48 protein-coding genes are annotated in these 45,395 nt (G+C 69.3%); 27 read left to right on the top strand and 21 right to left on the bottom strand.

The window, feature by feature from the left end; all coding sequences use genetic code 11:
* A partial coding sequence (locus VNS22_RS20280) for a GFA family protein (protein WP_325735657.1) occupies positions 1-342 on the bottom strand: 342 nt, incomplete at its 3' end.
* 82 nt (positions 343-424) lie between these two features.
* Here VNS22_RS20280 and VNS22_RS20275 point away from each other — a divergent pair.
* From VNS22_RS20275 to VNS22_RS20250, 6 genes are all read left to right on the top strand, one after another.
* Positions 425-1,153, top strand: coding sequence for a class I SAM-dependent methyltransferase (locus VNS22_RS20275; RefSeq protein ID WP_349261849.1), 729 nt, complete (start codon positions 425-427; stop codon positions 1,151-1,153).
* 127 nt (positions 1,154-1,280) lie between these two features.
* Positions 1,281-2,069 (top strand): glucose 1-dehydrogenase, encoded by a 789-nt coding sequence (locus VNS22_RS20270; protein ID WP_325735653.1) that lies wholly within the window; start codon positions 1,281-1,283, stop codon positions 2,067-2,069.
* 101 nt (positions 2,070-2,170) lie between these two features.
* Positions 2,171-2,683, top strand: a complete 513-nt coding sequence (locus tag VNS22_RS20265) for a sigma-70 family RNA polymerase sigma factor (protein ID WP_325735651.1) — start codon at positions 2,171-2,173, stop codon at positions 2,681-2,683.
* Entirely contained in the window at positions 2,680-3,423 is a 744-nt protein-coding gene (locus VNS22_RS20260) for a hypothetical protein (protein WP_325735649.1), read from the top strand. The genes VNS22_RS20265 and VNS22_RS20260 overlap by 4 nt, the downstream gene beginning before the upstream one ends.
* 89 nt (positions 3,424-3,512) lie before the next feature.
* Positions 3,513-4,619 carry a catalase family peroxidase gene (locus VNS22_RS20255; protein ID WP_325735646.1) on the top strand — a complete coding sequence of 369 codons (1,107 nt, stop codon included), beginning with the start codon at positions 3,513-3,515 and terminating at the stop codon, positions 4,617-4,619.
* On the top strand, positions 4,616-5,137 hold the full coding sequence (locus tag VNS22_RS20250) for a cytochrome b (RefSeq protein WP_325735644.1): 522 nt from the start codon (positions 4,616-4,618) through the stop codon (positions 5,135-5,137). Before VNS22_RS20255 ends, VNS22_RS20250 begins: the two co-directional genes overlap by 4 nt.
* Before the next feature lie 68 nt (positions 5,138-5,205).
* Here the strand turns inward: VNS22_RS20250 and VNS22_RS20245 are convergent, their stop codons facing one another.
* From VNS22_RS20245 to VNS22_RS20215, 7 genes are all read right to left on the bottom strand, one after another.
* The gene (locus VNS22_RS20245; RefSeq protein ID WP_325735642.1) at positions 5,206-6,192 is read right to left on the bottom strand and encodes an acetamidase/formamidase family protein; all 987 of its coding nucleotides are present in this window, start codon (positions 6,190-6,192) and stop codon (positions 5,206-5,208) included.
* Positions 6,193-6,228: 36 nt separating this feature from the next.
* On the bottom strand, positions 6,229-6,942 hold the full coding sequence (locus tag VNS22_RS20240) for an ABC transporter ATP-binding protein (protein ID WP_325735640.1): 714 nt from the start codon (positions 6,940-6,942) through the stop codon (positions 6,229-6,231).
* Positions 6,932-7,657, bottom strand: coding sequence for an ABC transporter ATP-binding protein (locus VNS22_RS20235; protein ID WP_325735638.1), 726 nt, complete (start codon positions 7,655-7,657; stop codon positions 6,932-6,934). Before VNS22_RS20235 ends, VNS22_RS20240 begins: the two co-directional genes overlap by 11 nt.
* Complete coding sequence (locus tag VNS22_RS20230) at positions 7,654-8,745, bottom strand: branched-chain amino acid ABC transporter permease (protein ID WP_325735636.1); 1,092 nt, start codon at positions 8,743-8,745, stop codon at positions 7,654-7,656. Before VNS22_RS20230 ends, VNS22_RS20235 begins: the two co-directional genes overlap by 4 nt.
* Before the next feature lie 10 nt (positions 8,746-8,755).
* Positions 8,756-9,619, bottom strand: coding sequence for an ABC transporter permease subunit (locus VNS22_RS20225; protein ID WP_325735634.1), 864 nt, complete (start codon positions 9,617-9,619; stop codon positions 8,756-8,758).
* Positions 9,620-9,684: 65 nt separating this feature from the next.
* Entirely contained in the window at positions 9,685-10,917 is a 1,233-nt protein-coding gene (locus VNS22_RS20220) for an urea ABC transporter substrate-binding protein (protein ID WP_325735632.1), read from the bottom strand.
* A gap of 157 nt (positions 10,918-11,074) precedes the next feature.
* Positions 11,075-12,481 (bottom strand): amidase, encoded by a 1,407-nt coding sequence (locus VNS22_RS20215; RefSeq protein WP_325735630.1) that lies wholly within the window; start codon positions 12,479-12,481, stop codon positions 11,075-11,077.
* A gap of 217 nt (positions 12,482-12,698) precedes the next feature.
* On the opposite strand from VNS22_RS20215, the gene VNS22_RS20210 reads away from it, so the two are divergent.
* Complete coding sequence (locus VNS22_RS20210; RefSeq protein ID WP_325735628.1) at positions 12,699-12,908, top strand: hypothetical protein; 210 nt, start codon at positions 12,699-12,701, stop codon at positions 12,906-12,908.
* 3 nt (positions 12,909-12,911) lie between these two features.
* On the opposite strand, the gene VNS22_RS20205 is transcribed toward VNS22_RS20210, so the two are convergent.
* Both VNS22_RS20205 and VNS22_RS20200 read right to left on the bottom strand, forming a co-directional pair.
* Entirely contained in the window at positions 12,912-13,871 is a 960-nt protein-coding gene (locus tag VNS22_RS20205) for a hypothetical protein (protein ID WP_325735626.1), read from the bottom strand.
* Positions 13,872-14,371: 500 nt separating this feature from the next.
* Positions 14,372-14,773, bottom strand: a complete 402-nt coding sequence (locus tag VNS22_RS20200; RefSeq protein ID WP_325735624.1) for a helix-turn-helix transcriptional regulator — start codon at positions 14,771-14,773, stop codon at positions 14,372-14,374.
* A 182-nt stretch (positions 14,774-14,955) separates the two neighbouring features.
* On the opposite strand from VNS22_RS20200, the gene VNS22_RS20195 reads away from it, so the two are divergent.
* The 6 genes from VNS22_RS20195 to VNS22_RS20170 all read left to right on the top strand — a co-directional run bounded on the left by VNS22_RS20195 (position 14,956) and on the right by VNS22_RS20170 (position 20,499).
* The gene (locus tag VNS22_RS20195; protein WP_325735622.1) at positions 14,956-15,225 is read left to right on the top strand and encodes a BolA family protein; all 270 of its coding nucleotides are present in this window, start codon (positions 14,956-14,958) and stop codon (positions 15,223-15,225) included.
* A gap of 122 nt (positions 15,226-15,347) precedes the next feature.
* A complete protein-coding gene (locus VNS22_RS20190; RefSeq protein WP_325735620.1) occupies positions 15,348-15,623 on the top strand; it encodes a hypothetical protein in 276 nt (91 codons plus the stop codon).
* A 357-nt stretch (positions 15,624-15,980) separates the two neighbouring features.
* The gene (locus tag VNS22_RS20185; RefSeq protein ID WP_325735618.1) at positions 15,981-16,562 is read left to right on the top strand and encodes a YcbK family protein; all 582 of its coding nucleotides are present in this window, start codon (positions 15,981-15,983) and stop codon (positions 16,560-16,562) included.
* Positions 16,563-16,751: 189 nt separating this feature from the next.
* Positions 16,752-17,975 carry an MFS transporter gene (locus VNS22_RS20180; RefSeq protein ID WP_325735616.1) on the top strand — a complete coding sequence of 408 codons (1,224 nt, stop codon included), beginning with the start codon at positions 16,752-16,754 and terminating at the stop codon, positions 17,973-17,975.
* A 56-nt stretch (positions 17,976-18,031) separates the two neighbouring features.
* Positions 18,032-19,132: a TRAP transporter substrate-binding protein gene (locus VNS22_RS20175; protein WP_325735615.1), complete on the top strand. Its 1,101-nt coding sequence runs from the start codon at positions 18,032-18,034 to the stop codon at positions 19,130-19,132.
* A 95-nt stretch (positions 19,133-19,227) separates the two neighbouring features.
* Entirely contained in the window at positions 19,228-20,499 is a 1,272-nt protein-coding gene (locus VNS22_RS20170; protein WP_325735614.1) for a hypothetical protein, read from the top strand.
* On the opposite strand, the gene VNS22_RS20165 is transcribed toward VNS22_RS20170, so the two are convergent.
* The 4 genes from VNS22_RS20165 to pgi form a co-directional block, all read right to left on the bottom strand.
* The gene (locus VNS22_RS20165; protein ID WP_325735612.1) at positions 20,476-21,645 is read right to left on the bottom strand and encodes an MFS transporter; all 1,170 of its coding nucleotides are present in this window, start codon (positions 21,643-21,645) and stop codon (positions 20,476-20,478) included. The two genes, VNS22_RS20170 and VNS22_RS20165, sit on opposite strands and share 24 nt — an antisense overlap.
* On the bottom strand, positions 21,642-22,982 hold the full coding sequence (locus VNS22_RS20160; RefSeq protein ID WP_325735610.1) for a hypothetical protein: 1,341 nt from the start codon (positions 22,980-22,982) through the stop codon (positions 21,642-21,644). The genes VNS22_RS20165 and VNS22_RS20160 overlap by 4 nt, the downstream gene beginning before the upstream one ends.
* Before the next feature lie 30 nt (positions 22,983-23,012).
* Positions 23,013-23,813 carry a MipA/OmpV family protein gene (locus VNS22_RS20155; RefSeq protein WP_325735608.1) on the bottom strand — a complete coding sequence of 267 codons (801 nt, stop codon included), beginning with the start codon at positions 23,811-23,813 and terminating at the stop codon, positions 23,013-23,015.
* Between the two features lie 139 nt (positions 23,814-23,952).
* The gene (gene pgi, locus VNS22_RS20150) at positions 23,953-25,578 is read right to left on the bottom strand and encodes a glucose-6-phosphate isomerase (RefSeq protein ID WP_325735606.1); all 1,626 of its coding nucleotides are present in this window, start codon (positions 25,576-25,578) and stop codon (positions 23,953-23,955) included.
* A gap of 129 nt (positions 25,579-25,707) precedes the next feature.
* On the opposite strand from pgi, the gene VNS22_RS20145 reads away from it, so the two are divergent.
* The 5 genes from VNS22_RS20145 to VNS22_RS20125 all read left to right on the top strand — a co-directional run bounded on the left by VNS22_RS20145 (position 25,708) and on the right by VNS22_RS20125 (position 30,930).
* Entirely contained in the window at positions 25,708-26,988 is a 1,281-nt protein-coding gene (locus VNS22_RS20145; protein ID WP_325735604.1) for a lipopolysaccharide biosynthesis protein, read from the top strand.
* Between the two features lie 71 nt (positions 26,989-27,059).
* Positions 27,060-27,533: a GFA family protein gene (locus VNS22_RS20140; RefSeq protein WP_325735602.1), complete on the top strand. Its 474-nt coding sequence runs from the start codon at positions 27,060-27,062 to the stop codon at positions 27,531-27,533.
* A complete protein-coding gene (locus VNS22_RS20135; RefSeq protein ID WP_325735600.1) occupies positions 27,523-28,497 on the top strand; it encodes a potassium channel family protein in 975 nt (324 codons plus the stop codon). The genes VNS22_RS20140 and VNS22_RS20135 overlap by 11 nt, the downstream gene beginning before the upstream one ends.
* Position 28,498: 1 nt before the next feature.
* Positions 28,499-29,689, top strand: a complete 1,191-nt coding sequence (chrA, locus tag VNS22_RS20130; RefSeq protein WP_325735599.1) for a chromate efflux transporter — start codon at positions 28,499-28,501, stop codon at positions 29,687-29,689.
* A 98-nt stretch (positions 29,690-29,787) separates the two neighbouring features.
* A complete protein-coding gene (locus VNS22_RS20125) occupies positions 29,788-30,930 on the top strand; it encodes a carboxylate-amine ligase (RefSeq protein WP_325735597.1) in 1,143 nt (380 codons plus the stop codon).
* Between the two features lie 33 nt (positions 30,931-30,963).
* Here VNS22_RS20125 and VNS22_RS20120 read toward each other — a convergent pair whose 3' ends face one another.
* The 4 genes from VNS22_RS20120 to VNS22_RS20105 form a co-directional block, all read right to left on the bottom strand.
* Positions 30,964-31,953: an aldo/keto reductase gene (locus VNS22_RS20120; RefSeq protein ID WP_325735595.1), complete on the bottom strand. Its 990-nt coding sequence runs from the start codon at positions 31,951-31,953 to the stop codon at positions 30,964-30,966.
* Between the two features lie 72 nt (positions 31,954-32,025).
* Complete coding sequence (sthA, locus tag VNS22_RS20115) at positions 32,026-33,426, bottom strand: Si-specific NAD(P)(+) transhydrogenase (RefSeq protein ID WP_325735593.1); 1,401 nt, start codon at positions 33,424-33,426, stop codon at positions 32,026-32,028.
* A gap of 92 nt (positions 33,427-33,518) precedes the next feature.
* Positions 33,519-34,313: an SDR family oxidoreductase gene (locus VNS22_RS20110; RefSeq protein ID WP_325735591.1), complete on the bottom strand. Its 795-nt coding sequence runs from the start codon at positions 34,311-34,313 to the stop codon at positions 33,519-33,521.
* A 43-nt stretch (positions 34,314-34,356) separates the two neighbouring features.
* Positions 34,357-35,229 (bottom strand): shikimate dehydrogenase, encoded by an 873-nt coding sequence (locus VNS22_RS20105; protein WP_325735589.1) that lies wholly within the window; start codon positions 35,227-35,229, stop codon positions 34,357-34,359.
* 209 nt (positions 35,230-35,438) lie between these two features.
* Here VNS22_RS20105 and VNS22_RS20100 point away from each other — a divergent pair, with 209 nt between their 5' ends.
* From VNS22_RS20100 to VNS22_RS20085, 4 genes are all read left to right on the top strand, one after another.
* A complete protein-coding gene (locus tag VNS22_RS20100) occupies positions 35,439-36,197 on the top strand; it encodes an AAA family ATPase (protein WP_325735587.1) in 759 nt (252 codons plus the stop codon).
* Positions 36,172-37,023: a ParB/RepB/Spo0J family partition protein gene (locus tag VNS22_RS20095; RefSeq protein ID WP_325735585.1), complete on the top strand. Its 852-nt coding sequence runs from the start codon at positions 36,172-36,174 to the stop codon at positions 37,021-37,023. Before VNS22_RS20100 ends, VNS22_RS20095 begins: the two co-directional genes overlap by 26 nt.
* Before the next feature lie 42 nt (positions 37,024-37,065).
* Positions 37,066-37,830: a Crp/Fnr family transcriptional regulator gene (locus tag VNS22_RS20090; protein ID WP_325735583.1), complete on the top strand. Its 765-nt coding sequence runs from the start codon at positions 37,066-37,068 to the stop codon at positions 37,828-37,830.
* 138 nt (positions 37,831-37,968) lie between these two features.
* Complete coding sequence (locus tag VNS22_RS20085) at positions 37,969-38,346, top strand: response regulator (protein WP_325735581.1); 378 nt, start codon at positions 37,969-37,971, stop codon at positions 38,344-38,346.
* A 46-nt stretch (positions 38,347-38,392) separates the two neighbouring features.
* Here the strand turns inward: VNS22_RS20085 and VNS22_RS20080 are convergent, their stop codons facing one another.
* Positions 38,393-39,313, bottom strand: coding sequence for a transcriptional regulator GcvA (locus VNS22_RS20080; protein ID WP_325735579.1), 921 nt, complete (start codon positions 39,311-39,313; stop codon positions 38,393-38,395).
* Between the two features lie 124 nt (positions 39,314-39,437).
* On the opposite strand from VNS22_RS20080, the gene VNS22_RS20075 reads away from it, so the two are divergent.
* The 5 genes from VNS22_RS20075 to VNS22_RS20055 all read left to right on the top strand — a co-directional run bounded on the left by VNS22_RS20075 (position 39,438) and on the right by VNS22_RS20055 (position 43,343).
* On the top strand, positions 39,438-39,683 hold the full coding sequence (locus VNS22_RS20075; RefSeq protein WP_325735577.1) for a hypothetical protein: 246 nt from the start codon (positions 39,438-39,440) through the stop codon (positions 39,681-39,683).
* Between the two features lie 70 nt (positions 39,684-39,753).
* On the top strand, positions 39,754-40,230 hold the full coding sequence (locus VNS22_RS20070; protein WP_325735575.1) for a MarR family winged helix-turn-helix transcriptional regulator: 477 nt from the start codon (positions 39,754-39,756) through the stop codon (positions 40,228-40,230).
* Positions 40,231-40,235: 5 nt separating this feature from the next.
* Positions 40,236-42,260 (top strand): FUSC family protein, encoded by a 2,025-nt coding sequence (locus VNS22_RS20065; protein ID WP_325735573.1) that lies wholly within the window; start codon positions 40,236-40,238, stop codon positions 42,258-42,260.
* The gene (locus tag VNS22_RS20060; protein ID WP_325735571.1) at positions 42,260-42,463 is read left to right on the top strand and encodes a DUF1656 domain-containing protein; all 204 of its coding nucleotides are present in this window, start codon (positions 42,260-42,262) and stop codon (positions 42,461-42,463) included. Before VNS22_RS20065 ends, VNS22_RS20060 begins: the two co-directional genes overlap by 1 nt.
* A gap of 10 nt (positions 42,464-42,473) precedes the next feature.
* A complete protein-coding gene (locus tag VNS22_RS20055; protein ID WP_325735569.1) occupies positions 42,474-43,343 on the top strand; it encodes an HlyD family secretion protein in 870 nt (289 codons plus the stop codon).
* Positions 43,344-43,355: 12 nt separating this feature from the next.
* Here the strand turns inward: VNS22_RS20055 and VNS22_RS20050 are convergent, their stop codons facing one another.
* Together VNS22_RS20050 and pabB are read right to left on the bottom strand one after the other, a co-directional pair.
* Complete coding sequence (locus VNS22_RS20050; protein WP_325735567.1) at positions 43,356-43,589, bottom strand: hypothetical protein; 234 nt, start codon at positions 43,587-43,589, stop codon at positions 43,356-43,358.
* Positions 43,590-43,715: 126 nt separating this feature from the next.
* A partial coding sequence (gene pabB / locus VNS22_RS20045; RefSeq protein ID WP_325735565.1) for an aminodeoxychorismate synthase component I occupies positions 43,716-45,395 on the bottom strand: 1,680 nt, incomplete at its 5' end.

Here is a 45,395-nt window from a genome sequence, read left to right as displayed (position 1 = left end):
GCTGTCGATCGCCGCGGCGAACGGATGCACCAGTTCCGGCCATTCCGGCGAGAACAGCCAGAGCGCCGTGCCGCAGCCAGCACAGAAATTGCGCTCGGCCGTGGACAATTGGCAGGAGCCGTCATCCTGGACGATCTGCGCTTGGTACATCTCCACCGCATCGTGCGGGTCGTCGATCCGGAAGGAGTCCGCATCGGCGCCGAGATTGACGGCATAGCCGCCTCCCCCGGCCGTCTTGCGGCAGATCGTGCAGTAGCAGCGCTGGTAAGGCACTGGCGTGTGGCTCTGGCAGGTGAAGCGGACGGCGCCGCAGCGGCACGATCCGTTCAGTGTCAGGGGCATGGGCGGCACTCCGGCTTGTCCGGGATCACGCAAAGACCTATCGGGCGCACGGTGCAAGGCCATGATCGACGTGAGTTCGCCGATGGCGCAGAACATTTACGATCGTCCGGAGTTCTTCGCGGCCTACAGCCAGCTGCCGCGCTCGGTCCGCGGCCTGGCCGGCGCCCCGGAATGGCCGGTCCTGCAGGCGATGCTGCCGGACCTGGCCGGGCGGCGGGTGGTCGATCTCGGCTGCGGGTTCGGCTGGTTCGCCCGCTTCGCCCGGGCTGGCGGCGCCGCGACGGTGCTGGGGATCGACCTGTCGCGCAACATGCTGGCGCGTGCCGGCGAGCTGACCGACGATCCGGCGATCACGTATCGGCACATGGACCTGGAGCGACTGGAGCTGCCCGAGGCGGCCTTCGACCTCGCCTTCAGTGCCCTGACCCTGCACTACATCGTCGATCTCGACCGGCTGGCCGCGACCGTGTGCCGCGCGCTGGTCCCCGGTGCCGACCTCGTGCTCAGCATCGAGCACCCGATCTACATGGCCTCCCTGCAGCCGGGCTGGCGTGCGCACCCCGACGGGCAGCGGACCTGGCCGGTCGACCATTATGCCGTGGAGGGCGAGCGTCGCACCGACTGGCTGGCCCAGGGCGTGGTCAAGCAGCACCGGATGCTCGGCACCACCCTGAACACGCTCATCCGGGCAGGCTTCACCATCCGCCAGGTCGAGGAATGGCGGCCCTCCCCTGAGCAGCTTCGCGCGCAGCCGGAACTCCTGGAGGAGCAGGACCGGCCGATGCTGCTGCTGATCGCGGCGCGCCGCTGATCCCGTAGGTACCATCGCCCGCGCCGCCCCTGGCATCATGCACTCTCGACAGGCACGGGCTTCGGGGTCAACAAGCGGGGCAAGGGCCCGCCCGGCAAGGATGCGGACCCGGTGCAGGGAGAACGAAATGCCTTATCAGCTGGACGGCAAGAGCATCGTCATCACCGGCGGTGCGCGGGGAATCGGCGCAGAGATCGCCAAGGGGCTGGGCGCGGAGGGTGCCAGGCTCGTCGTGGCGGACCTGACTGCCGATTCGACCAAGGCCGTCGTCGAGGAGATCCGGGCGGCCGGCGGGACCGCGATCGGTGTCGGCGCGGACGTGCGTGACCGTGCGCAGGTCCAGGCGATGATCCAGGCGGCGGTAAAGGAGTACGGCCGGCTGGATGCGATCTTCAACAATGCCGGGATCGCGCAGGTCCAGCCCTTCCTCAAGATCACCGAGGACGACTGGCACAACGTCATGGACGTGAACGGGCTGGGCGTGCTGATCGGCATGCAGGAGGCGATCAAGGTCTTCCTGGCTCAGGGTGGTGGCGGCAAGGTGATCAACACCGCGTCGATCGCCGGTAAGCAGGGTTACGACCCGCTCGCGCACTACTGCGCCAGCAAATGGGCGGTGGTGGCGCTGACCCAGGCGGCGGCGCGCGCGTTCGGCAAGGACAAGATCAATGTGAACGCGATCTGCCCGGGCGTGGTCGGTACCGAGATGTGGAAGGTGATCGACCGCGGCTTCCAGGCCCACGGGCTGAGCGAGGGTGAGGACACCTCCTTCCACGACATGGCGGCGCAGGCCGTGCTCGGCCGGCCCTCGACCGCAACCGATCTGGTGGGGGTCGCGAAGTTCCTGGCTTCGCCTGATTCCGACTTCATGACCGGCCAGTCGCTGCTGGTCGACGGTGGCATGGTGTTCGTCTGACGGGCCGGCATTTTTTCGTGTGGATCAGCGAATAATCCCGCTGCCCGATCGTCCAACATCCGAACGCACCTGCAACGGGGAACGCGGCCGGATGGCGGACGATGTCGGACATCGATGATGCGGAGCTGCGCCAGCTCCTGCCGCGGCTGCGCCGGTTCGCGCTCTCGCTGACGCGCGATCCGGCCAGTGCCGACGATCTGGTCCAGGCCAGCCTGGAGCGGGCCCTGTCGCGCTGGGACACCAGGCGCGCGGACGGGGACATCCGGGCCTGGCTGTTCGCGATCCTCTATCGGCAGTTCAGCGACGGGAAGCGGCGCTCGCGGCGGTTCCTCCGGCTGCTGGGCTGGCTCGCCGGGGAACCGGACACGGCAGCGGCCTCGACCGAGGACCTGGTCCTGGCCAAGACCGCGCTCGGCACGCTGGATGAACTGCCGGACGAGCAGCGGGCACTGCTCGTCCTGATCGTGGTCGAGGGCGCCTCCTATCGGGAGGCGGCCCAGATCCTTGGCGTGCCGGTCGGCACGGTCATGTCCCGCCTGAGCCGTGCCCGCCAGCATCTGCGCAGCATGGTCGATGGCGAGGCCGGGCGGCCCCGGCTGCGGGTGGTCCGATGAGCGAGATCCATGTGAGCGAGGCGGACCTGCATGGCTTCGTCGACGGGCAGCTCGGCCCGGCGGCGCGGCGGCAGGTCGAGGCCTATCTGGCAGCCAGGCCCGACCAGGCTGCCCTGGTGGCCGGCTGGCAGCGCGATGCCGAGCGCCTCCGGGCGTCCATGGCCAATCCGGCGCTGCTGCCGCCCAATCCCGCGCTCGAACCGCTGCGTCTGCGCCAGGCGCTGCGCCGGCGGCGGCGGCGACGGGTCGCACTGGCGGCGATGCTGGTGCTGGGCATCTGCCTGGGCACCGGCGGTGGCTGGCAGCTCCGCGCCACGGTACTGAGCGGTGGCGTCCAGCCGATGGCAGACGCCCTCCAGGCGCACCGCCTCTTCGCCGACACGGAGAGCGGGCCGCCGCCGGGCCTGCCGCCCGCCGCGATCCAGCCCTGGCTGACCGCCCAGTTCGGCACGGGCAGCGGGCTGCCGGACCTGGAGGAGCTGGGGCTTCGCCCGGTCGAGGCTCAGGCGCTGGTCACCAATGACGGCGCGGCAGCACTGGTGCTCTACGCGGATTCCGACGGCAATCAGGTGAGTTTCTACATCCGGCCGCGGCCAGGGCGCACGATCGAGGGTGCGCGGACCGAAGGCGACCTGCTGGCCCAGTACTGGACGCATGGCGCGTACAGCTTCGCGGTGGTGACCCGGGCCGACGACCCGCGCGCCGCCAGGCTTTCGCAGCTGCTCGCACGCCGCACCTAGCTGGCCGGCGGAAATGCGGCGCGTGCCGCCGCATCCGCCAGGCTGCTGACCCGAACGACCGCGGCCTCGGCCTGCGGAAGGAGGTAGGCTTGTCCCATCATCTGCCCCATGGACCCCAGGACGGGCCGGGCCCGGTCCGGGGGCCGGCCGTGGTCGTGCGCCTTGCTGCAATCGGCGCGGTCGTGCTGATTGCAGCTGCCGGCTTCGCCTATACGGGCGGCTGGCTGTCGCCCGGCCGTCTCTCGCCGGACCGGGTGGTCGATGCCCTGGAAGCGAATAACGGCCAGCACCCGGGCTTTCGCCGCAACCATGCCAAGGGCATCTGCATCGCCGGTATGTTCAAGGGCAACGGTGCCGGGCCGGCGCTGTCCAAGGCGAGCGTGTTCGCAGGTGCCGACGTGCCGGTGATTGGCCGGCTGGCCCTGGCGGCGGGGCGGCCGGACGTGCCGGACGCGTCCAGCCCGGTCTGGAGCATGGCGCTGCGCTTTCTCCCGGTCGCCGGGGACGAGTGGCGCACCGGCATGAACAACATCCCGGTGTTTCCCGTACGCGATGCCGAGGAATTCGCCGGCTTCCTGGTGGCCATGCGGCCCGACCCTGCCACCGGCAAACCGGACCCGGCCGCGGTGCAGGCCTTCCTGGCAGCCCATCCCGCCACGGCGGCAGCGCTGCAGACCATCAAGGCCGCGCCGCCGGCCGCGAGCTTCGCGACCGCCACCTACAATGGACTCAACGCGTTCCGCTTCGTGAACGCCGAAGGCGAGGCGGCGGCGGTGCGCTGGTCGATGGTGCCGGAGCAGGCCGGGACGGAGCAGCCGGCACTGTCCGGCCCAAACTATCTGTTCGACGAGCTGATCGGGGCCGTGCGCCAGGGGCCGCTGCACTGGCAGCTGGTCGTGACGGTCGCCGGACCCGCCGACGTCACGGCCGATCCCACCGTCGCCTGGCCGGCCGACCGGCAGCGGGTGGCGGTCGGCACGCTGACGATCGATACGGTCGAAGGCGAGGATACCGGCAGCTGCCGGGACGTGACCTTCGACCCGCTGGTCCTGCCGGCCGGTATCGAGCCCGCCGACGACCCGTTTCCTGCGGCACGATCGGCGGCCTATGCGGAAGGATTGCGCCGGCGGGATGGCGAGGTGAAGCAGCCGAGCGCCGTCCAGGTCTCCGCCGTGCGTGCGGGAGAAGGCGGATGAGCGGGCACTTCACGGGCACGGCCCGCCTGCTCCACTGGCTGATGGCGGTCCTGATCCTCACCATGCTGTTCATCGGGGTGGGCATGGTCTCGACCGTCTCGACCCGCTACCAGCTGCTGGTCGGCATCCACCGGCCGCTCGGCATCGCGATCCTGGTGCTGGCCCTCATCCGGTTGGGCTGGCGGCTCGGCCACCCGCCGCCGCCCCTGCCCGCCGACCTGCCGACGGTGCAGCAGGCTTTGGCGAAGCTGTCGCACTACCTGCTCTACCTGCTGATGCTGGTCCTGCCGCTGGTGGGCTGGGGCATGCTCTCGGCGCAGGACTACCCGGTCCAGCTCTGGCCGGGCGTACACCTGCCGCCGATCCTGCCGGCCAGCCCGATGCTCTACGCGACGCTGCGCTCGGCCCACACCGTGCTGGCCTACCTGTTCTTCGCGACGATCCTGGCGCATGTCGCCGCGGCCCTCATGCATGGGCTCGTCCGGCGCGACGGGGTGTTCTCCAGCATGGCGCCCTGATCCTGCGGGCTGCCGGACGCGCCGAGTGACCGGGTGGGCAGGGCGGGATCGGCGCCCTGCCCTCTTGGTCAGCCGATGATCGACTTCTTGATGCTCGCACCTAGCGTGTATTTGGGATCGACCATGTTGCCCAGGCGGACACGGCCGGCCTGGGTGAGCAGCAGGTAGGCCTCCAGCTTGTCGAAGCCGTAGTCCTTCACCAGCCAGTCGATCAGCTCGCAATAGGCGATCCGGGCGGCGTCCTCCATCGGGCGGGTGCTGCCGATCGCCATGATGAACTCCTCGTTCTCCAGGCGCGGCCACCTGATCGACCAGTTCTTGATCAGGTCGATCTGGATGGTGACGGTGGCCGGCATCTCGACGGCGGCCCCGGCCAGCTCGCCGTCGCCCTGGGTGGCGTGGCAGTCGCCCAGGTAGACATAGCCGCCCTCGTGATGGACCGGGAAATAGGCGATGGCGCCCGGCGCCATGTCGGGCAGGTCCATGTTGCCGCCCCAGTAGTCCGGCTGGACCGAGCTCACCGCCTCGATCTCGGGCGAGACGCCGAGCGTGCCGAGGAAGGGCTCGTAGGGCAGCCTGATCTTGTCGTTGAACTGGATGCCAGTCCGGTCGACGGTCATCTTCTTGACCATCTCGGGCAGCGGGTCGTGCAGCATCGCGGTGTTGCTGGTGGCGACCAGGCCGCCGAAGCCGTGCATCAGGACGGTGGTGCCGACCGGCTGCGGGCCTCTCGGGGCGATGTCGTGGATCTGGACGGCGATGACGTCGCCCTTCACCGCACCGGCCACGTGGATCGGGCCGTTCTGCGGATTGCCGAACGGCATGTTCAGCTTCTCGGACGGCTTGTCCTGCTCGGAGGTGAGCTTGCCCTCGAAGGCGTCGTGGGTCTCGGCGACCACGAGGTCGCCCGGCTGGATGTGCAGGACCGGGTCGGCATAGGGGCCATAGACGTAGTGGTACTTGCCCTGCTTCGCCATGGTCAGCTCGTGGGTCCGGCCGGGCTTGCCGGCGGCCACGCCGCGTCTGGCCATGACGGAGGATTCGAGCCAGGTCATTTCTCGTTGCTTTCTTCGATGCGGTGGCTGGGACGCTCAGATCTGCAGGTGCCGCTTCACGACCTCCCGATCGGTCAGCTCGTGGGCGGCGAGCTCGGCGGTGACGCGGCCCTTGTCCATGACGTAGCAGCGCTGGGTCATGGCCATGATCATGTCGAGATTCTGCTCGACGAACAGGATGGTGGTGCCGAGGTCCCGGTTGATCCTGACCATGATCCGGGAGATCTCGTCGACGATGTTGGGCTGGATGCCCTCGGACGGCTCGTCGAGGAGGAGCAGGTCGGGATTGCCGATCAGCGCCCGGCCGATCGCCAGCTGCTGCTGCTGGCCGCCGCTCATCGTGCCGGCCGCCTGGCGGCGGCGCTCGGCCAGGATCGGGAAATACTCGTAGACCAGCTTGTGCAGCTTGCGCCCGCCCGCCCCGTTGATCATCTCGCCGACCTGGAGGTTCTCCTCCACGGTCATGCGCGGGAAGACCTCGCGGCCCTGCGGGATGTAGCCGATTCCGGCCTGTGCGCGCTTTTCCGCCGGCAGGCCGGTAATGTCGGCGGTGCGCAGGTGGATGCTGCCCTGCCATACCGGCAGCTGGCCGATCAGGCAGCGCATGGCGGTGGTCTTGCCCACCCCGTTGCGGCCGATCACCGCCACGATCTCGCCGCGGCGGATCTGGAAGTCGACGCCCTGGAGGATCGGCGAGGAGCCGTAGCCGGCCCGGACCGAGCGGACGTCGAGCAGGATCTCAGTGGGCATGATGGCCCTTACCCAGATAGATTTCCTGGACGGCTTCGTCGTTCGTGATCGTGTCGATGTCGCCTTGCGCGAACAGCTTGCCGAAATGGAGCACGCTCACCTGCCGGGCGATCTGGCGGACGAAGGCCATGTCGTGCTCGACCACCAGCACGGTCATGCCCTGCCGGTTCAGGTCGAGGATCAGCTCGCCGGTCTTCCAGGTCTCCTCCGGCGACATGCCGGCGGTGGGCTCGTCGAGCAGCAGGAGGGTGGGTGTGACGCCCACCGCCATGGCGATCTCCAGCCACTGCTTCTGCCCGTGCGACAGGTTGCCGGCCAGCTTGCGCGCGTCCGGCGCCAGGTCGACGAAGGCCAGGAGGCGGTCGACCTCGCGGCGCAGCGCGGCCCCGCTGAAATGGGACTGCAGCGCGATGGTCAGGTTCTGCCAGACCGGCAGCTCCGGGAACACGCCCGGCACCTGCATCTTGACGCTCATGCCGCGGTTGATGCGCTGGGCGGCGACCAGACGGGTGATGTCCTCGCCCTTGAAGTGGACGGTGCCGGCGGTGGGCGGGTAGCGACCCAGGATCAGCTTGAAGAAGGTGCTCTTGCCCGCACCGTTCGGGCCGATCAGGCAGTGCAGCTCGCCCGCCTCGATGGCCAGCGACAGGCCGTCCACCGCTTTCAGGCCACCGAAGCGCTTCTCCAGGCCCTTGGCTTCCAGGAGTGTCGTCATTCGGCGGCACTCCCGACCGGGGCGGGCGCCGTGGTCACGGCGGTCCGCTCCCGGCGACGCTCGACCAGGCGCTGCCAGTGCTCGAACAGCCAGACGAGATAGCCGCCGGGCGTGAACAGGATGGTCACCAGCAAGAGCGCGCCGATGAAGATCAGGGCGTATTGCTGGCTGACCACGATCAGGCTCTGGAACAGCCAGAGCACCAGGAACGTGCCGATCAGGGTCGCGGTCAGGTCCTTGCGGCCGCCCACCGCCACCCAGATGATCGGCATGGCCGCGGCCGGCAGCGCCATCGAGGCCGGCGCGATGAACTGGCCCCAGGCGGTGTAGAGGGCGCCGCTGAGACCGGCCAGCGTGCTGCCGATCACGAAGGCGATCAGCTGGTAGCGGCGGATGTCGTAGCCCAAAAGCTCGGCGCGGTCCGGGTTCTCGCGGATCGCCACCAGCACGTTGCCGAAGCGCGAGTTCACCAGGATACGCAGGCCCAGATAGGTGAGCACCAAGAGGGCCAGGACCAGGAAGTAGAAGGCGGTGCCTTCGAAATAGAGCTTGCCGTCCACCCAGGGGATCGAGAGCGGCGGGATCCGCGTCATGCCGTTATAGCCGTTCAGCCGGGCCCGGCCGATCCGCCATTCCGCCCCGGCGGTCTGGTTGACGAAGGTGGCGAGCGTGAGGGTGAGGGAGAGCGTCACGATGCCGACGAACACGCCGGTGATCCGCCCGTAGATCATGAAGTAGCCGATCAGCAGGGCGAGCAGCCCCGCCACCACCAGGGCCAGCAGCAGCGCGACCAGGGTCAGGTTCGACTGCTGGCCGAAATTGATGGCGATCACGCCGTAGCCGTAGCCGGCGAGGCCGAAGAACGCGGTCTGGCCGAAGCTCAGCATGCCACCATAGCCCCAGATCAGGGACAGACCCAGCGCCATGAAGATCCAGACGGCGAAGTAGGCGACGTTGCCGACCGTGTAGTTGCTGGCGAAGAACGGGAAGACCAGCGCCGCCAGCAGGAGGAGGCCGGCGATGCTCCAGAACGTCCGGCCAGCACCGAAGGTCTGTGGCCCGTTCACGAGCGAGAGCAGTTCCTTCATCGCTTTGTCCTCAGGCGCGGCGGCGGGTCATCCAGCCGGTGAACCCTTCCGGCAGGATGCGGACCACCAGGCAGACGGCGACCAGCAGGCCCATCACGCCATAGACCTGGCCCCAGAAGGCGGTGGCGGTGGCCTTGATCACGGCCAGCGCAATGGCGGCGGGCGGGGTGCCCACCAGCACGTCGGCACCACCGGCGACCACGGTGACGAATGCCTCGATCACGAAGCTGGAGCCGATCATGGGGCTCAGCGTCATGGTCGGCGCGTAGAGCCCGCCGGCGAGACCAGCCAGGGCCGCACCCAGGCCGAAGGTCGCGGCATAGATCCGGTCGACCGGCACGCCCAGCGAGCGGGCCATCGCGGCGTTCTGCATGGTGGCGCGGGCATGGACCCCGAACCGGGTCTTCATGAAGACCAGATAGAGGCCGGCCAGCATCAGGACGGCCACCACCACCAGCACCAGCCGGTAGACGGAAAAGGAGCCGCCGGCGAAGGCGACGCTGCCGAACGGCGTGCCGACGCCGGGCGCGCCCGAGCCGAACAGCAACAGGGCACCCTGGGTCATCATCAGGCTGATGCCCCAGGTCGCGACCAGGGAATCGATCGGACGGTGGTAGAAGCGGCGCACGATCGTGCGCTCGATCACCACCCCGAACAGGCCGGCGACCACGGCACCCAGCAGCATGCCGACGATCAGCGGCGCGCCGGCCTGATAGGAATAGGTCGTCACATAGGCGCCCACGGCGATGAACTCGCCATGGGCCATGTTGATGATCCCCATCATGCCGAAGATGATCGCTAGGCCGGCTGCCGCCAGCACCAGGAACGCGAACACGTCGGCGACCTGATAGAGATAGGAGATGGTCTGCAGCATCCGCCCTGCCCTGTCGGTGGCTGATCGGGGCGCGGGCCCGGTGGCGAAACCGGGCCCGCGTCGGTTCACTGCGGCTCGGGCAGGTAGCTCGGCGTGTACTGGTCCTTGGGATCGTACTGGGTCAGGTCGCAGCCGACCTCGCCCAGCCAGTAGGGCTCGACCTTGTCCCAGGAGCGCTCGACCGTGACGTTGTGCTCGGCATCCACCGAGACCTGCCACATCCGGTGGCTGACATGCTGCGACTTGGGGTCGATGCAGATCTGGCCTTCCGGCGCGTCGATGCAGGCCTGGCCGGTCGCGATCTGCTCGCGCAGGTCGGCCAGCTCGGTCGAGCCATCGGCCATCTCGACCAGCTTCTTGTAGAGATAGACCGCGGCATAGGCGTTCTGGCCCATGTCGTTGATGTAGGTCTCCTCGGGGAACTTGGCGCGCCAGCGTTCCTTGAAGGCGTCCGCCTCGGGCGAGCTCACCTCCTCGAACCAGTTCATCGCGACGTGCATGTTCTCCATGGCCGGCGGCTTGAAGCGCTTGTGCTCGAAGCCGAGCCCGATGGTGATCGACGAGCCCATCGGGATCTTCAGGCCGGCGGCGGGTGCCTGCTCGTAGAACGAGGCCTGCGAGTTGCCGACCACCAGCGTCATCAGCCAGTCGGGCTTGGCCTGCTGGATGTTCTGGATGGTCTGGCCGAACTGGGAGACGCCCAGCGGGATCATCTCCTCGCCGACGATCTCGCCGCCATTGTCCTCGACCAGCTTGCGGGTCCATTCGGCCGAGATCTGGCCGAAATTATAGTCGGCGGCGATCGTGTAGACCCGCTTGCCGTACTTCTCCATCATCCAGGGGATCAGGGTCGAGAACTGCTGCTCGGGCAGGCCGCCCGTGCCGATCATGTTGCCGTCGCACACCCCGCCTTCATACTGGTTGGTGTAGAAGTAGGGGATGTCGGTGCGATCGATGATCGGGCGGACCGCCTCGCGCGACGCACTGGTGGCGCCGGCGAACAGCACGTCGATCTCGTCGCTGTCGATCAGGCGACGGGTGAACTCCTGGAACTTGGCATTGTCGAACTGCGGGTCGTAGGCGATCAGCTCGAGCTGACGCCCGGCAATGCCGCCGGCCGCGTTGATCTCCTCCACGGCGAGCTGCGTGCCGCGGACCTTGGGCAGCGTGGTGATCGCGATCTCGCCGGACTGGTCCTCCAGCAGACCGATCTTGATCGGGTCGCTGTCGTCGGCGGCGGCGGGAAGAGCGGTGAACATGGCGGCAGTCGCCAACAGCATCCGGACGCTTGGGCGCATTCTGAGCGTTCCTCCGCAACGGGGCGAGAACGGTCACGCAAGCGCCGTGCCAACCGGCGCCCTCCGGCAAAAAAGGCCGCCCCCAGCCGGGACGGTTTCGGCTGGGGGCGGTGTCGATGCAGCGGAGCTCAGTAATTGATACTGAATTAATCAGTGGTCAGACCGGCGGGTGCTTGGTGTGCCAGTCGGTCGCCTGCTGGAAGGCATGGCCGGCGCAGAGCAGCACGTCCTCGGACAGATGCGGGCCGACCAGCTGGAAGGCCACCGGGATGCCGTGGTCGGAGAAGCCGCAAGGCAAGGTGATGGTGGGGCTGCCGCTCATGTCGAAGGGAGCAGTGTACTTCAGCAGGGTGGTCAGCTCCTTGGGATCGCTGAGCGCCAGACGCTCCAGGCTCGGGCCGGCCAGGAACAGGCCCGGCACCAGGACCAGGTCGACCTGGCGGAAGACCCGGGCGAGCCGGCCCTTGAACTTGTCGCGCTCCACCGCGATCTCCGCGATCCGCTGCGGGCTGACGCCGCGGCCGATCTCGATCAGGCCGGTGAGCGCCGGGCCGTACTCGTCCCGGCGGGCGGGATAGGTCTCGGCGTGGACCAGCGCGGTCTCGTAGCCGCAGAACTCGACCCAGCTCTCCAGGACCGCCGTGCTGTCCGGGAAGTCGATGTCCACCAGGATGGCGCCGATCGAGCGGAGCACCTCGGCGGCGGCATCGGTGAGCTCGGTGACCTTGTCCTCCACCCCGGTCGTGTTGAAGCGCCGGTCGATGCCGATGCGCAGCCCGCGCGCGCCGAACACGCCGGCCGCCTGGACCTTGCCCAGATAGTCCGGCACCGGGGCCAGCAGCGTGGTGGGATCGTTGTCGTCCTCGCCGGCGATCGCCTGGAGCATGGCGGCGGCATCGGCGGCACAGCGGGTCATGGGCCCCAGATGATCCAGCGATTCCGACAGGATGAAGGCGCCGTGGCGGCTGACCCGGCCCCAGGTCGGCTTCAGGCCGGTGAGGTTGTTCATGAGCGAAGGAAAGCGGATCGAGCCGCCCGTGTCCGAGCCGATCGCGCCGTAGCAGAGCCCAGCCGCCGTAGCCACGCCCGAGCCCGAGGACGAGGCGCCGGCCCAGTGGGCGCTGCCCCAGGGATTGCGCGGTGCCGTCACCGAGGGGTGATGCTCGGAATAGGCGCCCTCGGTCATCTGGAGCTTGCCCATCGTCACCGCCCCTGCAGTGGCGAGCCTGGCCGTGACCGTGCCGTCCTCCTCCGGCACGTATTCGGCATGGATCGCCATGCCGCCCGAGGTGCGGATGCCCTTGGTGTAGCACAGATCCTTCAGCCCGATCGGCACGCCGTGCAGCGGGCCCCGGTAGCGCCCGGACATGATCTCGGCCTCGGCCTGGCCGGCCTGCTCCATCGCCAGCTCAGGCGTGACGAGCGCGAACGCGTGCAGCTTCGGATCGACCGCCTCGATACGGTCCAGGATCGCCCGGGTGACCTCGCACGGTGAGACCTGCCTGGTGCGGATCAGCTCCGCCACGTCGACGAGGTGGGCATAGACGAGTTGGCTTGGCTCCATGACGGCGTGTCCTTCCTACAGTTGAGGGCGCTATCTCGGGCGCGGGTCCGCCAGAGCAGATCCCCTTGCCAGGGCCATTTCCCGATCGCCCGGCGACACTGTCCAGGAAGTTCCACAGAAATCCACCACTCTCCGGCCGGCTCGCGTTCCGCCAGCTCGCCCGGGGAGGGTAGGATCCTGGACGTTGCCGGCCCGGCAGAGGCCGAGGGGAAGGGCGATGGCACTGCAGCTCGTGCGGGTGACCACGGCACCGGAAAATGGGGCGCGGCGCGCACTGGCGCGGCTGTGGCGCTTTGGCTGGTGCTGCTTCGATCGAACGGTCCAGCGTCGGGCCCTGGCCGGGCTCACCGATCAGGAACTGCTCGATATCGGCGTTTCCCGGCGCGCTGCCCGTCAGGAGGCAGCCAAGCCGTTCTGGCAGGCCTGAGCCTCAGACACCGGAGCCGCGACCGTTGCGCATGATCCAGGCTTGGTCCAGCAGCTCGACAACTGCACGGAAGTCGGCCGACATGATCTGGTCGATGCCGGGCCGCAGCGTGCCGGTCAGGAACTGGCGCATGCGCCGGTCGGCCTCGTCCGGATCGTCCAGGACCAGGCCCAGCCCCTCCAGATCAGCGGCGACGGACGCTTCGGCGGGCAGATAGGCCTCGGGTATGGCCGGGCCCGGGCTGGCGTCGGGCAGGCGGACCATCAGGATCCGGGTCACGGATGGGACGCGCTCCGGCCCCAGGATCGTGGTGCCGCACATCAGCCCGCCCAGCACGCTGACCGGCGGCGATGGGGCGAACAGGACATGGAGGAGCTGGGCACCGCCTTGCGGATCGCGCAGGTCCAGCTGGAGCGCATGCGGTGCCAGGGTGACGGTGCCCTCGGTCAGGAGCTGGCCGTGCGGCAGCACTTCGACGTAGGCAGCGCGCGGCTGGGAGCCGGACGCGGGCAGGGTGATGCTGAGGCAGCCGCGGATGAGCCGGCCGGCGAAGTAGGGCGACCAGGCATGCGAGTAGCAGGCATATTCACCCAGCAATTCCTGCACCCCTTCCGGACGGTCACGCTGGCTGGTGCCGCGAAAGGCGTCGGCGCGGCGCAGCATGGTCGCGCGATCGGCATCACTCCGGGCACAGACGGCGTCCAGGAAGGCCTCTACGCTGCACTCGGCGATCCAGGCACCCGGCCGCGCCAGGCCCAGGAGCCTGGACCAGTCCTCGTAGAGCGCCATCTCGCGCGGCTTGGAGCGGCCCTGCAACCATTTGTGCGCCCGCTCCAGATCGAACGACGTCGACGGGTTCACCCGGCGGAAGGCCAAGGCCAGATCCTTGCGGGTGATGGCACCCAGCGCTGCGGCGGTCAGCGACAGCTTGACGTCTATGGCGTGGCCAACCGTTCTCGCCATGTTCTGCCAGGACCAGGGGTGAGATCAGTCTAGTATCGGGCTGCTGCCTTACAGGATCCCGGGCCTGCCAGCCACTGGCTGCTGCGGCATATCCGTACGCGCGGCGACGGGGTGAGCTCGCAGGCGTGCTACTGCTGACGCGGTCGCTGGCCTGCGAACATGCCGGATGCGCGGCGGACACAGTGACGAGCTGCCGCCCAGGCGGCCATTATGCGAGATGCCGGGACTGGCCTCAACCCGGACCGGCCGACCGATCGCCGGGAGCCGAGCCGCAGCTCAGCAGCGCGTCGGTCCGGCTTTGCCGGATGTGCCAAGGAAGGGCCGGGAGCTTCTGGCGCCCTGAGGGGGAGACGCCCGGCTTTCGGGCGATGTTCGCCGGTTTGCCCAGGACGAGCCGGTCAGCATGGTCGCCACCAACGATCAGCCGCGGAAAGGGAAGGATGCCCGTCCTGCTGCGTGTGCCGATTCTGGAGCAGTGGCGCCAGGACCGAGGCTGCCGCTCACTCCTCGGAACTCGCCAGCACCCGGGCCAGGCTGCAGATCGCTTCCTGGTGGCGGCGGCTGGGCACGGCGATGAAGTTGCGGGCGAGTTCCAGCAGCATGCGCTGCTGGGGCGGCGGGTTGGTCCCCGCGCTATGGGTCACGCCCTCGAAGAAGAAGCCCACCTCCACGCCTAGCACCTGCGCGATCTGGTAGAGCCGGCCGGCGGCGATGCGGTTGACGCCCTTCTCGTATTTGTGGGCCTGCTGGTAGGTGACGCCGATGATGTCGGCCATCTGCTGCTGGGTCAGGCCCAACATGGTGCGGCGTGCCCGGATGCGGTTGCCCACGAACTTGTCGATGTCCTGGGCTCGGGAGCGTCCGGCCCCCTTCGCTCCCTGCAGCTTCAGCTTGACGCTCATCCTGCTCGTCTCCGCTCAGATCCGACCAACCACCCGTCGCGGTTGCGTCTGCAAGCAACCATAAGGCGTAGAGGTTAATGATCCGTTCACGCTGACCGGTGGCCCCACGCGCTCCGGTCGCGCTTGCCATCCAGGTGCTGGGACGGCAGATGCTGGCGCAGCCTGGAGGGTTCGGAATGAGCATGAGCGAGCGGATCCGGCTGGCGCTGGCGTCGCTGGAACCGGTGGTCGTCGAGGTGGCGGACCGTTCGGCCGGCCATCGCGGCCATGCCGGCTGGCGGGAAGGTGGCGAGACCCATTTCGAGGTCCTGGTGGTGTCGCCGCGCTTTCGGGGCCAGAGCCGGATCGCGCGCCATCGTCTCGTGCACGAGCTGGTGGCTGACCTCATGGCCGAGCGGATCCACGCCCTGGCGCTGCGCACGCTTACGCCCGAGGAAGCCGCGGGCAGCTGAGTGCTTGCCCCTGGCAGCTTGCCGCATACCGCGCGGGGGCGCTGAGGTGGCGGACGGCGCCGTCGCCAAGCACGGTACCGGGCCTGCCGGTGCCACCCGCCGACCATGCCCCGACCACAACCGTGGTCCGGCATCTGGGTGGCTTTCACGGCCGTGGCATCGCGCTCGTGGTGCTGGGTTTCAGTGCTGGCGGAGCCAGCCTGCCGTTTCTCACCGTGCAGCTGCAGGACGCGCTCGGCCGGCGCCTGGTCTGGGCGGTGGCGGGCGTGCTGCTCCTGCCGCTGGCCGCTGGCCGCTGGCTGCTCGGCAGCGGCGACCAAGTGGCCGTGATGTACGAGTTCATGGCGCTGGCAGCGCTCACCGTGGGCGCCTATGCCACGGTCACCATCTCGGCGTAGGCCGAGCTGTACGGGCTGGGCACGCTGGACAACGTGCGTGCACTTGCCACGTCGGAGGCCATCCTGGCCGCGGCCGCGGCACCGGACGTCTTCCTGCTCCTGCTTCCTGCTCCTAGATGCCAGGGTGCTCTTCCTGGCTATTTTGCAGGGATGCGCGGCCTTCGGCGTGGCGGCCTGCGTGGTTCTCGCCGCCAAGCCTGATGCGGTTTTGCCACAGTTCCTGTGGCCCACTTACCCGATTGCCTCGCCTGTAAGGAGACCCTACGGGAAGGTTCGGCCGCAAGGGCTTGAATTGACTGCATTGTGCAGCAGTCGCCTGCGGCCCTGCCCTCAGCCTCGTCTCGTCCGGGGGGACCCTTGCTCGATACTGCGCCGCGCGCGAAGCTGACGCGCCGCTCCTGGCTGGGCGTCTGTCTCGCCGCTCCGATCGTCGCCGCCACCACCAGCCTGCCCGCCCCTGCGCTCGCCCGCAGCAAGGCCAAGGGCATCGAGCGGGTCCTGTCGTTCCATCACCAGAACACCGGCGAGTCGCTGACTGTGGCCTACAAGGCGGATGGCCGGCTGATCCCGGAGAACCTCCTGCGCATCGACCATCTGCTGCGCGACTGGCGCAGCAACGAGGTCAAGCACATCGACCCGGACCTGCTCGACCTGCTCTGGGACCTGCAGCGCAAGCTGGAGGTGGAGGAGCGGATCAGCGTCCTGTCCGGCTACCGCACGCCTGCGACCAACGCGATGCTGCGCCGGCGCCGGCGCGGTGTGGCGAGCAACAGCTTCCACATGAAGGGCCAGGCGATCGACCTGCGGATCGCCGGCCGCAGCACCAAGCAGATCCGCAACGCCGCCGTCGCCCTCAACCGCGGCGGCGTGGGCTTCTACCCGACCAGCGGCTTCGTCCATGTCGACACCGGTGCGCCGCGCACCTGGCGGGGCGTCTGACGGGTCAGGTCAAAGCGGGTACCGCTTTGCCGCCTCGTGATCGAGGGCGGCGGCGTCGCGACCACAGCCACTGCATGAACGGCGGCAGCCTGCCGTCCGGCGGTCGCCACGGCCGTCGCGTTGCGGCATGCTCCAGGCCGTAGCCACCCCAGCCGGCCGGCTGCTCCTCCGGATCGCGGGAAGTCGCTGATGGGTCCTTATGCCGCGGTGGTCGCGGTCGTCTGCGGGGCGACGCTCCTGCAGTTCGCCAACGCGCTGTTCGCGATCCTGCTGCCGGTGCGGCTGACCCTGGCCCAGGCGTCCCCGGTGATGGTCGGCCTGATCGGCACGGCCTATGGCGCCGGCTTCCTGTTCGGCTGTGCGCTCGGCCCGCGGCTGGTGCGGCGCGTGGGCCATATCCGGGCGTTCGCGGCACTGGCCGCCGCCTGCGCGCTGGTGGCCATGGCGTTCGACGCCACTTCCTCGCCCTGGCTGTGGATCCTCCTGCGCTTCTTGATGGGCGGCGTGCTGGCCGCCCTGTTCGTGGTGGTGGAAGCATGGCTCGCCGCCGCCACGCCCAGGGCTTCGCGCGGCGGGGTGATCGCCTTCTACCTGGTGGCGATCAAGGCCGGGGTGATCCTGGCCCAGACCTGGTTCGCCTTCGGTGACCCGGAGGCCGGCTTCTGGATCGCCCTGGCGGTCGCCGGCTTCATCGCGGCCCTCATCCCGATCACGCTGACCCGGACCCGCGAGCCGCCCACGCCCACCGAGTTCGGCTTCCGGCTGCGCGAGCTCTGGCAGACGGCGCCAGCGGCGGTGGTGGGGGTGATGGGTGCCGGGCTGATCAATGGTGCTGTGCCGGCGCTCCTGCCGGTCTGGGGCGACACGATCGGCATCGGGGTGAGCCTGCCGGTGGTGCTGCTCTCGGCGATGCAGCTGGGCTCGCTCGTGGTGCAGTGGCCGCTCGGCCGCCTGTCCGACCGGATCGACCGGCGCTGGGTGATCGTCGCCTGCCTGGCCGGCGTGGCGGCGGTCTCGGCCCTGCTGGGGCTGGCCCCGCCTGCCGGCCGGGTGCCGCTGCTCGTGGTGTTCGTGCTGTTCGGCGGGGTGGCGCTCAGCTTCTACGGGATCTGCGCCGCGCATGCCGCCGACCATGTCGCGGTGGCCGGCGGGATGACCCGGCTGGCCTCGGGCATGCTGTTCATCTGGGCGATCGGTGCCGCGATCGGCCCGGTCGTGGCGGCGCGGCTGATGGAGATGGTGGGCCCTGCGGGCCTGTTCCTGTTCTGCGGCACGGTGACGGGGGCGGTCGCTGCCTTCGTGCTGTTCCGCATGACCCGCCGCTCGCCGGTGCCACCGGTGCATCGGCCGGGCTTCGTCAACCTGCCCGCCACCTCCCCCTCCATCGGCCAGATCGACCCGCGCTCCCGCTGACGTGCCGCCTTTGGCCGTGTAGGCTCATCCCGCGGCCAACCAGGGGATGAGGACGGATGATCGGGCGGCGCGGCCTCGTATCGGGCATGGCGGGCACGGCGGCGGGTATCGGGATGCTGGCCCCGCCCAGGCCGGCACGGGCGCAGGAACTGCCGGAGCTGCACTGGCGGCTCGTGTCCAACTTCCCGAAATCGCTGGACACGATCTATGGCACGGCCGTGGAGTTCGCCCGGGCGGTGGGCGAGCTCAGCGAGGGCCGGTTCCGCATCGACGTATTCGCCGCCGGCGAGATCGTGCCGGGCCTGCAGGTGCTGGACGCGGTGCAGAACGGCACGGTCGAGATGGGCCACGGTCCCACCTATTTCTATTCCGGCAAGGACCCGACCTTCACCCTGTTCACCGGCCTCCCCTTCGGCCTGAACACGCGCATGCAGAATGCCTGGATGTACCAGGGCGGCGGCGGGGAGCTGCTCAACCAGTTCCTCGAGAAATACAACGCCTACGCCCTGCCCGCCGGCAACTCGGGCTGCCAGATGGGCGGCTGGTTCCGCAAGGAACTGAAGACGGTCGAGGACCTGAAGGGCCTGAAGTTCCGCATTCCGGGCATGGCCGGGCAGATCTGGCAGCGCCTGGGTGCGGTGCCGCAGCAGATCTCGCCGGGCGACATCTTCCCGGCGCTGGAAAAGGGCACGATCGACGCCGCCGAGTTCGTCGGCCCCTACGATGACGAGAAGCTCAGCCTCTACAAGGTCGCGAAATACTACTACTATCCGGGCTGGTGGGAAGGCGGCGCGCTTGCCTGCACGCTGGTCAACCTGAAGAACTGGCAGGAACTGCCCGAGTATTACCGCTCGATCATCACCTATGCCTCGGCCTATGCGAACGGCTGGATGACCGCCAAATATGACGCGGTGAATCCGGGCGCGCTCAAGCGGCTGGTCGCCGCCGGCACGGTGCTGCGGCCGTTCCCGCAGGAGATCCTGGTGGCCTCCTGGGTACAGGCGCAGCAGCTCTATGCCGAGCTCCGCGACCAGAGCGAGGACTTCCGCAGGATCTATGACCATCTCGTGGCGTTCCGCGACGATCAGTATCTTTGGTGGCAGGTGGCGGAGTTCGGCTACGATGCCTTCATGGTCCGGCAGCGGCGCGGCGGCTGAGGCCTGCTGGGGTCGCACGACGGATAATCGCCGGGCGCCTGGCGTAAGGAGCGGCGCACCGGTCGATCGCGATGCGTTCGAAGCGATCTGCGGCGATGGCGGACGGGCTGGGGTGGACCGGGCCCGTAGTCCTGGGCACTGCGCTGCTGGGCCTGGGAGCGCTCTCGATCCTGAAGGGCGCGAACCTGACCATCGTGCCCGAGAGCCTGTATCTGTACTACACGGACTACCGGTTCGGCTTCGTCCGGCGCGGGCTGATCGGGCAGGTCTTCGCCCCGCTCCTGGACCGGCTGCCCCGGCATCTGCACGAGCCGCTGATCCTCGCCTGGCATCTTGCTACCCTCGTCCTCCTGCTCGTGCTGCTGACGGCCTGGGCGGCACGGATCGCCGCACGCACCGGGCGGGACATGCGCTTGATGGCGCTCCTCCTGTTCGTCTCACCCTTCCTGGGGTCACTCGCCTTCTTCACCGGCGGGCCGGATGTCCTGATCTGCCTGCTGACGCTGGCGGCCGTGGTGGCCCTGCGCCGGGGCCGGCCCATCATCGCCTGGCTGGCCTTCCTGGCCGGGATGCTGGCCCACCAGCTCATGATCTTCACCGCCTTGCCGCTGATGCTGTTCACCAGCCTGGCAGCACCACGGTACCGGCGCATGTCGTTTGCCGGCAGTCTCGCCCTGGGCCTCGTCGCCTGCCTGGTGGTCGTGCTGGCTCCACCAGCGGATGAGCGGCTGATTGACCGCTTCATCACGAACGGCATCCCGCCGGACACGGCCCGCCTGATCCATGACTTGCAGCTCGATCAGGATGTCGCCGGCATGTCCCGGCGCATGGTTGGACTGTGGGCCAACTTCCCGATGCAGGGGATGATCGCGGTCGCTTACGGCGGCGCGGCCGGCATCGTCATCCTGGCGTACGGCCTGGTCACCTTCCGCGCGGCGCTGCCAGCGCTGGTTCCAGCCTCCCCGCGCCTTCCCGGCATAGCGGGCCGGGTTCTCGCCGGTCTGCTGGCGCTGGGTGCAGGCCTGGCCCCGCTCCTGGCGCTGGCGCTTGCCTGGGATGTGTCGCGCCTGGCCTCCCTTTGCCCCTTCACCGCGTTTCTGGCGGTCGCCGTGCTGGCCGGCCAGAGCCCGGCGCAGCCACCCCCGGCAGGTCCCTGGCCGGCAGCATCCGCCTGCGGCGTCCTGCTGGTCCTGTTCCTCTGCATGCCATTCCTCGGCCTCTGGTTCGAGGGCGTGAAGCTCAACCAGGTCCGGCCGCTGATTCCTCCCGCGAGCCTGAGCGTCGCCCCATGGAACTGGGTGGTGCAGGGGGTAGAAGCCGTCTACCGCTCGCCGGCGGCCCCTTCAGCTTTTCGGGCGCCTCCATAGCGCCGCGAGCGCAAACAGACCGCAACCGATCGCGATGGCGAACGGCAGGCCGAGGGTCGGGCTCAGGCTCATGGCGGCACCGGCCGCCGTGGGGCCGACCAGGGCACCCAGGCCCCAGGCCAGGCTCATGACCGCATAGATCCCCACCAGGTCGCTGCCGGTGAAGCGGCTGCCGACGATCGTCAGCATCACCGTGTAGATTCCGACGAACAGGCCGCCCCAGACGAACACGAAGCCGTAGGCGAGCCAGGGCAGAGCGAGCGTCCAGGGCCAGAACAATGCGCCGAGCGTGGCCAGGGCCGCCAGCACGATCGTCAGACGCTCGCGGTCGAACCGGTCGATCAGCCAGCCGATCGGCAGCTGCAGGACGATGGCGCCCACCATCAGGGTGGTGATCAGCTGGAGCCCGGCCTGCTCGCTCCAGCCCAGATTGGCGGCATACAGCGGTACGAAGGACAGGCCGGCTGTTTCCACCGCGGCATTGAGGAAGGTGGCTCCGATCGCGATCGGAGCGAGCCGGACGAAGCGCATCGGGTGGCCGGGCTCGTCCTCCACCGGCGGCGGCGACTTGGCGAACGGCAGAACCAGCGGCAGCAGGGCGACCAGCGGGATCACCGCGCCGATCAGATAGGCCTCGCTGCCGGTGCCGGCGACCGCCAGAATGGCGGGACCACCGGCAAAGCCCAGCGACATGGCGGCGGTATAGACCGCCATCACCCGGCCGCGGATCGATTCGGTGCTGAGCGCCGCCGTCCAGGTCTCGGTCAGGACGAACAGGATCTCCGCAGCCACGCCCAGCAGGATGCGCAGGGGGAACCACAGCCAGACCGTCGGCATCGCTGGGAACAGGCAGAGCAGCACGGCACTTGCCAGGAGCGCTGCCAGCACCAGGTTGCGCGTGCCGAACCGGCGGGTCAGGCGGGGCAGCACCGGTGCCACCAGGAGAACGCCCACGGCGTGCATCGTGGCATTCAGGCCGATGACGAACTCGCCATGACCGAGCTCGGCCAGGTCTCCGGCGATCAGGGGCGCGGTCAGGCCATAGACCAGGCCGAAGATCGATGCGGCGAGGATGACCGCGCCGATCCCGATCAGCGTCAGCCGGCCGAGGCCGTCCGCCGGCCGTTCGATGCCGCGGCTGCTCACGCGACGGCCCTGCTGCGCTGCTGGCGCCGCTTCAGGAGCTGCCGGTGCCGCCAGTTGGTGCGCATGGCCCTCAGCATGCCATGCAGGCTGACCGGCGGCGGATCCTCCAGGGCCCGGAGGCTGCGTGCGTAGTCCAGGACGAAGCCGGGCGTCCAGGCCATGGCCTCGGCATGCTTGCGCACGATGGCCGCGGCCCAGAACTCGGTGCTGAACAGGATGCGCAGCACGTGGCCGAAGCCGCGTCCCGACTTCGCGAGCGTGCCCTCCAGCGCGATCTCGAGGGAATGCGCCACCACGCTCGAGCAGTTCCGGTTGGTCAGGTTGTAGGTGTCGACTTGCCGGTACATCTCCCAGAAGCGCCGCACCCGCTCGCCGTCGAACCGGCGGAAGCGGATCTTCACGGTGGATTCGCACCACTCGGCCGCCTCTTCCCGGTAACTCGGCTGGAACCGGCCGGGCATGTCGTTCTCGCTGGTCGCGCGCAGCATCTGGGCGAAATCGGTGGGGGAGTGGTCGACCTCCACGCCCGGATAGTGGCTGATATAGATGTCGGGCGGCAGCTCCAAGGCGGCATGGCCGGTGGAGATCACGCCCTTCTTGTCGACCGCGGCGATGTAGCGGTCGATCAGCGGACGGCGCACCGGATCATTCGTGGTGCCGGTGGCGGTCCAGACATGGACGGTCAGCACATCGCCGGATGGGCGGTCCTCCCGCTGCCGTTCCAGCTCGACCTGGCTGCTGCGCAGGAAGTGGCCCCGCGCATAGAGCATGCCGAGCGAGGCGTGCGGCGGCAGCCGGTACAGCCGCCAGGCAAGCAGGAGGGCCGAACGACCGGTCAGCGCCAGGGCGATCCCGATGCAGCCGGGCACGGTGCCCGCATACCAGGTCGGGTAGGGTTCCAGCACGAAGACGCCGAACAGGAACTCTAAGACGCCTCCCGCCAGGGCCAGGCGCCAGCCGGGAAAGCGCACGACCCAGGCCGACGCGATCCGGAACCCGCCATCGACCAGCAGGAACAGACCGAACACGAGGGCCAGGATGAAATCATGCAGATGCCAGGGGCTGATGATGAGCAGGCCGGCCAGCAGAACCAGCAGGCCACGTGCCAGACGCAGCCCGGGATGCAACGCGATCCGGGTCAGCGCCACCAGGATGCTGAGCGATCCTTCCACTACCAGCAACCAGCCGAACGGGCGAAGCGGGAAGTACAGCACGCCATCGAGTGCATCGAGGAAGATGGAGACGCCGGCTATCAGCCAGATCAGGCCCAGTGCCATGGCCGAGACCCAGTGCTGCCGCAGGGCCTCGGTTCCGAGCAGTAATAGTAGCAGGCGCATCATTATTCTCCGGAGTTTCCGGCAATCTATTCAGAAGCCTGTATCGAACGTGAATTCCAGGCTCATCCCCAGGATGTTCTGATCCTTGGAGCCGATCGTCTGCACGATGGGACTATCGGCGGCGTCTCCGACCAGTCGACCATAGGCGTCATAGAGGGTGACCGTCCAACGCGGTGACAGCGCGTAGCTGACGGCCAGGGTCATCCCGACCGAGCTGAAGCCGGCATCCACGTCATGGGCAGGCAGGCCGCTGTTCGCCTCGGCAGCCGGCGAGATGCCGAACCGGTCCCGCATGAACGCAGCGTTGCCCCAGACGGCCCGGGGCCCGCCCGAGAAGGTCCAGGGACCGTGCTGCTCGACCCAATCGGCGAAGAAGCTGGCCTGGAGGCCGGCACCGGAACGCAGGCCCTGCAGGAGTTCGATCCGGCCACGCAGCCGATCCGCCACCGGCCAGGCTTCGGCATAGAGGCCGGCGACAAAAGTGGCTGGATAGTTGTCGAGGCCGCTCAGGCGGGCGTCATCGCCGGCCGACCGGCCAGGCTGGTAGTCGCCGACCGGCCCCAGGTTGAGCCAGCCATTGTCGAACAGCGGCAGCTCGTAGCCGTCGTCGGGCGCCCCAAAGGTCGGCCCGTCCTCGGCCCGGTACAACTCCAGATCGGACAGGACCGGCGTGAAGCCCCGGGAGCGGGCACCTGGATAGTCGGGGCCATACTCGAGAGAACCGCCGATCCGCATCATCCATGTCGGGCCGTCCGGCTCGGTGGCCGTAGCAGTGGCCGGCAGAGCGACGACGAACCCGATCTGGCAAAGCGCCGCCCACGCTCTGCTCACCAGCATGCCTCACCACCACTTGGCCGCTCCAGCCGTCGCGGCGGTGCGGCGCGGCATGGCAGATCTTCCTGAACCTAGCTCAGGATTTCCGGAAACATTCCTGATACGTCAAGAAGGTTTCCGCACAGCCCATCGATTCTCATCCCTTGATCCGGGCGAGCAGGCCGGCGGTCGAGGCGTCGTGGCTGCCGGTCCCGCCGCCGGTCAGCTCCTCCAGGATCGGCAGGGCCAGCTGCTTGCCCAACTCCACGCCCCACTGGTCGAAGCTGTTGACGTTCCAGCAGGCACCCTGGACGAAGATCGCGTGCTCGTAGAGGGCGGTGATGGCGCCCAGCGTGCGGGGGTCCAGCCGGTCGTAGAGGAAGGTGATCGAGGGCCGGTTGCCGGTGAACAGCTTGTGCGGGACGAGCTTCTCCAAAGCTTGGCCAGACAGGCCCTGCCTGGTCAGCTCGGCCCGGACCTCCGCCTCGTTCTTGCCGCGCATCAGGGCCTCGGACTGGGCCAGGCAGTTGGCGATCAGCTTGGCGTGGCCGTCGCCGATCGGGCTGCGGCTGTGCCGGGCCAGCAGGAACTCGCAGGGGATGATGCGGTTGCCCTGGTGGAGGAGCTGGTGGAAGGCGTGCTGGCCGTTGGTGCCGGGCGAGCCCCAGACTACGGGACCCGAGCCGAACACGACCGGCATGCCGTCCAGCATCACGCCCTTGCCGTTGCTCTCCATGTCGACCTGCTGGAGATGCGGAGTGAACAGCTCCAGGCGCTGGTCATAGGGCAACAGCGCCACGGAGGTGCTGCCCATGGCGTCGATCTCCCAGACCCGCAGCAGGCCCAGGAGCATCGGCAGGTTCTCCTGCAGAGGCGCGGTCCGGAAATGGCGGTCCATCCCGTGGGCGCCGTCCAGCAGCTCCTCGAACTTCGCGAAGCCGATCGAGAGCGCGATCGGCAGGCCGATCGCCGACCAGAGCGAGTAGCGGCCACCCACCCAGTCCCAGAAGCCGAACATCTCGTCGGTGGAGATACCGAACGCCGACACCTCCTTGGCGTTGGTGGAGACGGCGACGAAATGGGCACCGACCGCGTCTTCGCCCAGCGCATCGGCGACCCAGGCCCGCGCGGCGCGCGCGTTGGTCATGGTCTCCATGGTCGTGAAGGTCTTGGACGCGATCACGAACAGGGTGGTGGCCGGGTCCAGCCGCGCCAGCACGTCGTGCATGTCGGCGGGATCGACGTTCGCGACGAAGTGGACGCGCAGCTCCGGCGAGCTGTCGGGCGAAAGGGCGCGGACCACCATGCGCGGGCCGAGATCGGAGCCGCCGATGCCGATATTGACCACGTCGGCAAAGCGCTTGCCGGTGGAGCCGGTGCGGCTGCCGTCGCGTACCGCATCGGTGAACTTCCGCATGGCGTCCAGCACGGCCAGCACGTCCGGCATCACGTCCTTGCCGTCCACCAGCACAGGCTCGCCGCTGCGGTTGCGCAGGGCGGTGTGCAGGACGGCCCGGTCCTCGGTGGTGTTGATCTTCTCGCCTTTGAACATGGCGTCGCGGCGCGCCTCGATCCCGGCGGCCTCGGCCAGCGCCATGAGCTTCGGCATGGTCTCGGGCGTGATCCGCGCCTTGGAATAGTCCATCAGGATGCCGCAGGCTTCCGCCGTGAACCGGTCGAACCGGCTTTGGTCCTGCTCGAAGAGCTGGCGGAGGTGCAGCTGCCGCACCTCCCCCGCATGCTGGCGCAGCGCCTCGAATGCCGCCGTCACTCGCTGGTCCATCGCCATCTCCCGTTGCATCCTGGAAACCCGGGGCCGGCCCCGGGCGTCGCCCAAGGCGATGCCGCTTGGCAGGACGCCCGTCCAGTACCAAACCGGCGCCACGCTTCTGCCGCCCGAGGAATCCCCCGCTTGCGCCGCCTCGTTCTCGATACTGCCTGGGTTCTCTCCAGCCGTCTCCTGATGCGTGGGGCCAACGTGCTGGCCCTGGCGCTGCTGGCCCGCGCCCTGCCGGTGGCCGATTTCGGCTTCTACGGCTTCCTGGTGGCGACCACGCTGATCCTGACCGTGGCCCTCGACCTGGGCGTGCGCCAGGCTGGGGCTTATGCAATCGGGCAGCGGGGCGTGCCGGCCGGCGCGGTCGCCAGCACCGCCATGGCGCTCCTGCTCGCCGTGATGCCGCTGGGTGCGGCCGCTACCTGGTATGCCTGCACGCTGGCCGGCTACGAGCTGGGCAGCAGCCTGCTCCTGTGCGCGGCGATGGTGACGCCGCCGCAGGTGGTGATGCGCACCCTGCAGGGGCCGCTGCTCGGGCTGAAGCGGGTGGCGGAGCTGAACGTAGGCGAGCTGGTGGTTCGGGCCGTCCTGCTCGCCCTGACCGTGCCGGCCTTCTTCACCGGCAGGCTCGACCTGGAGAGCGCCCTCCTGATCCTGGTGGCCGCGCAATGGAGTGGTGCGCTGGTCCTGACGGGTCAGCTCCTCTGGCGGCTTCGTCCCCTGCCCCTGCCCTCGCTTGCCCTGGGACGCGACCTAGTGGTGGGCGGCCTGCCGTTCCTGTCCGGGATCATCGGCGTGATGCTGTTCGGCCGGGTCGGCATCTGGGCGGTCACCGCGGTGGGCGATCCGGAGCTGGTGGGCCGCTATGTCGGCACGCTGCGGATGACCGAGATCCTGGCGGAACTCGCGACGGCGGTAGGGGTCGCGGTGTTCGCCCATGGCGTCCAGCAGGACCGGGACGGCCAGGGTGCGCGCGCCACCATCCGGCTGGTGCGCCTCCTGACGCTGGCCATGGCCCTGTTCGCGGTGGTGGTGGGCCTGCTGGCGCCCTATCTGCTGACGCTGCTGCTGGGCGAGACCTATGCCGCGGAGGCGCCGTCGCTGCGGCTGATGCTGCCGGGTGCCGTGCTGGGCTGCCAGGCCAGCATGCTGTTCCCGGGCCTCTCGGCACGCGGCCAGGCCAAGCTCGGCCTGGTGATCTTCGGGCCGGGCACGCTGATCCACGGGCTGCTGGTCTGGTGGCTCACCCCGCTGCATGGCGTGGCGGGCGCTGCGGTCGGCTATACGCTGGGCCAGGCGGTGGTGGCGGTGGCGGTGCTGGTCGCCTGGCACCGGATCTTCGGCACCAGCCTGCGCGACCTGCTCCTGCCGAGCCGGGAGGATGGCAGGAGCCTGCTCCGGCTGGTGCGGCGCTGACCGGGCTTGGCAGTGCCGGGCCCGCCTGACAGGGTCGCGCCCACGCGCGAGAGAGCCAGGGGACAGGAGCGATGGCCAGGACGTTCGAGGGCGGCTGCCTGTGTGGTGCCGTGCGCCTGTGCCTGGAAGACGAGCCCATCATCACCCATGCGTGCCACTGCCGGTTCTGCCAGCGGGTCACCGGCGCGCCGTTCGCGGTCAACGCCATGATCGAACTGGATCGAATCACGCTCACCGGCCAGGACCCTGAAGCGGTTCACACGCCTTCGGCCCTGCCGGCCGGGCAGAAGCTGCATCGCTGCCGGACCTGCCGGGCGATGCTCTGGAGCAACCATTCCCTGCTGGGCGACCGGATCGCGATCGTGCCGGTGGGCATCCTCGACGAGGCCCAGGTGATCGTCCCGGACATCCACTGCTTCACCGCGACCCGGCATCCCTGGGTGGTCCTGCCGGACGACCGGCCCTGCTTTGCCGGCGACTATGACAGCGAGCTGGTCTGGTCCGACCGGGTCAAGGCCAGGATCGGAGCGGCCCTTGCCGGCTGAGCCGCACGGGCCGCACCGCCGCGCCATCCTCACCGGCGGCCTGGCGCTGAGCCTGGTCATGCTCCTGCTGATCGGCGGCTCGGTGGGCCTGCACCGGCCGGTCCTCGTGCTGCTGATGCTGGCGGCAGCGGGCGGCGGCATCCTGGCGGTCAGCCGGCTGCTGCCGGGCACCACCGGCATCACCGTGACGCTCGCCGTGTGCATCGCGATCTACACCGCCCTGTTCGCCGCGGCATCCGTGTCGCTGTTCCGCCGGGCCTATCTGCCCGGGGAGGCACTCGCCTACTTCCTGCCGCTCCTGGGCCTCGTCGTCGGCATCGCCCGGCAGCGGCCGATGATCCTGGCACAGCTCCAGCGCCCGCCCCGCCGCGCCACCAGGCGGATCCTCCAGCGCGGGCTGGTCTGGCTGGGCGCTTGCACGCTGGCCGGTGCCGTGGCCGTGGTCCTGCTCCCGGCGGATGAGCATCCTACGGCGGTGACCCTGGCGCTCCTGGGTGCGGCGGCGCTCACCGGGACGCTCTGCCTCGGGTTCGCGGCGGATGTCGTGTTCCTGCTCAACGAGACCGGGCTCCTGTTCCGGATCTTCCTGCGGCGGATGCAGGCGCGGATCGTGCCGGTGTTCGCCTTCGTGATCGTCTACTTGATGATCGGCATCGTGTTCGCCGCCCTGTTCGCCATGCTCGACCACGTGACCAGCGAGCCCGCCTTTGCGATCGCCGGCACGCCCGGCAAGCTGGCGCTGCCCGATGCCATCTACTTCTCCTTCATCAACCTCAGCACCATCGGCTATGGCGACATCACCCCGCTGCACGCGTTCGCCCGGCTGCTGGTGATCGCCGAGATCATCTTCGGCGTGGTGCTGCTGCTGTTCGCCTTCTCCGAGATCGCGGCCTACGACCCGGAGCTGGAATGGCGGGAGGAGGAGCAGGAAGCGGCGGCGCTGCGCCCGGCGGAAAAGGACTGACGTGACCCGGCACCCGGCGATCGAGGTGCTGGCGGTGTTCTTCCGCCTGGGCCTCACCTCGTTCGGCGGCCCGATCGCTCATCTCGGCTATTTCCGCGACGAGTTCGTGGTCCGCCGCCGGTGGCTGACCGAGGCGGCCTATGCCGACCTGGTGGCGCTGTGCCAGTTCCTGCCGGGCCCCGCCTCCAGCCAGGTCGGCATGGGGATCGGCCTGCTGCGCGCGGGCCTGCCAGGAGCAGGAGCGGCCTGGCTGGGCTTCACCCTGCCCTCTGCCGTGATCATGATTCTGTTCGCCCTGCTGGTCACCGACCTGGATCCGGGCTCGGCCGGCTGGTTGCGCGGGCTCAAGATCATGGCGGTGGCGGTGGTCGCCCAGGCGGTCGACGGCATGGCGCGCAGCCTCTGCCCGGACCGCACCCGGGCGAGCCTGGCCGCCATCGCTGCGGTGCTGGCGCTGCTGGTTCCAGGCGCGGCCGGGCAGCTTGCCGCCATCATGCTCGGCGGTGCCGTCGGTCTGCTCCTGCCGAAGGTGGCTCCTGCCGGGCAGGACGAGGCGCTGCGGGTACGGATCCCCACCAGCCTGGCGGCAGCCGCCTTGCTGCTCTTCGCGCTCCTGCTCGCAGGCCTGCCGCTCCTGGCCGGAAGCACGGGCAGCACAGCACTTGCGATCTTCGACCGCTTCTATCGTGTCGGTGCCCTGGTGTTCGGGGGCGGCCATGTCGTGCTGCCGCTCCTGCAGGGGGCCGTGGTGGCACCCGGCTGGGTGGATGCCGACCGGTTCCTGGCCGGCTATGCCATGGCCCAGGCCGTCCCGGGGCCACTGTTCACGTTCGGGGCCTATCTGGGCGTGGTGCTCCATCCGGCACCCAACGGGGTGGCCGGCGCCCTGCTCTGCCTGGTGGCACTCTTCGTCCCCTCCTTCCTCCTGGTGCTGGGCACCCTGCCCTTCTGGGCGGGCCTGCGCCGCCGCCCGCTGGTGCGCGCCGTCCTGACCGGGATCAACGCGGCCGTGGTCGGCATCCTCCTGGCGGCACTCTACGACCCGGTCTGGGTGTCGAGCATCCACCGTCCGGCCGACTTCGCCCTCGCCTTGCTGCTGTTCCTCCTGCTGACGATCTGGCGGCTGCCGGTCTGGCTGGTGGTGGCGGCAGCAGCGGCCGGCGGCATGGCGTCCAGCGCCTCGGGCCTCTGATCGGGCCCCCGCCATTTCACACGGAACCGCGTGGCATCCACCCGGGTTGACCGGACGCCCGGCAGCGGTGCCGGGCCAAGCCCGAAGAGCGTGCAGTAATGAGCAGCAAGCCGGTCCGCCATACGCTCGGCATCGAGGAAGAATATCTGCTGGTCGACCTGGAAACCCGCGCCCTGGTGCCCAGGCGCAACCCCCGGTTCTTCGCCGAGTGCCGCGAGGCCCTGGGCGACCAGGTCACGGGCGAGCTGCTCCAGTCGCAGATCGAGATCGCGACCGGGGTGTGCCGGACAGTCGGGCAGGCGCGCCGGGAGCTGGCGCGGCTGCGCGGCACGATCGCCACCATCGCGGGCCGCTACGGCATGGCGCCGGTGGCCAGCTCCACCCACCCGTTCTCGCGCTGGGACGAGCAGCTGACCAGCAAGGGGGCACGCTATCGCAAGATCGCCCAGGACTACCAGATGGTGGCCCGCCGTGTCCTGGTCTGCGGCATGCACATCCATGCCGGGATCGAGGATAAGGACCGGCGCATCCGGGTGATGAACAGGCTCATCCCCTACCTGCCGATCTTCCTGGCGCTCTCCACCTCCTCACCATTCTGGCAGGGTCATGCGACCGGGATGAAGGCATTCCGCCCGACCATCTTCGGCGAGTTCCCGCGCACCGGGATCCCGCAGGTGATGGCCAACTGGGCGGAATGGCAGGCCTTCACCGAGCTGTTCGCCTCGACCGGGCTCTGCACCGATTCGTCCAAGATCTGGTGGTACCTGCGCCCGAGCCTGCGCCAGCCGACGCTGGAACTGCGGATCGCGGAGGTCTGCACACGGCTTGAGGACACGCTCACGCTGGCTGCTCTCTACCAATCGCTGCTCGCGATGTTCGCCCGCACCGAGGAGCCGGAGCCGCACCGCTTCCAGAAGCTGGTCACCGAGGAGAACCAGTGGCGGGTGCAACTCGCCGGGGTCGAAGCAGAGATCGCCTGCCTGAAGCGCGGCCGGCTGGTGCCGATGCGCACCCTGGTGGCCGAGCTGGTCGAGGAACTCCAGGCGGATGCCGACGAGCTGGGCTGTGGTGTCGAGCTGCGGCGTGCCAACGACATCGTGGCGCGCGGCACCAGTGCGGAAGTCCAGCTCGCCGCCTGGTCCGCCGGCCGGGAGGACGACCTGCCGGAGCAGGAGGCGCTGGTCAGCGTGGTGGACGAGCTGGTGCGCCTCACCGTGGCGGGCACCAAGGCGGCCGCGTGAGGCCGCCCGGCCCATCCGCCATTCGCGGGCCCGTCATTCGTTGGCGATGATCTTCTCCGACTCCTCGAGCAGCTTCGGCATGCTCGCCTGATCCAGGCGCTCCAGCGCATCGGGCGCGAGGCGGAGGTGGACTGCGCCGATCAGCTCGTCGAGCTGGGCGAGGCTGGTGGCGCTCGCGATCGGTGCCGTGACCGAGGGCCTGGCCATCAGCCAGGCCAGCGCCACCTGGGCCGGCGTGCCGCCGGTCTCGGCCGCGACCTCGTCGAGGGCTGCCAGCACGCGCAGCCCGCGCTCCTCGAAGTTGCCGGCCAGCGCCTGGCCGCGCACGCTCTTGGAGAGGTCGGCCTCGCTGCGGTACTTGCCGGTCAGAAAACCCCGGGCCAGCGAGAAATAGGTGACCACGCCGAGCCCGGCTTCGCTTGCGACCTCTTCCAGCGCCACCTCGTAGGCGACCCGGTCGTAGAGATTGTAGTGTGGCTGGAGCACCTCGTAGCGCGGCCAGCCGTTCTTGGCCGAGAGCTCGAGCGCCTCGGCCAAGCGCGGTGCTTCGTAGTTGGAGGCGCCGATCGCCCGGACCTTGCCGGCCTGCACCAGCCGGGCAAACGCCTCCAGCGTTTCCTCGAGCGGCGTGTCCAGGTCATCCTGATGGGCGAAATAGAGGTCGATATGGTCGGTCTGCAGCCGGCGCAGCGAGGCCTCGACCTCCTCTTCGATCCAGGCGGCCTTCAGCCCGGTACGCCCGCCGCCCATGTCCATGCCGACCTTGGTGGCGAGCACGACCCGATTGCGGGCGCCCCGCGCCTGCATCCAGCGGCCGATGATCGTCTCGGATTCGCCACCCTGGTGGCCATCCACCCAGACCGAGTAGACATCGGCCGTATCGATCGCGTTCAGGCCGGCGTCGACGAAGCGGTCGAGCAGGTCCAACGAGGTCCGCTCGTCGGCGGTCCAGCCGAACACGTTGCCGCCGAACACGAGCGGCGCGATCCTGAGGCCCGACTTGCCGAGTTCCCGCTGTTCCAACTGCCTTCTCCATACCCGCGAGCGTTCCCGAACCAGTTGGGTCACGGGAGCTGCCAGGTAAAGGCCCTCCCCTCACCGGCTGGGGCACCTCGGCATCCGGTTCCAGGCGTCGAGGGCCGCGACCTTGTAGGCTTCGGCCAGTGTCGGGTAGTTGAAGGTGTTCTGGATGAAGTAGTCGAGCGTCCCGTTCAGGTTGATCACCGCCTGGCCGATATGGACGAGCTCGGTCGCCCCCTCCCCCACGATGTGGCAGCCGAGCAGGTGCTTGCCGTCCAGCGCGAAGATCAGCTTCATCATCCCGGCGTTCAGCCCCATGATCTGGCCACGCGACGTCTCGCGGAATCGGGCGATGCCGCACTCGTAGGCGATGCCCTGCTGGCGGACCTCCTCCTCGGTGAGCCCGACCGTCGAGATCTCCGGCACGGAATAGATGCCGTAGGGGAAGAAGCGCGGTGGCTCGTGCGCGGCGACGCCGAACGCATGGCAGGCGGCGAGCCGGCCCTGCTCCATGGAGGTCGAGGCGAGGCTGGGAAAGCCGATCACGTCGCCCGCGGCGTAGATGTGCTGCTGGCTGGTCTGGAAGGTCCGGGGATCGACCGAGAGGCGGCCGCGCGCATCCGCCTCGATCCCGCAAGCCTCGAGGCCCAGGCTCGTCGTAGCGCCAGAGCGGCCGGCGGCGTAGAGCACCATGTCGGCCTGGACCACCCTGCCATTCTCCAGCCGGACGATGCAGGGCCCATCCGCCGGCGTGTCGATCGCCGCGACCTTGCTGCCGAAGCGCAGGGTCGTGCCGCGGTCGCGCAACTGGTGGACCAGGTCGTCGACCAGCTCGTGGTCGAGGAACTCCAGCATGGCCGGGCGCGGCTCGATCAGGGTGACGGGCACGTCGAGCGCACTGAAGATGGTCGCGTACTCGACGCCGATCACCCCTGCCCCCACCACCGCCAGGTGGCGCGGCAGCCGGTCCATCTCCAGGATCTGGTCGCTGTCCAGGACCCTGCGGCCATCTAAAGGAATATGGTCCGGCCGATGCGGCCGGGTGCCGACCGCCAGCAGGAAGCGGTCGGCCGAGATCGTCAGCTGCTCGCCGGTGGCGGTCGCGACCTCGATCCGGTGCGGGTCGAGGAACCGCGCGGTGCCGGTGAGCGTCGTCACCCGGTTGCGCGCGAACTGGTGCTCCAGCACCTCGACCTCGTGGTTCAGGGTGATGTGCAGCCGGTTCAGGAGGTCGGCGGCAGAAATTTCCTTCTTCACCCGGTAGGAACGGCCATAGAAGCCGCGCTCGCGCCAGCCCGACAGGTTCAGGACCGTTTCACGCAGGGTCTTGCTCGGGATGGTGCCGGTATGTACCGAGACGCCGCCGACCCGGCGGCCCTGGTCCACCACCAGCACGTCCTTGCCGAGCTTGGCGGCCTGGACGGCACCCCGCCGGCCGGCGGGGCCGCTACCGATGACGATCAGATCGAAATGCATGGCTCATCGCTCCGGCCAGCGCCCCCCGACGCTGCCCGGATGATGAGCAAGGACCGTGCCAGCATGGTGAAGAAGCGGGCACGGCCGGCGGCTCAGGTCACCGTCTTCAGCATGCCGCCATCGATGTAATAGGTGGAGCCGACGCTGTAGGTGGCCTTGTCCGAGCAGAGGAAGACGAAGAAGTTCGCCACCTCCTCCGGGCTGGCGAACCGCTTGATCGGCGCGAACTCGTCGGCGATCCCCTGAATATAATCCTGCCAAGTCTTGCCGGTGCCATCGGTGAGCTGGGTGGCGGTCTTGACCCAGTCGGGCGTGAGGGTGAGGCCGAGATTGACCGCGTTGACCCGGATGTTGTGCGGGATCAGCTCGTTGGCGAGGTTCTTGGAGAACATCACCAGGGCCGCCTTGGTGGTGTTGTAGATCGGCTCATACCACAGGGGCTGGGTGGCGCAGATCGAGCAGTTGTGCAGGACCACGCCACCGCCGCGCCGGATCATCTGCGGGGCCAGGCCCCTGCCCAGCCGGACCGCGGCCATGACATGCAGATCCCAGTAGTACTGCCACTTGTCGTCGGGCGCTTCCAGGATCGTCTCGTTGCTGCCGGTCCCGGCATTGTTGATCAGGATGTCGGCGCCGCCGAACGCCTTCTCGACCTCCTGGACGATCGTATCGCAGCCGGCAGCGGTCGCCACGTCGACTTCCAGCGCCAGGGTGCGCACGCCGTGGCGGCCGGCGATCTCCTCGGCGGCCGATTGGGCGCGCTCGCCGTTGCGCGCCGCCACCACCACATGCGCGCCCTCGGCGGCCAGGCCATGGCCGATCGCCAGGCCGATCCCGATGCTGCCCCCGGTGATCACCGCCACCTTGTCGCGCAAGCCCAGATCCATCCTTCGTCCTCCCTCTGGCCGGCATTCTGTGCCGGCGTTTGCATCAACTGTCGCGCTGCCGGAGCGCTGCCTCCACCACCTGGCGAGTCGGTGCGTCCACCGCCGGCGTCACGCCGCCCCAGTGGCGAAAGCCCGGCACGGCCTGGTGCAGCAGCATGCCCAGACCATCCACCACCGGGTGGCCCCGCAGCCGGGCGCGGCGCAGAATGTCGGTTTCCAGCGGGGTGTAGACCAGATCCGCCACCGGCGCGGCAACGGGCAGGGCGTCCAGCGTCAGGTCGAGCGGAGGCTGGCCCTTCATGCCGAGCGCCGTCGACTGCACCAGCAGCCCGGCACCGTCCAGCGCCCCTGCCCGCTCCGCCCAGCCGAGCGGGGTAACGGTGACACCGGGAAACATCGCCTGAAGCTCGGCGGCGAGCGCCTCCGCCTTGGCCAGGGTGCGGTTGACCAGACGCAGGCCGGGCACCCCGGCATCCAGCAGCGTGACCGCGACCGCGCGGGCAGCGCCGCCGGTCCCGACCAGCACCGCCTCGCCCTGCCCCGGATGCCACCCGGGCGCCTGCTCGGTCAGGTTGGCGAGAAAGCCCAGGCCGTCGGTGCACGCACCCAGCAGGCTGCCATCCTCCTGCACCATCACCGTGTTGACCACGCCCATGCGCCGCGCACTCTCGTCGTGGCGGTCCACGGCGGCATAGGCCGCTTCCTTGTGCGGCAGGGTGACGTTGCAGCCGCGCAGGCCCAGCAGCGGCAGGGCCCGGATCGCAGCGATGGCGTTCTCTGGCCGGACCGGGAACGGGACATAGGCACCGTCGATGCCGTAGCGCTGGAACCAGTAGCCGTGCAGCAGCGGCGAGAGCGAGTGGGCGATCGGCCAGCCCATCACCCCTGCCACGCGCGCAGCACCGCTGATTGCCATGTTCGCTCCCCCTCGCCTCGCCCGGGCGCCCCGACCGCAGGTGCCACGTCCGGCGTCCGGCGTCGAGACGTGGCGCTGGATCCGACGTCGGATAGCGTGGCCGGTGCGCCACGTCATCCGACGTCGGATGTCCAGGCCACTTGCGGTGGCACCGGCGCCCGCGTAGCGATCGGGTTGGCTCCACCGATCGAGAGGCTCCGGACGTCCACATGGCGGTGACCATCGCGATCGCCAACCAGAAGGGCGGCGTCGCCAAGACGACCACGACCTTCCATCTCGCCCATGCGCTGACCCGACGTGGCCGGCGCGTGCTCATGATCGACGACGATCCGCAGGCCAGCCTGACCGTCTATGCCGGTCACGACCCCCGGGTGCTGGAAGGGCGCGACCAGACTCTCCACGCCTTGCTGTTCGACCGCCAGCCCATCGACAAGGTCCTGCTCGGCGAAGCACCCACTCTGCTGCCGGCCTCGATCCGCCTGGCTTCCGCCGAGAGCGAGCTGGTCGCCGCCTGGAACGGTGCCACCCTGGTCCGAGACAAGCTGGCGCCCCTGGCGGAGCGGTTCGACGTCATTCTGATCGACTGCTCGCCCTCGCTGGGACTGCTCACGGTGAACGCACTGGCAGCCGCCGACCAGGTGCTGGTGCCGGTCAAGACGGACTATCTCTCGATCATGGGCGTGTCGCTGCTGTTCGACACGATCGACCGGATCCGGACCCGGCTCAACCCCGGGCTGGCGATCCTGGGTCTGCTGCCCACCATCCACGACGCCCGCAACCGGCACGACCGGGAAGCGCTGGAGGAATTGACCGCGGCGGTCGGTGCCAAGCACCGGGTGTTCGCCCCGGTGCGCCGCACCACCGCGTTCGACCGGGCGTCGGTCACCTCTGCGCCGGACGAGATCCGGGCGGACATCATCCGGGGTATCGAGGAGGTCGCCGATGCGATCGAACGCGAAATCCGCTAAGGTGGCGCGCCCGACCTTGCGCGACCGGATCGCCACCGACGCGCTGTTCCGCACTTCGGCCGACCTGCCGAAGATCGTGGAGCTGGATCTGGCCACGATCGACCCGGACCCGGAGCAGCCGCGCCGGCATTTCGATCCGCAGGCGCTGGAGGAATTGGCCGCTTCGATCGAGGCGCACGGTCTGCTGCAGCCGATCCTGGTCCGTCGTGCAGCCACGCCTGGCCGGTGGATCGTGGTCGCCGGCGAACGGCGCTGGCGGGCGTCCGGCGCGCTCGGGCGGGGCACCATCGCCGCGATCGTCAGCGACGGCGATCCACTGGAGCTGGCGCTGGTCGAGAATTTGCAGCGCGAGCAGCTGGGGCCGTTCGAGGAAGCGGCCGCGATCCTGCGCCTGATGCAGGAGAAGGGCTGGACCCAGGACGAGGTGGGCAGGGCGGTCGGCAAGAAGCAGAACACCGTCTCGGCGCTGCTGTCCCTGGCCCGGCTGCCCGACCGGATCCGCGAGGAGTATCCTGGCGTGCCCGGGCTCGGGCGATCGCTGCTGGTCGAGCTGGCCCAGGTCCAGGACGAGGAGGAGCAGCTCCGGCTCTGGGATCTCGCCAAGCAGGGACTGGCGACAGTGCGGCAGGTGCGCGCGGCCAGGCGGGCCCCGGTATCTTCCCGGCCGGCACCGGCGCGCCCCGCCGTGCGCATCGTGGGTGACAGCGGCCGGCGCCTGCTCAGCACGTTGGAGGCGGTCCAGGCGCAGGAGCTGGACGACGTCACCCGTACCACGCTGGAGCAGGTCTGGCTGCGGATCGGCAGCCTGCTCGGCAGAACCCGGTGAGGGCAGGCTCGCACCCTATCCGACGTCGGATACGCTAGTGCCATGACCCCCGCCATGCCCTTGCCTTCCTCCCGGATTCCCGCCGTCTCCCTGGAGCGGCTGGCACAGAACCGGCTCCTCGCCTCACTCTCCGCGGCGGAACGGCAACTCCTGTTGCCCGGTGCCGACATCGTCGAGCTGGCTGCGGACACGCTGCTGGTGGACAGCGGCGACGACGTGGTGAGCACCTATTTCCCGATCTCGGGCATGATTGCGGCCCTGGTCCTGGTGATGGCCGATGGCACGATTGCCGAGGCCGCGACCATCGGCAGGGAAGGGGCGATCGGCGGAGTGGTGAGTGCCGGTCACAAGCCGGCGTTTGCGCGCACGATCGTGCAGCTCCCGGGCAGCTGCCTCCGGATCGACACTGCCCGGCTGGAGGCGGCCAAGGCCAAAAGCCCGCGGCTGCACGACCTGTTCGCCCGCTATGCCGATGCCCTGCTGGCCCAGGTCCTGCAGTCGGTGGTCTGCAACGCCCTGCATCCGCTCGACCAGCGCTGCTGCCGCTGGCTGCTCTCCACCATGGATCGCGTCGGCAGCAACGAACTGAAGGTCACCCAGGAGTTCCTCGCCCAGATGCTCGGCGTGCAGCGCACCACGATGACGCGGACGCTGCGCGATCTCAGCAGGTGCGGCCTGATCCGCCAGGCGAGGGGCCGGATCATCATCCAGAGCCGTGAAGGCCTGGAAGGCGCGTCCTGCGATTGCCATGCCAGCGTGCGCCGGCACTTCCGGCGGATCCTGCCCGAGGTCCCTACACGGCCCTGAGCAGCCGTTCGCCGAAAAGACGAGAGCAGCCGGAGAATTGTCGCCCAGTGCACAGACAGTTATGATCGGTTCGTGCTTCTTCTTCCCCTGTTCGACCAGCCGCGGCGCTTCGTGGGCGACGGGCGGAGGCCAGAGGGTATGACGTTGGGATCCGCCGAATTGATCGTCCTGCTGGTCGAGGACGATCCGATCATCCTGCTCGACACCAGCATGACGCTGCAAAGCCTGGGTGCGGCCCGGGTGGATGCAGCACTGACGCTCGCCGAGGCCGAGGCCTTCGTGAACCGGCAGAGACCAGCCGTGGCGGTCATGGATATCGAGCTGCGCGATGGGACATCATTCCTGTTGGCGAACCGGCTGCAGCGAGAGGGCACTGCCTGCGTGTTCACCACGGGCCATGGCGCCGAGCTGCCGATCCCGCCGGACCTCCAGGACCTGCCGGTCATCGCCAAGCCCTATGATCCCGAACAGCTGCGGCTGGTGCTGAAACCCTATCTGGAGCGCCGAGCTTCCTGACGTGGCGACGCCCGCCGCAGGACCGGCTCCGGCAGGGGAGGGGGCGTCAGCTCCGGGCAGAACCGCTGCGCACCTCCGCCATCAGCCAATCCCGGAAGGCGCGCACCACCGGGCGATCGGCGCTGCGCCTGGGGGCCACCAGGAAATAGGCAAAGCCGGGCACGCTGAGCGAGAGCGCGAATGGCTGGACGAGCCGGCCCGCCGCCAGATCGTCGGCGACCAGGCTGGTATTGCCCAGCGCCACCCCCTGGCCATCCACCGCCGCCTGGATCGCGAGCGCACTCTGCTGGACATGCAGGCCGCGGCTGAGGTCGATGTCATCCAGCCCGGCCGCCAGGAGCCACATGCGCCAGTCCGGCCAGCTGCCGTCCTGTGACTGCCAAGCCTCGTGGATCAGGGCGTGATGGCGCAGGTCGTCGGGCACCCGCAGCGGCGGGTCACCGTCCAGCAGGCGCGGGCTGCAGACCGGGAAGACGTGCTCGTCGAACAGGCGGTCGCTGCGCAGGCCGGGATAGACCCCGGCACCGAAGCGAATCGCGACATCGACCTCGTCGCGCAGGAAATCGGCCAGCCGTTCGCTGACATCGAGCCGCACGTCGAGATCAGGATGGTGGCGGCGGAAGCGCTCCAGCCTCGGCACCAGCCATTTCGCGGCGAAGGAGAAGCCGGTGCTGATCTTCAGGCTCGGCCGCCCGGACGGCGCCCTGACCCGGTCGACCGCCTGGCCGATCCGGTCCAGCGCCTCGCCCACCGCTTCGAGCAGCACCTCGCCGGCCTCGGTCAGGCGCACGCTGCGGCTGGTGCGCCACAGGAGCCGCACGCCCAGCACCTCCTCGAGGCTGCGGATCTGGGCACTCACCGCCGCCGGCGTGACATCCAGTTCCTCCGCGGCCCGGGTGAAGTTCAGGTGCCGGGCGGCGGCCTCGAAGGTCCGCAGCATGCCTAGCCCGGGAATGAACCTCGCCATGGAAGCTGCACCCGATCGCCAACCAGGACTTGATGTTGCTTCAAGAACCGCTCGCTGGGCAAGCTGATAGGATCAGAGATAATTTGCACTTCATGGCTCATCAGAGCTGAAGGGCAAGTTGAAGATGGCTACCCAGATCGCGCCACTCCATGTTCAGAGATCCGGCTGGCCGAGCCTGTTTCCGTTGCTGGGCGCCATCTGGCGCCGCCTGGGCAGCGGCTTGCCGGACAACGCGGAGATCGGCCGCCTCAACCGGCTGCAGTGGCAGGACATCGGCGTGCCGCCGGCGGAACAGGCACGCATGGAAGAACTGCGCCTCATGGAGGCGTCGCGTGACTCGAACGCCCTGCTGTGGCGGCGCCTGATCTAGGGCCAGGGCAGGGGCCGTCGCCACGCATCACTAAAATATCTAACATCCTATCTACTTGCATGCTAGGCGATTGGCACCCATCTGCCCGCCCATGCAGGACGATCCCGCCAGCCACAGCACCTTCGGCCAGCTCGTCATCCATGTGGGCCGCCACTGGCGGCGCGCCGTGGACCAGGCGCTGGCCGAGTGCGGGCTGTCCCAGGCCACCGCCCTGCCGCTCCTCACGCTGCATCGGCTGGGCGACCATCAGCGGCCGGGTGCCCTCGCCGAGGAACTGTCCGTGGAAGGGCCGTCCCTGGTCAGGATCGTCGACCGGCTGGTCGCAGAGGGGCTGATCACCCGCCGCGAGGATCCGGCCGACCGGCGGGCGAAGATCCTGTCCCTGACCGAGGCGGGCCAGGAGCGGGTCCGCGAGATCGACCAGGTGGTGGTGGCATTCCGCCAGCGGATCCTGGCCGATATTCCTGCGGGCGAGCTCGCCGTCACCATGTCGGTGCTCCAGCGGATCGAGCAGATCCTGCTGCGCCCGGCCGGCCAGGCGGAATGATCAGCGTGGCCGGCCTCGGACGCACCGAATTCCTGTTCTCGGCCAAGACCTTCCTGGCAGCCCTGCTGGCGCTGTGGGTGGCGCTCAGCCTCGACCTGTCCCAGCCCTACTGGGCGATGGGTACGGTCTATATCGTCGCCCATCCGTTGGCCGGTGCGGTGACCTCCAAGGCAGTCTATCGCGTGCTGGGCACCCTGATCGGTGCGGTCGCTTCCGTGGCCCTGGTGCCGAACCTGGTCGATGCGCCGGAGCTGCTCTGCCTGGCCCTGGCCATCTGGGTCGGCGCCTGCCTGTTCGTCAGCCTGCTGGATCGCACGCCCCGTTCCTACGTGTTCATGCTGGCCGGCTATACCGCGGCGATCATCGGCTTTTCCTCCGTCACCCATCCAACCTTGATCTTCGACACCGCACTCGCGCGGACCGAGGAGATCACGCTCGGCATTCTCTGCTCGGCCGTGGTCAGCCGGGTCCTGTTTCCGCGCCATGTCGGGCCGATTGTCGCCACACGGATCGACCGCTGGCTGGCCGATGCCGGCCGGTGGGCGAACGACGTGCTGCTGCGCCAGAGCAGCGGCGGCACGGCCGAAGCGGACCGCCGGAGGCTGGCCGCGGACACGGTCGACCTGATCGCGCTTTCCACCCATCTCGCCTACGACACCTCGCGCTACCGGCACTCCGCCCGGCAGATGCAGGTGCTCCAGCAGCGCATGATCGCGCTCCTGCCGATCCTGTCGGCGCTGCGCGACCGGCTGGCGGCGGCCACGCCTGCCAACGCGATGGCGGCCCTGCTCGTGGCGATCAGCGACTGGATCGGCCGCGGCCTGGAGGCGCCCGTGGCAGAGGCCCAGCAACTGCGCCAGCAGATCGCGGGACTGCGGCCAGAGCAGCCGCGGGACTGGCACAGCCTGCTCCAGGCCAGCCTGTGCGCCCGCCTGGACGACCTGATCGACGTCTGGAGCGACTGCCTGGTCCTCCGCCAGGACATTCTGGCGGGCAGGGAGCGCCTGCCTTCCCACCTGCGCATGTCGTCCCGCTATGCCGGCGACGACAGCCTGCACCGTGACGTCGGGATGGCGGCCCTCTCGGGCGTGGCCGCCACGGTGGGCACGCTGGTCTGCTGCGTCTTCTGGATTGCCACCGGCTGGCAGGAAGGGGGCATGGCCGCGCAGATGGGGGCGGTGTTCTGCTCGATCTTCGCCGCCATGGACAATCCGGTGCCGATGCTCCGGCGCTTCACCCTGTTCCTGTGCGCGTCCCTGGTGCTGGTCCTGGCCTATCAGTTCGCCGTGCTGCCGATGGTGACCGGCTTCGAGGGACTGGCGCTGGTGCTGGCGCCGACCCTCCTGGTGAGCGGTGCGTTCATGGCGACGGCCAGATGGGGCATGGCCGGCTTCACCATCTCGGCGAACGTGCCGATGATGCTGGCGCTGCAGTCCCGCTACAATTCGGACTTCGCCACCTTCACCAACAGTGCGCTGGCAACGGTGGCAGGCGTGCTCGCCGCCACAGCCGTCACCGCGATCCTGCGCTCGATCGGCGCCGACCAGAGTGCGCGGCGCCTGCTGCGCGCCAGCCGCCGGGACATCGCGCGCGCCGCCAGCCGGGAGTATGGCCACGACCTCCACCGGCTGATCCGGCGCGTGGTCGACCGGCTGGGCCTGCTGGTACCGCGCCTGGCCGATGCCGGGGGCGCGGCCAGGGAAACGGACGCTGTGCTGGCGGACCTGCGCGCCAGCATCAACATCATGGAGTTGCGCAGCCTGCGTCACACCCTCACGCCGGAAGATCGCGAGACCGTTGCCGCACTGCTCGACCCGCTGAGCCGGCACTTTCGCGGTGAACGGGCCGATCCGGCTGGCCGCGAGCGGCTGGCGGCGGGCCTCGACGCCGTCATGACCCGCCTGATGAGGCGGGCAGGTCCCGATCGGGCAACCGACGCGGCACTCCTGGCCCTGTTCGGCATCCGGCGCGCCATCCTGCCGGCCGGCGGGCCGGTCATGCCCGAGAACCGTCCGCAGGAAGTCGCCTGATGCCCGGTGAGATCGACCTCTACGGTGTCTTCCTGCCGGCCCTGCTGGTGTACGCGGTGCTCGCGCTGGCGCTGAAGGAGCTCGCCAGCCGCCTGCTGGTGCGGATCGGTGCCTATCGCTTCGTCTGGCATCGCCCGCTCTTCGACCTTGCCCTGTTCGTACTGCTGCTGGGCGGCGTCGCCGCCCTGGCGGCCCGCATCTAGAGACGTTTCCATGAGCCGCTATCTCGTCCGGACCAGCCAGGTGCTGGTCACTCTCCTGGTCCTTGCTGCCGCCGCCTTCGTCGGCTGGCAGCTCTGGGACTACTACATGCGGGCACCCTGGACCCGGGACGGACGGGTGCGGGCCGACGTGGTCGGGGTGGCCCCGGACGTTTCCGGCATGGTCGCGGAAGTGCTGGTGCGGGACAACGAGAAGGTGGTGCAGGGCCAGGTGCTGTTCCGCCTGGACCAGGCGCGGTTCGCCCTGGCGCTGCGCCAGAGCGAGGCGGCTGTCGCCAACAGCCAGGCGGCGCTGGACCAGGCACAGCGCGACGTCGAACGCTACGGATATCTGGCCGAAGACGTCGTGGCCCGGCAGAAGCAGGAGCAGGTCGCCACGACGGCAGCGCAGGCTCAGGCCGCCCTGCGCCTCGCGGAGGCCGATCGAGACCTGGCGGCACTCAACCTGACGCGCTCCGAGATCCGGGCGCCGGTGGCAGGCGTGATCACCAACCTCACGCTGCGCCCGGGCGACTACGTCACTGCCGGAAAGGCGGTCACCGCCCTGGTCGACGACGCCTCCTTCTATGTCGCCGGCTATTTCGAGGAAACCAAGCTCGCCAGGATCCGGGTGGGCGACCGGGTGGAGGTCCGCCTGATGGGCGGCGGCACCGTGCTCGGCGGCAGGATCGAGAGCATCGCCGCGGGCATCGAGGACCGCGAGCGCAGCGACGGCCTGCTGGCCAACGTCAACCCGACCTTCGCCTGGGTGCGGCTCGCCCAGCGCGTGCCGGTACGGGTGGCGCTCGACCCGCTACCCGAGGGCACCCGGCTCGTGGCCGGCCAGACCGCGACGGTGTCGGTGCTGCCGGCACCGCGCTGACGAGGCGGGCGCTCAGTCGTTCAGGCCGGTGCAGTTGCCCTCCGCCTCGCAGTCATGGGTGAGATCCTTGCCGGCACTGCCGCCGTCCTGCACGGCAAACTCGCCCTGCTCGTCCCAGTGCAGCCGGGGTGCGGCACTCCAGCCCGGCAGGCCATCGGTCCAGGCGTTGAAATCGGCGGCGTTATGGATGAACGGGCGGCGGCAGATGCGGACGGTGCCGGTGGTGCGCGCACCGCTGATGGTCACCGCATCGTCGGTATAGCCGCGGCCCGCCAGGATCAGCTGCGCGTCGCCGATGATCTCGTTCCGGCCGGATCGGTGGTGAAGCCGGCCAGAAGAAGGGCCAGGCCGAGCAGCGGGCCATGCGGCAGTTCATTCGTTCTCCAGCGCTTCCGCCGTCAGGCTGCCGCCAAGGGCGGTCAGCAGGGCTGTGCATTTGAGGTGGAGCTCTGCCAGTTCCTCGGCCGGGTCGGACAGATCGACGATCGCACCGCCCGCACCGATCCGCACCGTACCGCCATGCAGCACGGCGGTGCGGATCACGATGGAGAGATCGACGCTGCCGTCCAGCCCGACATAGCCTATCGCACCGGAATAGATCCCGCGCGGCCGGCCCTCCAGCTCGTCCAGGATCGCCATGGTGCGCAGCTTGGGTGCCCCGGTCATGGAGCCCCCCGGAAACGTCGCTTCGATGCAGTCGATGGGCGAGCAGACAGCGGCGAGCTGGCCGCGGACGGTCGACACCATCTGGTGGACGGTCGCATAGGGCTCGATGGCGAACAGGCCGTCGACCCGGACGCTGCCGGCCTCACAGACCCGGCCCAGGTCGTTGCGCAGCAAATCGACGATCATCAGATGCTCGGAGCGGTCCTTGACGCTGGCACACAGCCGCTCGGCCAGTATCCGGTCTTCTGCTGCATCCCGGCCTCTGCGGATGGTGCCCTTGATCGGGCGGGCCTCGACCGCGCCATCCGGCCCGATCCGCAAGAAGCGCTCGGGCGAGGAGGACAGGACCGCCAGGTCGCCGAAGCGCAAGAACGCCGCGAACGGCGCCGGATTGACCTGCCGCAACCGGCGATAGGCGGCAAGCGGCTCGATCTCGCCCTGTGCCGCCAGCTCGTTGGTGAGGCAGACCTCGTAGCTCTCGCCGCGCCGGATCGCCTCCTTGGCCACGCGGATCTGCGCCAGATAGGTCTGGTCGTCCTGATGCGGGGCAAAGCGCAGCGGCGTGGCCGGGGGGCGCGGCGGGGGGAGGGCAGGGGCCTCCCGGATGCGGGCCGCGACGGCATCGAACCAGGCCGCCGCACGCCCGGCCGCGTCCGCGTGGTCGGCTGCCAGCAGGACGATGCGGTCCTGCTGGTGATCGAAGGCAATGATGCGGTCGGCGAAGATCAGCTGGGCATCCGGCGTGGTGGCCTGGTGGGCGGCTGCTGCCCCGGCATCCGCCTTCAGCTCGTAACCGAGATAGCCGATCCAGCCCGGCAGGCACGGCACGTCCAGCCCGGCCGGCCGCTCGACGCGGCGCTCGGTGAGCCAGCGTTCGAGGGCGTCGAACAGCCGCTCCCGGGACTTCATGCCGTTCACCGAGAGCTGGCGCCCCGCCACCCGGTAGCTGATCCGCTCGGCCAGCGGGCCGGACGCGTCGCCCATGAACGACCAGCGGCCGAGCTGGGCGGTCACAGCGGCACTGTCCAGCCAGAATGCATCCGCCGATTCGCCGTAAAGGGCGGCAAAGCAGCGTTCGGGCGAGACGCCGCCGGGCAGCTCCCGGGTGAAGATGCGCAAGCCTGGCGATGCTGTGCGGGCCGGGCGGGGAGGCGGCTGCCGTGCTGGCCAGGGCCGGCCCGGGGGGATCTCGGCCAGGAAGTTGCGCAAGAGGGCCGCCCCATGTTCGGTGGCGATCGATTCCGGGTGGAACTGGACACCGTGGACCGGCCGCGCGCAGTGGCGCAGGCCCATGATGGTGCCGTCCTCGGCAAAGGCATTGGCCACGAGCCCGGTTCCTGGCCGGGTCACCAGCAGGGAATGGTAGCGGATCGCCTGGAAGTCCTG

It is taken from the genome of Geminicoccus sp., from assembly GCF_035556675.1.
GTDB lineage: Bacteria > Pseudomonadota > Alphaproteobacteria > Geminicoccales > Geminicoccaceae > Geminicoccus.
Note: the sequence above shows the minus strand (reverse complement) of the source record. Positions and strands in the feature narration are given on the sequence as shown.

Bases quoted from the DNA above. Each gene is read 5' to 3' on its own strand.
- VNS22_RS20275 (WP_349261849.1), top strand. From the start codon at position 425: ATGGCGCAGAACATTTACGATCGTCCGGAGTTCTTCGCGGCCTACAGC.
- VNS22_RS20270 (WP_325735653.1), top strand. From the start codon at position 1,281: ATGCCTTATCAGCTGGACGGCAAGAGCATCGTCATCACCGGCGGTGCG.
- VNS22_RS20265 (WP_325735651.1), top strand. From the start codon at position 2,171: ATGTCGGACATCGATGATGCGGAGCTGCGCCAGCTCCTGCCGCGGCTG.
- VNS22_RS20260 (WP_325735649.1), top strand. From the start codon at position 2,680: ATGAGCGAGATCCATGTGAGCGAGGCGGACCTGCATGGCTTCGTCGAC.
- VNS22_RS20250 (WP_325735644.1), top strand. From the start codon at position 4,616: ATGAGCGGGCACTTCACGGGCACGGCCCGCCTGCTCCACTGGCTGATG.
- VNS22_RS20245 (WP_325735642.1), bottom strand. From the start codon at position 6,192: ATGACCTGGCTCGAATCCTCCGTCATGGCCAGACGCGGCGTGGCCGCC.
- VNS22_RS20240 (WP_325735640.1), bottom strand. From the start codon at position 6,942: ATGCCCACTGAGATCCTGCTCGACGTCCGCTCGGTCCGGGCCGGCTAC.
- VNS22_RS20235 (WP_325735638.1), bottom strand. From the start codon at position 7,657: ATGACGACACTCCTGGAAGCCAAGGGCCTGGAGAAGCGCTTCGGTGGC.
- VNS22_RS20230 (WP_325735636.1), bottom strand. From the start codon at position 8,745: ATGAAGGAACTGCTCTCGCTCGTGAACGGGCCACAGACCTTCGGTGCT.
- VNS22_RS20225 (WP_325735634.1), bottom strand. From the start codon at position 9,619: ATGCTGCAGACCATCTCCTATCTCTATCAGGTCGCCGACGTGTTCGCG.
- VNS22_RS20220 (WP_325735632.1), bottom strand. From the start codon at position 10,917: ATGCGCCCAAGCGTCCGGATGCTGTTGGCGACTGCCGCCATGTTCACC.
- VNS22_RS20215 (WP_325735630.1), bottom strand. From the start codon at position 12,481: ATGGAGCCAAGCCAACTCGTCTATGCCCACCTCGTCGACGTGGCGGAG.
- VNS22_RS20210 (WP_325735628.1), top strand. From the start codon at position 12,699: ATGGCACTGCAGCTCGTGCGGGTGACCACGGCACCGGAAAATGGGGCG.
- VNS22_RS20205 (WP_325735626.1), bottom strand. From the start codon at position 13,871: ATGGCGAGAACGGTTGGCCACGCCATAGACGTCAAGCTGTCGCTGACC.
- VNS22_RS20200 (WP_325735624.1), bottom strand. From the start codon at position 14,773: ATGAGCGTCAAGCTGAAGCTGCAGGGAGCGAAGGGGGCCGGACGCTCC.
- VNS22_RS20195 (WP_325735622.1), top strand. From the start codon at position 14,956: ATGAGCGAGCGGATCCGGCTGGCGCTGGCGTCGCTGGAACCGGTGGTC.
- VNS22_RS20180 (WP_325735616.1), top strand. From the start codon at position 16,752: ATGGGTCCTTATGCCGCGGTGGTCGCGGTCGTCTGCGGGGCGACGCTC.
- VNS22_RS20175 (WP_325735615.1), top strand. From the start codon at position 18,032: ATGATCGGGCGGCGCGGCCTCGTATCGGGCATGGCGGGCACGGCGGCG.
- VNS22_RS20170 (WP_325735614.1), top strand. From the start codon at position 19,228: ATGGCGGACGGGCTGGGGTGGACCGGGCCCGTAGTCCTGGGCACTGCG.
- VNS22_RS20160 (WP_325735610.1), bottom strand. From the start codon at position 22,982: ATGCGCCTGCTACTATTACTGCTCGGAACCGAGGCCCTGCGGCAGCAC.
- pgi (WP_325735606.1), bottom strand. From the start codon at position 25,578: ATGGACCAGCGAGTGACGGCGGCATTCGAGGCGCTGCGCCAGCATGCG.
- VNS22_RS20140 (WP_325735602.1), top strand. From the start codon at position 27,060: ATGGCCAGGACGTTCGAGGGCGGCTGCCTGTGTGGTGCCGTGCGCCTG.
- VNS22_RS20125 (WP_325735597.1), top strand. From the start codon at position 29,788: ATGAGCAGCAAGCCGGTCCGCCATACGCTCGGCATCGAGGAAGAATAT.
- sthA (WP_325735593.1), bottom strand. From the start codon at position 33,426: ATGCATTTCGATCTGATCGTCATCGGTAGCGGCCCCGCCGGCCGGCGG.
- VNS22_RS20110 (WP_325735591.1), bottom strand. From the start codon at position 34,313: ATGGATCTGGGCTTGCGCGACAAGGTGGCGGTGATCACCGGGGGCAGC.
- VNS22_RS20105 (WP_325735589.1), bottom strand. From the start codon at position 35,229: ATGGCAATCAGCGGTGCTGCGCGCGTGGCAGGGGTGATGGGCTGGCCG.
- VNS22_RS20100 (WP_325735587.1), top strand. From the start codon at position 35,439: ATGGCGGTGACCATCGCGATCGCCAACCAGAAGGGCGGCGTCGCCAAG.
- VNS22_RS20095 (WP_325735585.1), top strand. From the start codon at position 36,172: ATGCGATCGAACGCGAAATCCGCTAAGGTGGCGCGCCCGACCTTGCGC.
- VNS22_RS20090 (WP_325735583.1), top strand. From the start codon at position 37,066: ATGACCCCCGCCATGCCCTTGCCTTCCTCCCGGATTCCCGCCGTCTCC.
- VNS22_RS20085 (WP_325735581.1), top strand. From the start codon at position 37,969: ATGACGTTGGGATCCGCCGAATTGATCGTCCTGCTGGTCGAGGACGAT.
- VNS22_RS20080 (WP_325735579.1), bottom strand. From the start codon at position 39,313: ATGGCGAGGTTCATTCCCGGGCTAGGCATGCTGCGGACCTTCGAGGCC.
- VNS22_RS20075 (WP_325735577.1), top strand. From the start codon at position 39,438: ATGGCTACCCAGATCGCGCCACTCCATGTTCAGAGATCCGGCTGGCCG.
- VNS22_RS20060 (WP_325735571.1), top strand. From the start codon at position 42,260: ATGCCCGGTGAGATCGACCTCTACGGTGTCTTCCTGCCGGCCCTGCTG.
- VNS22_RS20055 (WP_325735569.1), top strand. From the start codon at position 42,474: ATGAGCCGCTATCTCGTCCGGACCAGCCAGGTGCTGGTCACTCTCCTG.